Annotated in this window: 49 protein-coding genes (1 of these 49 cut by a window edge); 28 read left to right on the plus strand and 21 right to left on the minus strand. The window is 69.2% G+C overall.

Features of this window, described 5'->3' with window-relative positions:
• From DI276_RS00300 to DI276_RS00340, 9 genes are all read left to right on the plus strand, one after another.
• Positions 1 to 1,147 (plus strand): extracellular solute-binding protein (locus tag DI276_RS00300; RefSeq protein WP_232836343.1); only part of this gene is annotated, 1,147 nt, incomplete at its 5' end.
• Positions 1,144 to 2,076, plus strand: a complete 933-nt coding sequence (locus DI276_RS00305) for a carbohydrate ABC transporter permease (protein WP_112261214.1) — start codon at positions 1,144 to 1,146, stop codon at positions 2,074 to 2,076. The genes DI276_RS00300 and DI276_RS00305, both read left to right, overlap by 4 nt.
• Positions 2,077 to 2,117: 41 nt before the next feature.
• Positions 2,118 to 2,927 carry a carbohydrate ABC transporter permease gene (locus DI276_RS00310; RefSeq protein WP_112261696.1) on the plus strand — a complete coding sequence of 270 codons (810 nt, stop codon included), beginning with the start codon at positions 2,118 to 2,120 and terminating at the stop codon, positions 2,925 to 2,927.
• A complete protein-coding gene (locus DI276_RS00315; protein WP_232836344.1) occupies positions 2,924 to 3,934 on the plus strand; it encodes a hydroxyacid dehydrogenase in 1,011 nt (336 codons plus the stop codon). Before DI276_RS00310 ends, DI276_RS00315 begins: the two co-directional genes overlap by 4 nt.
• 40 nt (positions 3,935 to 3,974) lie before the next feature.
• Entirely contained in the window at positions 3,975 to 5,879 is a 1,905-nt protein-coding gene (locus DI276_RS00320) for a DUF2264 domain-containing protein (RefSeq protein ID WP_232836345.1), read from the plus strand.
• 8 nt (positions 5,880 to 5,887) lie between these two features.
• Entirely contained in the window at positions 5,888 to 7,345 is a 1,458-nt protein-coding gene (locus DI276_RS00325) for a glycoside hydrolase (protein ID WP_112261215.1), read from the plus strand.
• Between the two features lie 135 nt (positions 7,346 to 7,480).
• Complete coding sequence (locus tag DI276_RS00330) at positions 7,481 to 8,680, plus strand: MFS transporter (RefSeq protein ID WP_198680378.1); 1,200 nt, start codon at positions 7,481 to 7,483, stop codon at positions 8,678 to 8,680.
• Positions 8,677 to 10,134, plus strand: coding sequence for an ABC transporter substrate-binding protein (locus tag DI276_RS00335; RefSeq protein ID WP_232836346.1), 1,458 nt, complete (start codon positions 8,677 to 8,679; stop codon positions 10,132 to 10,134). The genes DI276_RS00330 and DI276_RS00335 overlap by 4 nt, the downstream gene beginning before the upstream one ends.
• Positions 10,131 to 11,816, plus strand: coding sequence for an ABC transporter permease subunit (locus DI276_RS00340; protein WP_112261216.1), 1,686 nt, complete (start codon positions 10,131 to 10,133; stop codon positions 11,814 to 11,816). Before DI276_RS00335 ends, DI276_RS00340 begins: the two co-directional genes overlap by 4 nt.
• 188 nt (positions 11,817 to 12,004) lie before the next feature.
• Here DI276_RS00340 and DI276_RS00345 read toward each other — a convergent pair whose 3' ends face one another.
• Positions 12,005 to 12,898, minus strand: coding sequence for a helix-turn-helix domain-containing protein (locus tag DI276_RS00345; protein WP_157984433.1), 894 nt, complete (start codon positions 12,896 to 12,898; stop codon positions 12,005 to 12,007).
• Between the two features lie 185 nt (positions 12,899 to 13,083).
• The gene (locus DI276_RS00350) at positions 13,084 to 13,755 is read right to left on the minus strand and encodes a DUF1345 domain-containing protein (protein ID WP_112261218.1); all 672 of its coding nucleotides are present in this window, start codon (positions 13,753 to 13,755) and stop codon (positions 13,084 to 13,086) included.
• Between DI276_RS00350 and DI276_RS49635 the strand changes: the two genes are divergently transcribed.
• The gene (locus DI276_RS49635) at positions 13,754 to 13,912 is read left to right on the plus strand and encodes a hypothetical protein (protein WP_157984434.1); all 159 of its coding nucleotides are present in this window, start codon (positions 13,754 to 13,756) and stop codon (positions 13,910 to 13,912) included. The genes DI276_RS00350 and DI276_RS49635 overlap by 2 nt on opposite strands.
• Positions 13,913 to 13,915: 3 nt before the next feature.
• Here DI276_RS49635 and DI276_RS00355 read toward each other — a convergent pair whose 3' ends face one another.
• The 3 genes from DI276_RS00355 to DI276_RS00365 are packed head-to-tail and all read right to left on the minus strand — an operon-like array spanning position 13,916 to position 19,480.
• The gene (locus tag DI276_RS00355) at positions 13,916 to 15,592 is read right to left on the minus strand and encodes a cellulase family glycosylhydrolase (RefSeq protein ID WP_112261219.1); all 1,677 of its coding nucleotides are present in this window, start codon (positions 15,590 to 15,592) and stop codon (positions 13,916 to 13,918) included.
• Entirely contained in the window at positions 15,589 to 16,485 is an 897-nt protein-coding gene (locus DI276_RS00360) for an extracellular catalytic domain type 1 short-chain-length polyhydroxyalkanoate depolymerase (RefSeq protein ID WP_112261220.1), read from the minus strand. The genes DI276_RS00355 and DI276_RS00360 overlap by 4 nt, the downstream gene beginning before the upstream one ends.
• Positions 16,486 to 16,492: 7 nt before the next feature.
• Positions 16,493 to 19,480 (minus strand): glycoside hydrolase family 2 TIM barrel-domain containing protein, encoded by a 2,988-nt coding sequence (locus DI276_RS00365; RefSeq protein WP_112261221.1) that lies wholly within the window; start codon positions 19,478 to 19,480, stop codon positions 16,493 to 16,495.
• Between the two features lie 140 nt (positions 19,481 to 19,620).
• Between DI276_RS00365 and DI276_RS00370 the strand changes: the two genes are divergently transcribed.
• The gene (locus tag DI276_RS00370; protein WP_112261222.1) at positions 19,621 to 20,418 is read left to right on the plus strand and encodes a rhamnogalacturonan acetylesterase; all 798 of its coding nucleotides are present in this window, start codon (positions 19,621 to 19,623) and stop codon (positions 20,416 to 20,418) included.
• Here DI276_RS00370 and DI276_RS00375 read toward each other — a convergent pair.
• From DI276_RS00375 to DI276_RS00385, 3 genes are all read right to left on the minus strand, one after another.
• Entirely contained in the window at positions 20,412 to 21,134 is a 723-nt protein-coding gene (locus tag DI276_RS00375; RefSeq protein WP_112261223.1) for an aspartate/glutamate racemase family protein, read from the minus strand. The two genes, DI276_RS00370 and DI276_RS00375, sit on opposite strands and share 7 nt — an antisense overlap.
• Positions 21,131 to 22,576: an NCS1 family nucleobase:cation symporter-1 gene (locus tag DI276_RS00380; RefSeq protein WP_112261224.1), complete on the minus strand. Its 1,446-nt coding sequence runs from the start codon at positions 22,574 to 22,576 to the stop codon at positions 21,131 to 21,133. The genes DI276_RS00375 and DI276_RS00380 overlap by 4 nt, the downstream gene beginning before the upstream one ends.
• A gap of 254 nt (positions 22,577 to 22,830) precedes the next feature.
• Positions 22,831 to 23,544 (minus strand): GntR family transcriptional regulator, encoded by a 714-nt coding sequence (locus DI276_RS00385; protein ID WP_112261225.1) that lies wholly within the window; start codon positions 23,542 to 23,544, stop codon positions 22,831 to 22,833.
• A 91-nt stretch (positions 23,545 to 23,635) separates the two neighbouring features.
• Here DI276_RS00385 and DI276_RS00390 point away from each other — a divergent pair, with 91 nt between their 5' ends.
• Positions 23,636 to 24,388 carry a hypothetical protein gene (locus DI276_RS00390; RefSeq protein WP_198680379.1) on the plus strand — a complete coding sequence of 251 codons (753 nt, stop codon included), beginning with the start codon at positions 23,636 to 23,638 and terminating at the stop codon, positions 24,386 to 24,388.
• Here the strand turns inward: DI276_RS00390 and DI276_RS00395 are convergent.
• The 3 genes from DI276_RS00395 to DI276_RS00405 all read right to left on the minus strand — a co-directional run bounded on the left by DI276_RS00395 (position 24,385) and on the right by DI276_RS00405 (position 27,846).
• On the minus strand, positions 24,385 to 25,677 hold the full coding sequence (locus DI276_RS00395) for a glycoside hydrolase family 6 protein (RefSeq protein WP_112261227.1): 1,293 nt from the start codon (positions 25,675 to 25,677) through the stop codon (positions 24,385 to 24,387). The two genes, DI276_RS00390 and DI276_RS00395, sit on opposite strands and share 4 nt — an antisense overlap.
• Positions 25,678 to 25,954: 277 nt before the next feature.
• Complete coding sequence (locus DI276_RS00400; protein WP_112261228.1) at positions 25,955 to 26,800, minus strand: expansin EXLX1 family cellulose-binding protein; 846 nt, start codon at positions 26,798 to 26,800, stop codon at positions 25,955 to 25,957.
• Complete coding sequence (locus DI276_RS00405) at positions 26,794 to 27,846, minus strand: SGNH/GDSL hydrolase family protein (protein WP_112261229.1); 1,053 nt, start codon at positions 27,844 to 27,846, stop codon at positions 26,794 to 26,796. Before DI276_RS00405 ends, DI276_RS00400 begins: the two co-directional genes overlap by 7 nt.
• A gap of 97 nt (positions 27,847 to 27,943) precedes the next feature.
• On the opposite strand from DI276_RS00405, the gene DI276_RS51740 reads away from it, so the two are divergent.
• Positions 27,944 to 28,789: an SGNH/GDSL hydrolase family protein gene (locus DI276_RS51740; RefSeq protein WP_232836348.1), complete on the plus strand. Its 846-nt coding sequence runs from the start codon at positions 27,944 to 27,946 to the stop codon at positions 28,787 to 28,789.
• On the opposite strand, the gene yicI is transcribed toward DI276_RS51740, so the two are convergent.
• On the minus strand, positions 28,777 to 30,987 hold the full coding sequence (yicI, locus tag DI276_RS00415) for an alpha-xylosidase (RefSeq protein ID WP_112261230.1): 2,211 nt from the start codon (positions 30,985 to 30,987) through the stop codon (positions 28,777 to 28,779). The genes DI276_RS51740 and yicI overlap by 13 nt on opposite strands.
• A gap of 122 nt (positions 30,988 to 31,109) precedes the next feature.
• On the opposite strand from yicI, the gene DI276_RS00420 reads away from it, so the two are divergent.
• Positions 31,110 to 32,255: a hypothetical protein gene (locus tag DI276_RS00420; RefSeq protein ID WP_112261231.1), complete on the plus strand. Its 1,146-nt coding sequence runs from the start codon at positions 31,110 to 31,112 to the stop codon at positions 32,253 to 32,255.
• Positions 32,256 to 32,261: 6 nt separating this feature from the next.
• Here the strand turns inward: DI276_RS00420 and DI276_RS00425 are convergent, their stop codons facing one another.
• Positions 32,262 to 33,470: an ROK family protein gene (locus tag DI276_RS00425; protein WP_112261232.1), complete on the minus strand. Its 1,209-nt coding sequence runs from the start codon at positions 33,468 to 33,470 to the stop codon at positions 32,262 to 32,264.
• 135 nt (positions 33,471 to 33,605) lie between these two features.
• Here DI276_RS00425 and DI276_RS00430 point away from each other — a divergent pair, with 135 nt between their 5' ends.
• The 6 genes from DI276_RS00430 to DI276_RS00455 are packed head-to-tail and all read left to right on the plus strand — an operon-like array spanning position 33,606 to position 41,814.
• Positions 33,606 to 35,264 (plus strand): ABC transporter substrate-binding protein, encoded by a 1,659-nt coding sequence (locus DI276_RS00430; RefSeq protein ID WP_112261233.1) that lies wholly within the window; start codon positions 33,606 to 33,608, stop codon positions 35,262 to 35,264.
• Positions 35,265 to 35,266: 2 nt separating this feature from the next.
• Positions 35,267 to 36,265, plus strand: coding sequence for an ABC transporter permease (locus DI276_RS00435; protein WP_112261234.1), 999 nt, complete (start codon positions 35,267 to 35,269; stop codon positions 36,263 to 36,265).
• Positions 36,262 to 37,935 carry a dipeptide/oligopeptide/nickel ABC transporter permease/ATP-binding protein gene (locus DI276_RS00440; RefSeq protein WP_112261235.1) on the plus strand — a complete coding sequence of 558 codons (1,674 nt, stop codon included), beginning with the start codon at positions 36,262 to 36,264 and terminating at the stop codon, positions 37,933 to 37,935. Before DI276_RS00435 ends, DI276_RS00440 begins: the two co-directional genes overlap by 4 nt.
• Positions 37,932 to 38,687, plus strand: coding sequence for an ABC transporter ATP-binding protein (locus tag DI276_RS00445; RefSeq protein ID WP_112261236.1), 756 nt, complete (start codon positions 37,932 to 37,934; stop codon positions 38,685 to 38,687). The genes DI276_RS00440 and DI276_RS00445 overlap by 4 nt, the downstream gene beginning before the upstream one ends.
• A complete protein-coding gene (locus DI276_RS00450) occupies positions 38,684 to 41,131 on the plus strand; it encodes a glycoside hydrolase family 2 protein (RefSeq protein ID WP_112261237.1) in 2,448 nt (815 codons plus the stop codon). Before DI276_RS00445 ends, DI276_RS00450 begins: the two co-directional genes overlap by 4 nt.
• Positions 41,128 to 41,814: a LacI family DNA-binding transcriptional regulator gene (locus DI276_RS00455; protein WP_232836349.1), complete on the plus strand. Its 687-nt coding sequence runs from the start codon at positions 41,128 to 41,130 to the stop codon at positions 41,812 to 41,814. Before DI276_RS00450 ends, DI276_RS00455 begins: the two co-directional genes overlap by 4 nt.
• A 114-nt stretch (positions 41,815 to 41,928) precedes the next feature.
• Here DI276_RS00455 and DI276_RS00460 read toward each other — a convergent pair whose 3' ends face one another.
• Both DI276_RS00460 and DI276_RS00465 read right to left on the minus strand, forming a co-directional pair.
• Positions 41,929 to 42,663, minus strand: coding sequence for a class I SAM-dependent methyltransferase (locus tag DI276_RS00460; RefSeq protein WP_112261238.1), 735 nt, complete (start codon positions 42,661 to 42,663; stop codon positions 41,929 to 41,931).
• A gap of 27 nt (positions 42,664 to 42,690) precedes the next feature.
• Positions 42,691 to 43,335, minus strand: coding sequence for a TetR/AcrR family transcriptional regulator (locus DI276_RS00465; RefSeq protein WP_198680380.1), 645 nt, complete (start codon positions 43,333 to 43,335; stop codon positions 42,691 to 42,693).
• 166 nt (positions 43,336 to 43,501) lie between these two features.
• On the opposite strand from DI276_RS00465, the gene DI276_RS00470 reads away from it, so the two are divergent.
• The 3 genes from DI276_RS00470 (at position 43,502) to DI276_RS00480 (ending at position 47,802) form a co-directional block, all read left to right on the plus strand.
• Positions 43,502 to 44,776 carry a YncE family protein gene (locus DI276_RS00470; protein ID WP_112261240.1) on the plus strand — a complete coding sequence of 425 codons (1,275 nt, stop codon included), beginning with the start codon at positions 43,502 to 43,504 and terminating at the stop codon, positions 44,774 to 44,776.
• A 315-nt stretch (positions 44,777 to 45,091) separates the two neighbouring features.
• Positions 45,092 to 45,643 carry a TetR/AcrR family transcriptional regulator gene (locus DI276_RS00475; RefSeq protein WP_112261241.1) on the plus strand — a complete coding sequence of 184 codons (552 nt, stop codon included), beginning with the start codon at positions 45,092 to 45,094 and terminating at the stop codon, positions 45,641 to 45,643.
• 5 nt (positions 45,644 to 45,648) lie between these two features.
• Complete coding sequence (locus tag DI276_RS00480) at positions 45,649 to 47,802, plus strand: MMPL family transporter (RefSeq protein WP_112261242.1); 2,154 nt, start codon at positions 45,649 to 45,651, stop codon at positions 47,800 to 47,802.
• On the opposite strand, the gene DI276_RS00485 is transcribed toward DI276_RS00480, so the two are convergent.
• The 4 genes from DI276_RS00485 to DI276_RS00500 all read right to left on the minus strand — a co-directional run bounded on the left by DI276_RS00485 (position 47,795) and on the right by DI276_RS00500 (position 51,362).
• Positions 47,795 to 48,100, minus strand: a complete 306-nt coding sequence (locus DI276_RS00485) for a DUF6292 family protein (RefSeq protein ID WP_112261243.1) — start codon at positions 48,098 to 48,100, stop codon at positions 47,795 to 47,797. The genes DI276_RS00480 and DI276_RS00485 overlap by 8 nt on opposite strands.
• Positions 48,101 to 48,162: 62 nt before the next feature.
• The gene (locus DI276_RS00490; protein WP_112261244.1) at positions 48,163 to 49,095 is read right to left on the minus strand and encodes a sporulation protein; all 933 of its coding nucleotides are present in this window, start codon (positions 49,093 to 49,095) and stop codon (positions 48,163 to 48,165) included.
• A complete protein-coding gene (locus DI276_RS00495; protein ID WP_112261245.1) occupies positions 49,096 to 50,124 on the minus strand; it encodes a hemolysin family protein in 1,029 nt (342 codons plus the stop codon).
• Positions 50,121 to 51,362: a hemolysin family protein gene (locus tag DI276_RS00500; RefSeq protein ID WP_232836350.1), complete on the minus strand. Its 1,242-nt coding sequence runs from the start codon at positions 51,360 to 51,362 to the stop codon at positions 50,121 to 50,123. Before DI276_RS00500 ends, DI276_RS00495 begins: the two co-directional genes overlap by 4 nt.
• 98 nt (positions 51,363 to 51,460) lie before the next feature.
• Here DI276_RS00500 and DI276_RS00505 point away from each other — a divergent pair, with 98 nt between their 5' ends.
• The 4 genes from DI276_RS00505 to DI276_RS00520 all read left to right on the plus strand — a co-directional run bounded on the left by DI276_RS00505 (position 51,461) and on the right by DI276_RS00520 (position 54,610).
• A complete protein-coding gene (locus DI276_RS00505; protein WP_232836351.1) occupies positions 51,461 to 51,847 on the plus strand; it encodes a helix-turn-helix domain-containing protein in 387 nt (128 codons plus the stop codon).
• Between the two features lie 90 nt (positions 51,848 to 51,937).
• A complete protein-coding gene (locus tag DI276_RS00510) occupies positions 51,938 to 52,375 on the plus strand; it encodes a Rieske (2Fe-2S) protein (protein WP_112261246.1) in 438 nt (145 codons plus the stop codon).
• A gap of 65 nt (positions 52,376 to 52,440) precedes the next feature.
• Entirely contained in the window at positions 52,441 to 52,860 is a 420-nt protein-coding gene (locus DI276_RS00515; protein WP_157984435.1) for a YybH family protein, read from the plus strand.
• Between the two features lie 46 nt (positions 52,861 to 52,906).
• On the plus strand, positions 52,907 to 54,610 hold the full coding sequence (locus tag DI276_RS00520) for a dihydroxy-acid dehydratase (RefSeq protein WP_112261248.1): 1,704 nt from the start codon (positions 52,907 to 52,909) through the stop codon (positions 54,608 to 54,610).
• On the opposite strand, the gene DI276_RS00525 is transcribed toward DI276_RS00520, so the two are convergent.
• Together DI276_RS00525 and DI276_RS00530 are read right to left on the minus strand one after the other, a co-directional pair.
• Entirely contained in the window at positions 54,591 to 56,150 is a 1,560-nt protein-coding gene (locus tag DI276_RS00525; protein WP_112261249.1) for a peptidoglycan-binding protein, read from the minus strand. The genes DI276_RS00520 and DI276_RS00525 overlap by 20 nt on opposite strands.
• Positions 56,151 to 56,258: 108 nt before the next feature.
• Positions 56,259 to 56,438, minus strand: coding sequence for a zinc transporter Slc39a7 (locus DI276_RS00530; RefSeq protein ID WP_112261250.1), 180 nt, complete (start codon positions 56,436 to 56,438; stop codon positions 56,259 to 56,261).
• Positions 56,439 to 56,551: 113 nt separating this feature from the next.
• On the opposite strand from DI276_RS00530, the gene DI276_RS00535 reads away from it, so the two are divergent.
• Positions 56,552 to 57,671, plus strand: the 5' portion of a protein-coding gene (locus DI276_RS00535) for an ABC transporter substrate-binding protein (RefSeq protein ID WP_112261251.1). 452 nt of this gene lie beyond the right edge of the window; the window shows 1,120 of its 1,572 coding nt (coding positions 1-1,120); its start codon is at positions 56,552 to 56,554; its stop codon lies off the right edge, out of view.

Consider the following 57,671-nt stretch of genomic DNA (forward strand, 5'->3'; position numbering starts at 1 on the left):
GTTCAACGCCGCGCAGCGGGACGTCTTCGTGGAGCTGCGGGTGATCGCGGCCGGTCTGTCCGGCGGCTACGCCCAGCAGACCAACGCCATCCGCGCGCACAACGCGCCGGACGTCCTGCACGTCGAGTACCAGGGTCTGCCGCAGATCCTGCTCACCGGCGGACTGCGCGACCTCACCGCGGACATGGCCGACCTCGAAAGCCAGTACTCCCCCGCCGCGTGGCGCGGAGTGCGGCCCGACGGCCGGACCTGGGCCGTGCCGATGGACCTGGCGCCGATGGTCTTCTACTACCGCAAGGACTTGTTCGACCAGCACGGCATCGCGTTGCCGCGCACGTGGGACGAGTTCCGCACGGCGGCCGCGCGGGTGAAGCAGGTCGACCCGCAGGCGCGCATCTGCTCGTTCCCGCTCAACGACGGCTCGTTCTTCGCCGGGATGTCCTGGCAGGCAGGCGATCCGTGGTGGACCGCGCAGGGCGACACCTGGGCGGTCGACATCACCGGTGAGGGCACGCTGCGCACCGCGTCGTACTGGCAGTCGATGATCACCGACAACCAGGTCGCCGGGGTCGTCTACGGCTCGCAGGACTGGATCGCCGGAATCCACGACGGCAAGTTGTGGGGCATCCTCGGCGCTTCGTGGAGCGTCGGCACGCTCAACCGGTCCATCCCGAAGGACATCGGGCGCTGGGCCGTGGCGACCATGCCGACCTGGGACGGCAAGCCGGCCAACGGGATCCAGGGCGGCACGGCGTGGGGAATCTCCGCGGAGAGCAAGCAGCCGGAGGCCGCCATGACGTTCCTGCGCTGGCTCAGCACGAACCCCGACGTGCCGAAGATCGGCAGCGCCTTCAGCACACCGTTCCCCGCGCACCTGCCCAACCGCGCCGTCGCGCGGCAGGCGTACAAGGGCGGGTTCTTCCTCGGCGACCCGGTCTACGACGTGCTCGACGAGGCCGCGAAGCGGGTGCCGGACTGGACGTGGGGGCCGAACGCCCTGCGGTTGTTCTCGACCATCTCGGACTCCTTCGGGCCGGTCCGCAGCGGCGGCACGACGTTGCCCGACGCGCTGCGGAAGGTCCAGCAGCACGCCGTGGCCGACATGCGCGCCAGGGGACTCTCGGTACGAGAAGGGAAGTCGGCATGAGCGTCCTCGCGCCCGAGCGCGCACCCGTGCTGGACGAACCGTCCGCGGCACCGGCGGTCAGGACCCGCAAGAAGGACTTCGCGGGCCTCGTGCTGGCCGCGCCGTTCCTGGTGCTGCTCGTGTCGACCGTGCTGGTGCCGGTGCTCTACGCGCTGTACCTCAGCCTGTTCACCGAACGCCTGCAGGGCTTGGGTTTCTCCGGTCCCGAGAACGTGTTCATCTGGCTGGGCAACTACCTCTCGGTCATCACCGACAAGGCGTTCCACGCAGGACTCGGCAACGTCGCGCTGTTCGCGTTCATCCACATCCCGAGCATGCTGATCGGCTCGCTCGTCCTGGCACTGCTGCTGGATTCCGGCGTCGTGCGGCTGCGGCAGATGTGGTCGCTGGCGGTGTTCGTGCCGTACGCGGTGCCGGTGGTCATCGGCGGTCTGATCTGGGCCTACCTCTACAGCCCGACGATCGGTCCGATCAAGAACCTGCTCGGCATCGACCCGTTGAGCGACTCGGCCGTGCTGCCCTCGATCGCGAACATCGCGACGTGGCAGTGGGTCGGCTACAACATGATCATCTTCTACACCGCGCTGCAGGCGGTGCCGAAGGAGATCGTGGAGGCGGCTCGCGCCGACGGGGCGGGCGGGTTCCGCACCGCGTGGTCGATCAAGATCCCGGTGATCCGGCCGACGATCTTCGTGGCGGTGGTCTTCACCGTCATCGGCTCGTTGCAGGTGTTCACCGAACCCATGGTGCTCAGGGGATTCACCGGCACGGTGACCAGCACCTGGTCGCCCAGCATGTACGTGTACGAGGCCGCGTTCGTGGCAGGTGACAACGGGCGCGCCGCGGCGGCGTCGGTGCTGCTCGCGGTGATCTGCGCGGTGCTGTCCGCCGTCGTCATGCGCTTCTCGACTCGGAGGTCGTCCCGGTGAGCTTCGCAGACAGCAAGTCCCGCTGGGTGTCCGTGCCGGCGGTGCACGTGATCCTCGTGGTCGCGGCCCTGTACAGCCTGCTGCCACTGGTGTGGCTCGTGACCTCGGCGACCAAGTCGCTCGGCGACTTCTCCACCACCGGCGCGTTCTCGTTCGGCGAGTGGAACCTGTGGACCAACGTCAAGACGTTGTTCACGCAGGAGAACGGGATCTTCTGGAGCTGGCTGCTCAACTCGGTGCTGTACGCGGGCGGCGGTGCGGTCCTCGGTTCGCTCATCTGCGCGGCCTGCGGGTACGCCATCGCCAAGACCAGCTTCCCCGGCCGGCGGCTGTTGTTCGCGCTGACACTCACCGGCGTGCTCGTGCCCACGACCGTGCTGGCGCTGCCGATGTACCTGCTCGCGTCCGAGCTGCGGATCGTGGACACGTTCTGGGCGGTGTTCATCCCGTTGCTCACCAACCCGTTCGGCGTCTACCTCGCCAGGGTGTACGCCGACGCGTCGGTGCCGGACGAGGTGCTGGAGGCTGCCCGCGTCGACGGGGCGGGCCAGCTGCGCACGTTCTTCACCGTGGCCCTGCCGATGATGCGTCCCGGCGTGGTGACCGTGCTGCTGTTCCAGTTCATCGGGATCTGGAACAACTTCTTCCTGCCGCTCGTCCTGCTCACCAACCCGAAGCTCTTCCCGGTCAGCCTGGGCCTGTTCCAGTGGAGCACCCGGCAGACCCAGTTCCCGCAGTACACCCCGCTCGTGATCACCGGGTCGCTGCTCGCGGTGCTGCCGCTGGTGCTGGCCTTCCTGGTGCTCAACCGGCAGTGGCGCAAGGGCCTGGCCGCGGGGAGCGTCAAGTGAACCGGCCGGAAGTGCTGCTGGCCATGAGCCAGGACGTCGCCGACCTGCAGTTCGGCCCGCGCGAGCTGGAACGCCTCGGCAGGCTCGCCCGGCTCGGAAACCCGTTGGTGGCACCCGACTTCACGTCGCCTCTTGTGCGCAGCCGGTTGGGTTCCGTCGAGGTGCTGATCACGTCGTGGGGCTGTCCGCCGATCACGTCGGACGTGCTGGCGGCGGCACCCCGGCTGCGCGCCGCCCTGCACGCGGCGGGCAGCGTGCGGTCGCACGTCGGCGACGAGGTGTTCGACCGCGACATCCTGGTGACGACCGCCGCGCACGTCAACGCCGAACCGGTCGCGCAGTACACCGTGGCGGCGATCCTGTGGGCGTTCAAGAAGGTGCCGTTCCTGTCCGCCGACGCCCGCCGGTTCCGCGAGGACTGGAGCTACCGCGAACGGCGCGGCGAGCTGTCCGGCCTGGGCCGCACGATCGTGCTGGTCGGCTTCTCGCGGGTCGGCCGCCGGGTGGTGGAGCTGCTGCGCCGGCTGCACGCCGGCCGGTTGCTCGTGGTCGACCCGGTCGTCGACCCGGTGCTGGTCCGGGAGTCGGGCGCCGAGGTCGTGACGTTGGCCGAGGCGCTCCCCCAGGCCGACGTGCTGAGCCTGCACGCTCCCGCACTGCCGTCGACCCATCACTTGATCGGAGCGGCGGAACTGGCCGCGCTGCCGGCACACGCCACCCTCGTCAACACCGCTCGTGGATCCCTTGTGGACACCGCGGCGCTCGAGGAAGCCTGTGCGCACGGACGTCTGCACGCCGTGCTGGACGTGACCGACCCCGAGCCGCTACCGGCGTGGTCGCGGCTGTACGACCTGCCGAACGTGGTGATCACGCCGCACGTGGCCGGGTCGCTGGGGTCGGAGACTCGGCTGATGGCGGCGGCCGCGCTCGACGAGTTGGAGCGGTATGTGGCCGGGGAGCCGCCGCTGGAACCGGTGACGCGGCACGGACTCGCGGTGCAGGCATGAGCCCCCGCACCGGGAGTCGTTGCCGGACTGAGGCGGCAGCATGATCCTCCCACCGGAAGACCGCCGCCTCTCCCCGCACACCGGCTGGACCCGCGCGCACTGGGAGGCCACCGCCGACCACATGCTCGCCGCGGTCAACCGCCACTGGTCCCCTCGCTGCGCCCGGATCGACCTCCCCGGCGAACCGAGCCGCTACGGCCCGATCTCCGACGGCCTGGAAGGATTCGCCCGCACGTTCCTGCTGGCCGGGTTCCGGGTAGCAGGCGGCGGCGATCCCACGATCCTCGAGCGGTACGCCTGGGGCCTGGCCGCCGGCACCGACCCGCACTCCCCGGAAGCCTGGCCCCGCCCGGCCGAACTGGGCCAGGCCAAGGTCGAGGCGGCGTCGATCGCACTCGTGCTGCAGCTGACCAAGCCGTGGCTGTGGGACCAGCTCGAAGACGGCGTGCGCCAACGGATCGTCGACTGGCTGGCCACCGTGATCGGGCAGCCGTACCCGCCGATCAACTGGGTGTGGTTCCGGATCGTCGTCGAGTCCTTCCTGCGCGAAGTGGGCGGCCCCTGGTCGAAGGACGACGTCGAGCACGACCTCGCCCTGCACGCGTCGTTCCGGCGCGCGAACGGATGGCTCAGCGACGGCGAGGAACGCGCGTTCGACCATTACACGGGTTGGGCGCTGCACCTGTACCCGTTGCTGTGGACGCACCTGTTCGACGTCCCGGAAGACCTGTGCCCGCAGGAGACCCGCCGCACCTGGACCGACGATCTGACCCGCTACCTGGACGACGCCGTGGCACTGCTCGGCGCCGACGGTTCGCCGTTGATGCAGGGCCGCAGCCTGACCTACCGGTTCGCCGCGGCGGCTCCGTTCTGGGTCGCCGCGATCACCGGCACGCCCGGACCGGAACCAGGGCTGCTGCGCCGAGCCGCGTCCGGAGTGCTGCGGCACTTCGTCGACCACGGCGCGCTCGAAGCGGACGGCGTGCTGCGCCTCGGCTGGCACGGCAGCTGGCCGCCGATCCGCCAGGCGTACTCCGGCCCGGGGTCGCCCTACTGGGCTGCCAAGGGCATGCTCGGTCTCGCCCTCAAGGCCGACCATCCCGTGTGGACGGACATCGAACGCCCGCTGCCGGTGGAGACGCACGACTTCACCCGCGTCGTCACCGCGCCCGGCTGGCTGGTGTCGGCGAGACGTGCCGACGGCATCGTCACGACGGTCAACCACGGCACGGACCACGCGCTGCCCGGCGACCGGCGGACGGACTCCCCGCTGTACGCGAAGCTGGGCTATTCCACGGCGACGATGCCGGCCGTCACGGACAACGAAGTGGTGCTCCTCGACTCCGCCGGTGCGGCCAGCCATCGCGCGGGCTTCGAGACGGTGTTCACCGAAGAGCTGCCCGGCGGCGTCGTAGCAGGAGCGTCGCGCGGACCCGTGCGCTGGGTCGACACCAGCGCGGACAACGAGCCCGACCACGGTTCCGGCCGCGCAGGCGACATCGTCGAGGGACCGGACGTGCTCGTGGTCTCGGTGGTGCGCAGCGGTGTGGAGATCCGCATCGTGCGCGTGGACGGCGAGACGGACGCCCGGCTGCGGCTGTCCGGCTGGCCCGTCGCCGCCGACACGCGGCCACGCGCTGAGAGCACAGAAGAAGAGGTCGTGGTCAGCGGCGCGCGCCTGCGCTCGTCACTGAGCGCCCTGCGCGGGTTCGACCAGGCAGGCGTGCACACCGGCACCGGCACGTCACCGCTGGGCAAGTACGTCACTACGCCGTGGCTCGCGACGACCGGGCCCACGACAAGAGGTGAGGTGTTCGCCGCGGCCGTGCGCCTGGACCGCGGCCAAAGCAGCCTGACCAACCCCCTGCTCTCCCAGCACGGCAACGAGATCGCGCTGCGGTGGAGCGACGGACTCGACACGAGGATCACCCTGCCCGATCCCTAGGAGGAGAAATGGTCACCCGCAGGACAGTGTTGTCCGGTGCGGCGGCCGCCATCGCGGCGACAGCCGTCGGCACGAACGCAGGCGCCGACCAGACCATCACCATCGACCCCGGTACGAGCTACGGCACGTGGGAGGGCTGGGGCACGTCCCTTGCCTGGTGGGCCAACGTGTTCGGCGACCGGGACGACTTCGCGGACCTGTGGTTCACCACGAAGTCCGTCACCTACAACGGAACGGCGCTGCCCGGCCTGGGCATGAACATCGCCCGCTACAACCTCGGCGCGTGCAGCTGGAACACCGTGGACGGCGCGCGGATGGTCGCCTCGCCGAACATCCCGCGCTTCAAGCAGATCGAGACCTTCTGGCAGGACTGGCGCACCACCGACCCGAACTCGTGGCAGTGGGGCGCGGACGCGAAACAACGCGCTTCCCTGACCAAGGCCGTGGCCCGCGGTGCGATCACCGAGCTGTTCGCCAACTCCCCCGCCTGGTGGATGTGCATCAACCACAACCCCTCCGGCGCCGCCAATGCGAACGACAACAACCTGCAGTCGTGGAACTACCGCACCCACGCCGCGTACCTGGCCGAGGTGGCCCGGCAGTTCCGCGACCGCTTCGGCGTCACGTTCCGGACGGTGGACCCGTTCAACGAGCCCGCCTCGGACTACTGGTCCGCCACCGGAAGGCAGGAAGGCTGCCACTTCGACCCGTCGCTGCAACGCACCGTGCTGCAGCACCTGCGCGAGGAACTGAACAACCGCGGCCTGTCCGGCATGCGCATCTCCGCGTCCGACGAGACCAGCTACGACGTGGCACGCAGCACGTGGAACTCCTTCGACGCCACCACGAAGGCCGTCGTGAACCAGATCAACGTGCACGGCTACCAGGGTTCCGGTGGCCGCCGCGACCTCCTCTACGCCGACGCGCGGGCCGCGGGCAAGGTGCTGTGGAACTCCGAGTACGGCGACCGGGACGGCACCGGCCTGTCGATGGCGAGCAACCTCTGCCTGGACTGGCGCTGGCTGCACCCGACCGCGTACTGCTACTGGCAGGTCATGGACCCGACTCCGGAGTGGGCGTTGATCGCCTACCACCCGGACACGCTGCAGGCGGGCGCCGTGCAGCGCAAGCTCTACGTGCTGGCGCAGTTCACCCGGCACATCCGGCCGGGCATGCGGATCATCTCAGCGTCCACCGGAAACGCCGCCGTCGCCTACGACGCCGCCGCACGTCGGCTCGTGCTTGTTGGCGTTAACACGGCGACTGCGGCACAGACGATCACCTTCGACCTGACCAGGTTCGGCACCCTGCCCAGCGGCCTGATCACCAGGTGGTCCACGTCGACGACCACCGGCAGCGACCGGTACACCCAGCGCACCGACGTGCGGCTGGACGGAAAGTTGCTGCGGGTGCCGTTCGCGGCGGGTCAGGTGCAGACGTTCCAGCTCGACGGGGCCGCCGTCTGACGAGTGCAGAAGTGCGCATGTCGCAACCCGAAGTATGCGGAAGATCTTCCGGCAACCGACGAACGGAGACCAGAACTTAGGTAACGCTCACATACGCTCGCGACAGACCTTTTGACCTGGGGGAACGAGGAAGACGTGGGCACAGCACTGCGCGGTCGTTCGCGAGCGCTGGGCCGATTGGGCGCGCTCACCGGGACCGCCCGGCTGCTCGTCGTCAGCCAGCTGTTGTTCAACATCGGCTTCTTCCTCGTGCTGCCGCACCTCGCCGGCCATCTCGCGGACGACCTCGGGCTGGCCGGCTGGCTGATCGGCCTGGTGCTCGGCGTGCGGACGTTCAGCCAGCAGGGCCTGTTCGCGCTCGGCGGGGTGCTCACCGACCGGTTCGGTGCCAAGCCGCTGATCATCGCGGGCTGTTTGGTGCGCACGAGCGGTTTCGCCGTGCTGGCCGTGGCGAGCGCCCTGCCCACCGTCCTCTGTGGAGTCGTGCTCGTCGGGTTCGCCGGCGCGTTGTTCTCCCCCGCGGCCGACGCTTCGCTGGCGCGCGAGGCGGATCCGGACGCACGCGCGGACACGTTCGCGATCCGCTCGATGGCGGGCGAGACCGGCACGGTGATCGGACCGCTGCTCGGCGTCGTGCTCTCCGCGAGCTTCCCGGTCACCTGCGTGATCGGTGCGGTGCTGTTCAGCCTGATCGCGTTGCTGCACCTGAGGTTTCTGCCGCGCCGGCCGGGCGAGCACCGCGACGAGGGCATCTTCGACGGCTGGCGCGAGGTGTTCGGCAACCGGGCGTTCCTGCTGTTCGCGGCCGGGTACTCGGTCTACCTCGTCTCGTACAACCAGCTCTACCTGGGGCTGCCGAACGAGCTGCACCGCGTCGGCGCGCCGGAGCAGGCACTGGGGCTGTTGTTCGCGCTCGCATCGGCGCTCGTGGTGTTCGGTCAGCTGCCGACGACCGGTCTCGCCCGGCGGCTGCTCGGCCGCGACCGGGCGCTGGTGGCGGGCTTCACCGTCATGGCTCTCGCGTTCGGCGTGGTCGCGTTGCGGCCGCCGGGGCTGGTCGGCGCCACCGCGTTCGTCGTCCTGCTGATCTTCGGGCAGATGCTGGTCGTCCCGTTCGCCCTGGAGCTCGTGCCGATCCTGGCGGGCGACCGCAGGCTCGGCGCGCACTTCGGTGTGCTGGCGTCGGCGGGTGGTGTGGCGGTGCTCGTCGGCAGCACGGCGAGCGGTGCCCTGCTGGGACAGGGCCGCGTCGCGTGGTTCGTGCTCGGACTCCTGCCGTTGGCCGGCGCCTGCGTGATGGCGTTCGCCGGCCGGCGGCGCGCGTCAATCTCATGATCGAAAGGCTCACCATGTTGTTGCGACGGACCCTGCTCGCCGCGGCGGTGCTCTCACTGACCGCGGGATGTTTCGCCGGCAGCCAGGCGGAAGGACCGGCACGGTTGCGCGTCGCACTGCCGTTCGCGCCCGTGCAGTCGTTGTCCCCCTTGGGAGACGACGGCGTCACGCTGACCAGGCTCGGCATCGCGGAAACCCTCGTGCGGCTCGACCAGGACGGCAAGCCCCAGCCGCAGCTGGCGGAGAGCTGGACGCGCAAGTCGCCGACGACGTGGTCGTTCCGCCTGCGCTCCGGCGTGAAGTTCCACGACGGCACCGCGCTCACCGCCGCGGCCGCCGCCGACGCGCTCAGCCGGGCGGCGGCCGCGAGCCCGGTGCCCCGCGCGATCAAGGGCGTCGGCGTGACCGCGAAGGCCGCCGGTGACCTCGACCTGGAAGTGAGCACGACCGCGCCCGATCCCACGCTGCCGCAACGGCTTTCGGCGGCGAACCTCGTCGTGCTCGCCCCGGCCGCCTACCAGGGCGAGCGGGTGAACCCGGCGAAGGCGGGCACCGGGCCGTTCGTGCTGACGGACCTGAACGTCGCGGCCGGCACGGCTCTGAGCCGGTTCGACGGGTACTGGGACGGTGTGCCCGCGCTGGCCGGCGTCGACGTGCGGTTCGTGCCCGACGGCAACACCCGCAGCGCTGCCCTGCGGGCGGGTGAGGTCGACGTCGCCACGACCGTGCCGATCAGCGCGCTCGCCAACGTCACCACGGAGGAAGTGCCGCTGCCGCGCACGGTGTCGGTGCTGCTCAACACGGCCAAGCCGCCGTTCGCGGACCCGCGCTTGCGTGCGGCGGTGCGGGAAGCGGTCGACCCGGCCGCGCTCGCGAAGGGCGTCTACGAGGGCCACGCCGACGCCGCCACCGGTGTCTTCCGCGGCACGGCGGCGCGGCAGGTCACGCCGACCGGGGCGACCGCCGGCTCCCAGAAGATCGCTCTGGCCACGTGGAGCGACCGGCCAGAGCTTCCGGGCGTCGTCACTGCCGTCGCCGAGTCGTTGCGCGCCAAGGGTTTCGAGGTGGAGCAGGTGGTGCGCAAGTACAGCCAGCTCGAGCCCGACCTGCTCGCGGGCAACTTCGACGCGGTGGTCTTCTCCCGCTCGTACGCGATGGACAGCGGTGACCTGGCCGGGAACCTCAGCCTCGACTTCAGCTGCTCGGGCGGCTTCAACCTGGTCAAGCTCTGCGACCCCGCGCTCGACGCCGCCATCGGTCAGGCGCTGGCCGTCGAGGACGTCTCGGCCCGTCAGGAAGCGTCGATGCGCGCACAGGACATCGTGCTCGCCAGCGACGCGGTGGTCCCGCTGGTGCACGAGCGCACCATCATCGGGCGTTCGGCCGGCGTCAGCGGCCTGTCCACCGATCCGTACGAGCGCCTGCTGATCACCGCCAAGACCCGCGTTTCATGAGATTGCTCGGACGGCTCTGCGCCCTGCTGGGCCTCACGGCGGTGATCGGCCTGCTGCCGCTGATGTCCGGCAGGGACCCGGCGCTCGCGGTGCTGCGGGCCCGTTCCGCCGACCGGGAGCCCGACGCCGAGGCGATCGCGTCGGTGCGGCGCGAGCTCGGTCTGGACGCGGGGCCGTTCGAGCTGCTCGGCCGCTGGTTCTGGCGGGCGGTGCACGGCGATCTCGGCGCCTCGTGGGTGTCCGGTGAGCCGGTGACGGGTCAGCTCGGGCCGGCCATCGCGGTGTCTCTTACGCTGACCGCCCTCGCCGCGCTGGTCGCCGTCCTGGTGATGACCTTGCTCGTGACCCGTCCGTTCGTGCGCGGCCTGCGCGGGTCGTCTGCCGGTCGTGCGGGTTTCGCCGCCGTGCTCGCGGCGCTGCCCGAGTTCCTCATCGGCTCAGTTCTGCTGCTCGTGTTCGCCGTGCGGCTCGGGTGGCTGCCGACGTCGGGCTGGCGCGACCTCAGCTATGCCGTGCTGCCCGCCATCGCGCTGGGCACGCCGGCCGGTGCGATTCTCGCCGTGGTCGCCGGTGACGCCCTGCGCGACGCACTGGCCGCGCCGTGGCGGCGCTCGTGGACGGGCGCGGGTTTCCGGGTCCGCACGATCGCACTGGCCGTCGTGCGCCGCGCGGGTTCCGTGGTGACCGGGCAGCTCGGCATCGTGGTCGCGGGCATGTTCGGCAGCGCCGCGACGGTCGAGGTGGTGTTCGGCGTGCCGGGCCTCGGCCGGCTGGCGGTGGACGCGGCGCTGGCGCAGGACGTGCCCGTGGTGCAGGCGTGCGTGCTCGTGATCCTGCTCGTGGGCGCCGCGGCGGGCGCACTCGGTGCGATGGCCCAGCGGTTGCTGCTCGGCCCGGCTCTCACCGACGGAGCCCTGGAGTCGTCCGCACCGCGCGAGATCACGTCCGGCCGGCTCAGTCTCTTGTTGCCTTTGGTGGCTGTGGTCGCCGTGGTGCTGTGGGGAATCTGGCGCGATCCGTTCACAGTGGACCTGGCGGCGCGGCTCCTGCCTCCTTCGGGGGCGCACCCGATGGGCACCGACGCGCTGGGCCGCGACCTGCTCGCCAGGGTCGCGCACGGCGCCCTGCACACCGCCGCACTGGCCGCCGGTGTCACGGCGCTGGTCGTGGTGATCGCGCTGCTGGTCGGCATCGCGGGCCGCCGCGGCTCCGGCGCAGCGGACCTGGTGAACGCGCTGCCCACGGTGGTGGTCGCGCTGGCCGTCGCGGCAACGGCGGGTCCGGGGTGGACGAGCGCCGTCGTCGCGGTCGCCGCGGTGGCCTGGGCGCCGCCAGCCGCCCACGCGCGGTCGCTGGCTCTCGAGCAACGCGGCAGCGCCCACCTCACCGCCGCGCGGGCACTGGGCGCGAGCACCCGGCACATCATGTTCCGGCACGTGCTGCCCGCCGTCGTCCCTCCGGTGCTGCGCAACGCTTTCGTGCGTCTGCCCGCGATCGCGCTCGCACTCGCGTCGCTGGGGTACCTGGGGCTCGGCGCCCAGCCGCCCGAGCCCGAGTGGGGCGTGCTGCTGGCGGAGGGGATGCCCAACGTCGAGCGCGCGCCGTGGGTGGTCGCGTTCCCGGCGGCGGCGCTGGTGCTGCTCGGGGTCGGTGCCGTGGTGGCGGCCGCCCGGATGCGTTGACGGCAGGCGTCGGCGCCGTGGTGACGGCCGCCCGCACTCCGCTGACGCCACACCACCACGTCAGCACGGTGGTGGCAGCCGCTCGCACGCGCTGACCTCACGCCACCGCGTCCGCACCGTGGCAACAGCCGCCCGCACATCGCCGACATCACGCCACCGCGTCGGGCGCCGCCGTCCTCGCGCCTACCTCACGCCACCGCGTCCGCGAACAGCGCCGCCCTCAGCAGCTGCGCGCCATGGCCACCGGCCGGATCCCAGCCGGTGATCTTCGCGATGCGCTGCAACCGGTAGTCCATCGTGCTGCGGTGCACGAACAGGTCGCGGGCCGCCTGGTTGCGGTTGAAGTCCGCGTGCACGAGCGCGACCAAGGTCTCCCACAGGGCCTGGTTCTGCCGCACGGGCCGGATGATGCCGGCCAGCTGGGCGGTGACCGCGGTGTTGGCGGCGATCGCCTGTTCCACCAGCACGTCGGCCACCGAGTAGGTCCCGGCGGGCCGGCAGCCGGCCGCGACGAGCCGGAGCACCTCGGTGGCTTCGGCGTAGGCGTCCGCCAGCTCGGACACCGGGCGCCTGGCGATGGTGACCCACCTGGTGCCGCTCGCCAGTTGCGCGGTGATCTCGTCCAGCAGTTCGGTGTCGCGTTCCGGCACGAGCAGCACCAGGAGACCGGACCTGGTCGTGCGGAGGAGGCCTCGGCACTCGTGCACGTGGGCGTCGCGCTGGTCGGAGATCACGACCACGTAGCCCGGCGCGAGTCTGGCCAGCACGTCGGGCGGTACCGCGACGCCGTCGATCAGGTCGGCGGCGAGGTCACCGGACGGCGGCAGCGCGGTGGTGCAGCAGAGGCCGTCGAGGAAGTCCTCCAGCAGCTGGGCACCGGCCTGCGCGAGGCGGAGGAGTTCCGGGTCGTCCGCCGCGGCCTCGCACAGCAGGTCGGTCAGCGCCACCGGCCGGTTGCCGGCCCACTGCTCACCGGCCGCTCGCACCTTCGCGCGGAACTCGGCGAGCCGTCGCTCGTGCTCGCCGGCCACGTGGAGGGTGGGCGCGGGATCTGTTTCCCGGCCGGGTGCGGGGTTGGGCATGACCACACCTGGCAGTTTTGATGTGCACGCTCACAACGTCAACCTGTCATGCGGGAAATCACGATCTGCAGAGGCGTCTCAATTCGTTTCCCGGCTGTGACGCCCATTTCATTAGCTAAAGCGCATGGTTGCGGCCGCAACATTATCGGCCGAGAAATAGGAAACTTTGTGAACGTGCACAACGCTCAGCCGCCACTGCTGAGGCTCGCGACGAGGTTGATCGTGGTGGCGAGCAGGCCGGTGCCGAAGAGGTACGAGAACAGCGCGTGCCGCAGCGCGGTGCGGCGGATCTCCCTGGTGGTCAACGAGGTGTCGGAGACCTGGAACGTCATGCCGATGCTGAAAGCGACGTAGGCGAAGTCGCCGTAGTCCGGCGGATCCGGCTGGTTGAAGTCGATGCCGCCGTCGACGTCGTAGTAATAGAGCCGGGCGTAGCGCAACGCGAAGATGGTGTGCACAGTCGTCCACGACAGCACGACGGACAAAACGCCCAGTCCCACCCGCAACAGTTCCGAAGCGCCGGACGTTTCCGCGGCACGGGCGAGCACAAATCCGACCGACACGAGACTCGCCACCGCCGCGAGCAGCAGCACGATCTCCGCCGCCGTGCGCGTGGGGTCGTTGCGCACGGCGTGGCGGGCCGTCTCCTCCGCGTCCATCGGCCAGATCAAGATCCACACCCAGGTCAGGTAGACCAGCGTGGCCACGTCCCAGCCGACGAGCGGCCCGAACTCGGCGTGCCCGGCGAGCGAGACGGCGAGGCCGGCGACGACGCCCGCGGCGAGCACCGTCGCGAACTTCGTCCGCGCGAGGACGAAGCCCTCATCGGACGGGCGAACCGGAAGATCAGCTGCCATGAGAGCCGAAGGTACTCGCCGCGTCCGGGTCTCCGGCACCGAGCGCCGCGGCTACCACCAGGAGTACAGCGGCATTTCGGTGCTGGGTCTGATGGACTTCGCCGGGAAGCGGCCGCGCCTGGTGCACCAAGCGTTCACCCTGGCGCGGCCGCGGTGAGGCTCACACAGTGCCGACGACCGAACTTCCCGTCCTGGTCACGTAGTACGTCACGGTGGCACCGCTCCAGAAGTGGAACGTGAGAGTCACCCTCGCGCCGTCGTCCACCTCGGCGAAGAACGCGGGCTGCAAGGTGATCACACCACGTGCGTAGTCCGGCCAGAACGAGGAGTGGAACTCCTTGTAGGAAGTCCAGTTCGCGGGCCCGGCGTTGCGCCCGTCCGCGTACTTGGCCTCCATCGTCGCCAGCACGTCGCCGCGGAACTGCGCCGGAACCGCGAACGAACCGGTCGTGCCGCTGCTGCTCGACAGCAGCGGCACGTCGCTGGTGATCACGCTGAGCTGCCACCGCACGCCGCGGGAGAACTCGGCCTGCAGCGTGGCGTTGACCCCGTACGACCGGTCGCCCGCCAGCCTGGTCAAAGCGGCGGCCGTCAGCGTCAGCTGGTCACCGGCGACGGTGTAGTCCCTGCCCGGCATCAGGCGCGTGCGCCCGTGCCAGAGCTCGCGGAAGCTCGTGCCGTTCAGGTTCAGCGTGAGCGTGCGCGCCGGGATCGCGCCGGACTTCGGCAGGAACACCAGATCCGCCGACATCGTCGCGGAACGCCTGGTCCAGCTGGACTTGATCAGCCAGAACACGTCCGGTTCCCGCGGCTGCAGCGTGGTCCGGTTGATGAACGAGCTGGTGTCCCACATGGCCGTGGTGACGCGGTTGACGCGCGCCGCATTGCCCAGCGCCTCGTAGAACTTCAGCGCCTCGCCGCGCTCGATGATCCCGGGACGGGTGAAGTCGTAGGCGAGCAAACCGGTCTCACCCGCGTAGACCGGCACCCCCTTGGCGACGAACGTGTCGCGCATCCTGGCGAAGGCGTCGGTCATGTCCTTCTGCACGGTGGCGTCGAACTTGGTGTAGCCGGCGATGTTCACGCTGAACGGCCAGAAGCCGTAGAAGTGCACGGTGGCCGCGAGATACGGGTCGTTCAGCAACCGGATCGTGCTCGCCAGGTTGTCCATCAGCTTCTGGTCCGGTGTGCAACCCTCGGTGGGCAGGATGAGCACCCGCGTGGCGTTGCGGCCGCCCGCCTGGCGCACGATCGAGTGGAACGTGGTGTTCAGCTCGTTCATCAGCTGAACTTTCCTGGCCGCGTCGGTGGTGTCGAAGGTCGGTTCGTTCACGCTCTCGAAGAGCAGCTTCGACGACCTGTCCCCGAGCTTCGCCACGATCTGCCGCCACGTGGCGGTGTAACGGGCCAGCACGGGATCGTGGTCAGTGGCGATCTTGGAGATCCACTGCCACGAGTCGTGGTGCAGGTTGAGCACGACGTACAGGTCGGCCTGCAGTGCCCAGTCGACGACCTGCGTGACCCGGTTCAGGAACGCCGGGTCGATCGTGAACGGCGCCGTGGCCGCCTGGTGGTTGCCCCACGTCACCGGGATGCGCACGCTGCGGAAACCCTGTGCCCGCACCGAGTCGAACAACGCCTTGGTGATCGGCGGGTTGCCCCACGACGTCTCGTCCGGAATGGCGTCCAGGGTGTTGCCCACGTTCCAGCCCGGCTCCATCGCGGCCAGCACGCTCATCGCACTTCGGGCCGGCGCCGCAACGGATTCCTGCGCACCAACGGTGCTGAGGGCCAGCGCGGCCGCCGCGATCAACGCGGTGAAACGACGTGCCCTCATGCCCTGCGGTCCAGGCCGAAGAACTGGATGGCGCGCAACGCCATCCCCGAGGCCATCAGGTTGTGGCCCACACCCTGCAGCGAATACGCCTCGACCTTGTCGCTGTACCGGGTGCGCGTCCAGTTCGGCTGCGGGCGGTCGGTGAACGTCGGCGTGGTCGACAACCGGTGAACGTTGGTCCACTGGTCGATCGCCTCACCGAAGTTCGGGTAGCGCAGCACGTCGTCCGCGGTGCCGTGCCACAGCTGCATGCGCGGCCGCTTGCCGTTGTAGCCGGGGAACGCCGACCGCGCGATGTCGCCCCATTGCTGCGGGGTCTTCAGCACCCTGCCGTTGGCGCACTCGGTGTTCCAGAGCGAGCCGTTGGTCGTCGCGAAGCAGCCGTCCGGCACGCCCGCGAACGCCGCGCCGGCGTCGAAGACGTCCGGGTAGTTGGCGACCATCACGTTGGTCGTCATGGCGCCGGACGAGATGCCCGTGACGTACACCCGAGCCGGGTTGCCCTGGTACTGCCGCAGGGCCCAGCGCACCATCGAGACCAACCCGACCGGGTCGCTGCCGCCGTCTCGCTTGAGCGCCTGCGGCGACGACACGTCGAAGCACTTCTCGGCGCGGGTGGCCGTCGGGTAGATCACGACGAACCCGTACTGGTCGGCCAGCCGGGCGAACTCCGTGTTGCGGTACATGTCCGGGCCGGACCCGGTGCAGTAGTGCGGAGCCAGCAGGATGCCCGGCCGGGCGGCCACGCGGTCCGGCTTGTAGACGTGCATGCGGAGGTTGCTGGGGTTGGGGCCGAAGCCGGTCACCTCGACGAGGCTCGCCGCGGAGGCCTGAGGCGTGGCCACGAGTCCGAGACCGAGTACGACAGCTGCAGCCAAAGCTATCCGGAACATGACGCTCCTAACGTCCGACCGTTGCTTCCGAAACACCCAGGAACCCGTGGGTGGTCCCCGGTGCGGAACTGGTGAGCTCGAGGCGGATGCGATCCGTGCGCACGGGGGCGAACGTGACGCTCACCGGGCTGCCCCAGTCGATCTTCGCGTCGCGCACCGGCACGAACTCCTTGCCGTTCCAGTACGACACCGCGATCGAGGCGGGCAGGGCGTGCGACGCGTCGGCCGAGAAGGAGGCTTCAACCGAGCTGACAGAGCCGTCAGCGGGCAACGACACCCAGTCCGTCGCGTGCGCACGGCTCACCGCGGGCAACAAGCCCGTGGCGCGCTTGAGGTAGTAGTTCGACCAGTACGTCGACGCACTGCCGTCGAGCATCGCGGCGGGGATCGTGGTGGGTGCGCCCGAGTAGCTCGAATCCGCCGTCGGAGGAACCGGCTGGATCTCTGGTGCTGGATCCACAGCCTTGGCGTGGCCTGGTCGTCCTCCGATTGCCACGACTGTCGTGGTGGCCGCTCGTAGACCGGGTGCACGGGCCGTCACCGTGATCATCGGCGATTGTCCTGATCGGACCATGGCCAACGCCTTGCCGTTGAACGCCGTGCGAGCCGGAGCCTGGTAGTTCTCCGCGCTTTCCTGGCGGCCGTTGTCGAGACCGGCCAGGCTGCCGCCGCGGACCCCGAACGTGATCAGGTCGTCCGCGTCCGGCACCACCACGCCCGCGCGGTCGACGACCTCGGCAGTCACGAACGTCAGCGACTTGCCGTCTGCCTTGGTCACCCTGCGGTCCGGTGTCAGTCGAACAGCGTGCGGTTCGCCCGCGGTCCGGACCTCGTCCCGCGCGACCTCCACTCCGCCGCGCTTGGCGACCGCGACGAGCCGGCCCGGCTGGAACGGCACCGACCAGGTCAGGTGCAGCTTGCCCGCACTCCCGTTGGGGCTGGTGTAGCTGCCCGGATAAGGGCCGCCGGTGACGGTCTTGTCGTCGCCGGTCGCCTCGGTCGTTTCCAGGTATCGAGAGCCGAACACGGTGGTCTTCGTGTCGAACTTCCGCTCCCCCAGCGACTTGCCGTTGAGGTACAGCTCGACGGTGTCCGCGTTGCTGTACGCCCACACCGACACCGGCTCACCCGGCCGGTGCCCGGTCCAGTTCATCGGCAGCAGGTGCACCATCGGCTCGCTGCTCCACTGGCTGCGGAACAGGTGGTAGAAGTCCTTGGCGAACCCGGCCGTGTCCACCGCGCCGAAGAACGACGACTTCACCGGGAACACGTCGTACGGCGTGGGTTCGCCGATGTAGTCGATGCCGGTCCACAGGAACTGGCCGGCGAACCACTTGCGGTCGCGGTCCTTCTTCAGTCCGAACTCGCCGCTGTAGGTCCACGTCTCCAGGTTGTTGTCGTACGACGACGTGTTCCGCCTGCCCGGCGTGTGGTTCTCACCGGTGTTGAGCTGGTCCGGGTCCTGGTAGTAGCCGCGCGTCGACGTGGAGGACGACGACTCGGCCTCGAAGAAGAACTTGGTGGGGTAACGGGTGTGGAGCTCGTCGATCGAGGAGGCGTTGTTGTAGTTCAGGCCCAGGCCGTCGAGCATCTGCAGGATCTGGTCCTGCGGTGAACCGACGGCGGGCACCCTGCGGTACCGGTCGGAGCCCATGACGATCGGGCGGGTGGTGTCGATGGCGCGCACGTCGTCGATGAGCCGCCGGGCGATCGGCGGGCCGGCGGCCGCGCTCGAGTCGGGGATCTCGTTGCCGATCGACCACATCACGACCGAGGGCGAGTTCTTGGCGGCGTGCACCATCTCGCGGAGGTCGGCGCTGCTGTGGGCGTCGAAGAACCGGCCGTAGTCGTACTTCACCTTCGGCGTCCGCCAGGTGTCGAACGCCTCGACCTGCAGCAAGATGCCCATCTCCGCGCACGCCTGGATGAACTGCGGTGAGGGCGGGTTGTGCGAGGTGCGGACGGCGTTGACGCCCATGCTCTTCATGATCTTGAGCTGGCGGACGACCGCGTCGGACGAGACCGCCGAGCCGAGCGCGCCGAGGTCGTGGTGCAGGTTGACACCCTTGAGCTTCATCTCCACGCCGTTGAGCGAGAACCCGTTGTCCGGGTCGAACGCGAAGTACCGGATGCCCGTGCGCGTGCTGACGGCGTCAACCACCTTGCCGCTGATCCGGATCTCGCTGTCCACTGTGTACAGGTAAGGCTGGTCCACCGACCACAACGCCGGTTTGTCGATCCTGATGTCCGTGCTCGCAGTGCTCGGCAGCGCGGCACGCGTCGTGCCCCGGCCCACGATCCGGCCGCGCGGGTCCTTGACGGTCGAGACGATCTCCGCGTCGGTGTTGCCCACGGCGGTGGTCGCCACGCGCATGGTGGCGAAGCCGGACTTGATCGTGTTCGCCAGGTCCGGCGTCGTCACCTGCACGCCGTGGCGCGTCACGTGTGCGGGCTCGGTCACGACCAGCCGGACGTCGCGGTAGATGCCGCTGCCGGAGTACCACCGGCTGCTGGGCACCTGGTTGCGCACCTTGACCGTGAGGACGTTCGGCGTTCCGTCGGTGTGTGCGTTGAGGTCGTATGCGAATCCGGTGTAGCCATAAGGATGGCGGCCGAGCAATACGCCGTTGAGATACACCTCGGAGTCCATGTAGACGCCGTCGAATTCGATCGACACTTTCTTTCCGGTCATCGACGACGGCAGTGTGAACGTTTTGCGGTACCAGCCGAGACCACCTGGGAGAAAGCCCGTTCCGGCGTTCGTGTGCGGACCGGCCACCGGGTCCAGTCCGATGCTCCAGTCGTGCGGCAGCCGCGTGTCCCGCCACGCCGGATCGTGTGCACCGGGCTGCGCCGCGTCCTCGCCAGTGGCGTTGACCAGGGCAAACTGCCATCCGCCGGTGAAGTCGACGGTCCGCCCGGCCGGCCGCACCTGCTCGGCCTGTGCCGTCGCCTGGACCGCGCAGAGCCCGGCCGCGACCACACAGCCGACCACGAGTCCCCAGAATTTGTTCGACCATCGATTCGACCGTCGAATAGTCAAAACTCACCGCCCTGTCGCGATTTCCGCGCCCGAAACGCCATACTCGCTATCAGGAAAGCGCTTACCCGAACCCTGCGCAAGAGCGAGGTCCGATGAACAGCAGAGTGGCTGCTTTGGCCGCCGCGGCCGCTTTGGCCGTCACGGGGACGAGCGCTTCGGCGGCGCCCCCGGTCCAGGTCTTCGTCGCGGGCGACTCCACCGCGTCCACCTACACGTCCGCGCTGGCTCCCCGAGCCGGCTGGGGGCAGGCGCTGCCGGTGTTCCTGACCTCCAGGGCGGTGGCGGTCAACGCGGCCCTGTCCGGTGCCAGTTCCAAGAGCTTCGTCGACCTGGGCCGTCTCGACGGCGTCCTGGCCAGGCTCAAGCGCGGCGACCACCTGCTGATCTCGTTCGGGCACAACGACGAGAAGAAGGAGGACCCGGCGCGCTACACCGAGCCGTCGACGACCTACAAGTCCTATTTGTCCCAGTACATCGACAAGAGCCGAGCCAAGGGCGCAAAGCCGGTGCTGGTCACGTCGGTGGAACGGCGCCGCTTCTCCAGTTCAGGCACCATCACGCCGACTCACGACGCGTACCCGGCGGCGATGCGGGAGCTCGCGGCGGCCAAACGCGTGCCGCTGGTCGATCTCACGGCGTCCAGCACGGCGCTCTTCAACCGGGCCGGCGTCGAGGGCACGAAGAAGTACTTCCTGCACCTCAACGCCGGGCAGCACCCGAACTACCCCAACGGCGTGGAGGACAACACGCACTTCCAGGCGTCCGGCGCGATCGAGGTGGCACGGCTCGTCGCCAGCGCGCTGCGGAACCAGGGCGTGTTGCCGTCCGGATCGTTCCGGCAGCTCAACGCCCCGATTCCGCCCAACGCGATCGTCTGGCCCACTCAGTAACCGAAGTCGCGCAACAACCCCGTGTACTGCTTCGGCAGCGGGGTGGCGAACTCGTCGCGTTTGCCGGTGCGCAACCCCATCTCGACCAGCGACTGCACCGTGAGCACGGCGGCCTGGACGCCGTCGACGACGGGCACGCCGATCTTCGCCGCGATCGGCGCCGCCCAGTCCGTCATGCCCGCGCAGCCGAGCACCACCGCGTCCGCCTCGTCCTCCTCCACGGCACGGGCGCAGGCGGCGGTGACGACGTCCAGCGCGTCGCCCTCCAGCTCGAGCACCGGGATGTCCGAGGCGTGGACACCCCGGCACAGGTCACGCATCCCGTAGCGTTCGACGAGCTCCCACGTCCGGCCGCGGGTGCGGGACAGCGTGGTCACCACGGTGAACCCCCGGCCCAGGTACGCGGCGGTGCGCATGGCGGCCTCCGCCATGCCCACGACCGGGCCGCGCGCCACCTCGCGCGCGGCGTCGAGCCCTGGATCGCCGAAGCACGCCACCACATAACCGTCCACACCGGACTCTTCACCGGCCCGGATCTCCGCCAGCAACCCCGGCACGCTGAGCGCCTCGTCGTAGTGGCTCTCGATCGACTGAGGCCCCATCGCCGGACTCACCGCCTGCACGGTCGTGCCGGGTGCCGCGACGGCCTTGGCCGACCGTTCCACCAGCGCTGTCATCTCCAGGCTGGTGTTGGGGTTCACGACCTTGATGATCAACGAGAGCCCCTCGACGCGAGCGTGTACACCACGAGGCCCACGATCATGCCGATGAACCAGCTGTACTGCGCGGCGGGCGCGAGCGCGGACACCAGCACCGGCGCCACCGCGATGATCGCGCCGGCGGCCGTCGCGGCGATGGCCTTCGGGTTGTAGCCCTTGCGGTAGTGGTAGGCGCCGTCGGGCGACATGGTGAACAGGTCGTCCACCACCACCTTCTGCTTGCGCACCAGGTAGTAGTCCGCGATCAGCACGCCGAACAGCGGGCCGATGAACGCGCCGAGCACCTCCAGCGTGTAGTGGATGACCTCGGGGCTGTTGTAGAGGTTCCACGGCGTGATGAGCACCGACCCGACGGCCGCGATCATGCCGCCCGCACGCCAGCTGATCTTCTGCGGGCTGACGTTGGAGAAGTCGAACGCGGGCGAGATGAAGTTCGCCACGATGTTGATCCCGATCGTCGCGATGGTGAACGTCAACGCGCCCAGCACGATGGCGAGCGTGCTGTCGATACGGGCGACCGTCTCGACCGGGTCGGTGATGAGCTCGCCGAACACCGGCAGAGTCAGCGACGTCGTCACGACCACCAGCACCGAGAACACCAGGAAGTTCACCGGCAGGCCGAGCAGGTTGCCCCGCTTCACCGCCGCGAACGACTTGCCGTAGCGGGAGAAGTCGCCGAAGTTCAGCATCGGGCCGGAGAAGTACGACACGACAAGAGCGATCGCGCCGAGCATCACGGGGATCGAGGCCAGTCCGGTGTGGCGGACCTCGCCGAGGCTCAGGTCGATCGCGCCCCAGCCGGCCCGGTAGATCAGATAACCGGTGAGCACGAACATCACCACGTACACGGCCGGACCGCAGAAGTCGATGAACCGGCGGATCGTCTCCATGCCGGTCCAGAACACCGCCGCCTGCACGAACCACAGCAGGGTGAACGAGGCCCAGCCGAGCAACGGCAGCCCGAGGAACCCGTACTGCTGTACGTCCGCGTACGGCATCAACGCCGGGAAGAGCTTGAGCAGCACCACGTTCAGCGCCGCGGACGCCAGGTAGGTCTGAATCCCGTACCATGCCACCGCGATGAGCCCGCGGATGATCGCCGGCACGTTCGCGCCCAGCACGCCGAACGACGCCCGGCAGATGACCGGGTACGGCACCCCCGTCACCTGGCTCGGCTTCGCCACCAGGTTGCAGAACACCTGCACGATGCCGATGCCGATGAGCAGCGCGAGTAGCACCTGCCAGCTGGACAGGCCGAGCATGAACAGACTGCCCGCGGTGACGTACCCGCCGACACTGTGCACATCGGACATCCAGAACGCGAAGATGTTGTAGGAGCCCCAGGTCTGCTTCTTGAGGGGCGCCAGGTCCTCGTTGGTGAGGCGCGGGTCGTACTGTGGTGTGGTGGCGGCTGCCGGACGGGCGGCGGTCTCGGTCATCACCGACTCCTCGTGGCCTGGGATGTGGTGCGAGCAGCCTGGTCCGGTCTTGTTACGCCCCTATGACGCGAACCGTATATCTTCGCCGCGATGTGCCGTGACCGCCGGCCTTTGCCCCGTGTTCCGACGGTCAGACGGGCGCATCGTGGTGCTGGCCCCGCGCCCTCATATCGCGCATATGGGGCGCGGGACCGGTGCCGCGAGGCGCCCTGCTGAGCGGCGGAAGACGCGGTGAAGGCTGTCGCGGCACATGATTATTCGGAGTCGACGAACAACCCAGTGTGACGAGGCAGCTCGGCCAACGATGCCCGCAGCCGGCCGTGGTGCGCCTTTGCCGCCGTGACCAGCCTCTCCACGTCCCGCGCGAGGAACGCGGCGAGCATCTCCTCGTGGTCGTGGTGCATCTCGGCCTTGGCGCCGTCCGACACGTGCGCCATGGGCTGCACCGGCTCGGTGGTGTTCCACGCCGACTCCAGCATGGCCAGCAGCCGGTGCATCCCGCACGGCCGGACGAGCGCCAGGTGGAACCGCCTGCTGTTGCGGTGGTAGCCCCGCACGTCCTGCGCCGCGATGGCCTCGCCGAGCGCCTCGTGCGTGGCCGTCGCCTCCAGGTCGTCCTGTTCCGTGGCCGAGGCAACGGCCGCCGTCAGCGCCGCCACCTCCAGCACCTCGCGCACCACGTACAACTCGTGCAGCTCGCGGGTCGTCAGCCGGGCGACGTGATAGCCCAGGTTGGGCTGGTGCTCCACCAGCCCTTCGCCGATCAGGGTCTTCAACGCCTCGCGCACCGGGATGCGGCTCACCCCGAACACCTGCGCGACCTCGTCCAGCGGGATCGGGGTGCCGGGCGGCACGTCGCCGTCCAGCAAGCACCGGCGCAGCTCGTCGAGGATGGCAGCCTGCGAACCGCCCGGCTGGTCGCTCACCAGCCGGGCGATCAACGCAGAACGCTTCCGCGGGCCCGCCATCCCGGCAGCCTATGCCACCGCGCAACCCAGCCGCCCGGCACACCGACGACAGGCGGTTCCCCCGCCTCGGGAGATCTCCTAATCTTCAAGCATGCCAATGTGGAAAGCGCTCTCCGTGCTCCTGGCACTCCAACTCACGACCGCGGCCGCACCAGCCGTCGCGGCCCCTTCCTGCGCACGCCCGGGCGTGCTGTTCTGCGAGGACTTCCAGAAGGTCCCGCTCGGCGGCGCGACGAGCCTCCGCTGGGGCGTGGACACCAGCCACGGCACCCTCACCGTGGAGAAAGCCCCGCGCGGCCAACGGGTCCTGCACGCGCACACCGAACGCAACGGCCGCGCGTTCCTCCGCGTCGAGGACTTCGCCCCGCCGGGCAACAGCTTCTACGGACGGGTGCGCGTCAAGGTCGACGCGTTCCCGCGCAAGCCCGACTGGGCCCACTACACCCTGATCGAGGCCACCGGCCAGGGTCCGGAGATCGTGCGGCCACTGGGTGGTCAGTACGCGCCCACTGTGGACGGTGCGTTCTGGGGCGTCGGCGCCGACGGCGGACCGACCGGCGACTGGACGAACTGGCGCGAGTCGGCACCGTCCCGCGAGGACGTGTGGCAGTGCGTCGAGTGGCGGATGGACGCCGCCGACAACCGTGTCGAACTCTGGTTCGACGGCGTCCCGCAGCCGGATCTGACCGTGTCGACGCGCAACCACGGCGGGAACCAGGTCGACTTCGTGTTCCCGCGCTTCCACACCGTCAAGTTCGGCTGGCAGCTCTACCAGCCGAACGACGGCGCGTACGACCTCTGGATGGACGACATCGCACTCGCGACGAACCGAATCGGTTGCTAACCGCAGACGACTCCGTTCAACGCCGGTGAGAGGAACGGCGGGGTGCCGCCGCCATAGGTCGCGTTGTAGCCGATGGTGGCGGTCCCGCCGGTGCCGAGCGAGCCGTTCCAGGCCGCGTTCCCGACCTCGATGACGTCACCCTGGTCGTTCCACGTCCCGTTCCAGCCCTGGCTCACCGTCACACCGGGCGCGGAGAAGCTGAACTTCCAGCCGTTGATCGGCGCCGCCCGGTTCTCGATGACGATCTCCGCGCCGTAGCCGCCGGACCACGTGCTCGTGACCTTGTGCGTGGCCCTGCACCCACCCACGGGCGGCGGAGTGGTCGTGGTCGTTGTCGGTGGACGCCCAGCGCTCGCCAGTTCGTACGCCCGCTGCGGCACGAACTGGCCGGCCCCGGCGATGCAGCCGTCGGCCTCGCCCGGCAGCTTGACCCACAGGAACGCGGCGATCTGGCCGTCGCCGGTCTGGTCGGTGCTGGGCGTGCCGATCGCCCGGCCGGGCGGGTCGCACCACTCGCTGCCCGCGGGACCGTTGCCGTTGCGGCTGGTGTCGATCACCGCGCGCAGCCGGGAGTCGCCGAGCGACCCCAGCACCGCCTTGGCGAACGCCACCTCGTCGGACGTCCAGCGGTAGTTGGACACGTTGGTGGAGATGCCGTCGGCGCTGTTCGAGATGTCCGCCGCGCGCAACCGCGACGCCGCCTCGGCCGGTGAGAGCCACGCCGAGTGCCCGATGTCGAAGTAGACCTTCGCCTGCCCCGAACCGGACTTCAGCTTCTTGCCCGCGTACGCCATCGACGCCCTGGTCTCGGCCTGCTGACCGGCGTTCTGGCAGTTCGTCATCAACGGCAGCACGTCCGGTTCCAGCACGATGGTCGCCGGTCGTCCCGCCAGGCCCGCCGCCACCTGGTCCACCCACGCCCGGTACGCGCTGTGGCTGGGCGCGCCGCCGCCGCTCGCCCCGCCGCAGTCACGATTCGGAACGTTGTAGACCACCAGGATCGGGATCTTTCCGGCAGCCGCCGCAGCGCCCACGAAGGCGTCGACCTCGCCTCGCACCGTGCTGGTGTTGGTGGTGGTGAACCACCGTGCCTGCGGCACGTTCGCGATCCGGTCGCGGATCATGGGCGTCCGCGAGTCGCCGGGATTTGCCGCGACCCACTTGGCCGCGCCGGTGTTCGGATCGACGTAGAACGGTGACGCGGCCGCGTGGGCATTGCCCAGTACGACCACCGCTGTTGCCGCGAGCGTGGCCGCCGCGATGCCGGCGGCAACTCCTTTGTTGCGCATCCTGCCTCCTCATTCTGGGAGCGCTCCCAGACTGGCGCCACACTCTATGCCGGGATCAGCAACGCCGAAAGGTTTCGTCGAACGACCGTCGATGCCTTGATCGGCACGGTCGGTGAGCGCCAGACCTCAGCATCCAAGCGGCGAACTCGAAGACGCAGAACGAAAGACAGCCGCAAGAAGACCCACAGTGGACTGTTTCTCAGCGCGGTAGACCGTTCCGGCGGCCGGAACGCGCAGAGCCGTCCACCCGAATGGATGTGGGAGCGTTCCCAGGAACTTAGCGAGCGGCGAACTGCAGGTTCGTGGCCTGGACGACGTCGGGCTTGACCGGCAGGGCGTTCACGACCAGGCGCTCGCCGTAGATGTCGGTGATCGCGATGGCGCCACCACACCCGGCACCGTTCTCGGAGAGGAAGTAGTTGTACTCCATGCGGCGCAACTCCTTCCACTGCCCACCGGCCTGGACCTCCAGCCGTGCCACCGGGTTGCGGTGGTCGATCGCCTGGATCCCGCACCACCACTGGGACGACCCGGTCTTGTAGCGAATGGAGATCTTCTTCTCCAGCGGCGGGCTCACCAGCGACCAGGTCACCGGGATCTCTCCCACCTTCGGGTCTGCCAGCCGCGCGAACGCCTCCCGGCTCAGGTCCAGCTGTCCGACCCGGCACGGCGCCGGGCACAGGTTGGTGACCCGCACGGTGATGCTCTTCCCGTTGGCCCGCACCAGGATGTACGCGCCGCAAGCCTTCGAGTCCTCGTAGTCCGACCAGTTCATCGCGACCGTCAACGGGTCGGGGCCGGGGTCGTACGAACACGCGCCGCCACCGTCGGAGGCGTAGTGCGTGGCAGGCGCGTTCCGGGTGGCGCCGGGCTTGATCTTGCTGGCCAGCGACGCGGCAACTTGCGCCGGCGGTGCAGAGGAGGACGACGGTGGCGCGGACGACTGCGGCACCGGCGTTGAAGACGCGGTCGTGGTGGTCGTCGTGGTCGTGGTCGTGGTCGTGGTGACCGCCGCAGCGACTGCGCGGCCGGTCACGTCCCCACTGCCCCACACCGCGACACCTGCGCTCACCAGCGCCAACGCGGCGACAACCAGCACCGCCAGACGGGTCCTCGTCACCATACCAGCCCCAATCTCGCGATGTACTCGGTCAGCAGTCCGGAGATCAGCCGGTGGTCGCGCTGCGAGAAGTGCCAGTCGCAGCCCAGCCGGTCGATCGCGGGGTCAGCGTAGTTCCAGTACCGGACCCGGCTGTCACCCCTCTCCTGCACGACCTGCCGAGCCGCGTCGGCGAACGTCCCCGTGGCCTCCGGCACGCTCACGACGATCGTCGGGCCGGAGCCGTAGCGGGCCCGCAGCTTGTCGAGAAACCCCTGGTAAGCCGACTTGTACGCGGCCACGAGACGCTCGGGCGTGGGCCACTGCTCGCCGGGCTTGAGCGCGGTGGAGAAGTCGTTGGTGCCCAGCCCGACCACGATCAGTTGCGGCCGCCAGGAACCGGGGTTCTGCCACACGTCGCCGTCGACGTTGAGCACCGCCCGGTCGTAGAAGTTCCGGTAGCTGACACCGGGGTCGCCGCCGCCGTAGTTGCGCACCATGCCGCGGCCGGAGATGGCGTTGATCTGGTAGTCGGCGTTCAACGCCCGCGAGGTGAGCGCGCCGAAGGTGAGGTCCGCGTTGGAGTTGCGGTCGATGCCGCCGTTGGTCGAGCAGTCACGCGTGGTCGACAGGTTGCCGTAGCCCGCGGTCAGCGAGTCGCCGATGAACTCGATCTGCCGCGTCCGCGCAGCAGGCTTGGTCAGCACGGCGCCGACGAACCCGTCGAACTCTCCTGCCGCCCAAGGGCTTTCGGACCGCTTGACCAGCCGGACGCGGTGCTCGCCGTTGCTCAATCCACGCACCCAATGCGTGGTGCGGCCGGGTTTGACCAACGTCGAAACGGTGCGCCCGTCGATCTGGACGTCGTAGTAGTTCGTCGCGTCGTTGAGCGAGATCCCGACGCTGGTGCCGCGGAACCGGCCCTCGAAATAAACGCCGGGCCAGGTGTACTGGACCTGTTTCGTGACCCGTCCCGCCGTGTGCGCGCGGTCCAGGGCACCAGGCGCCGCCGCTGCTGCGGGGACACCGACGAGAGTGGCAACAAGCGCAGCAACGAACAACCGTGACATGAAACGAAAACTGGCACGATGCCTTGGACTCGTCAACGAGTTCGAAGTCGATTCGACACAATTGCCGGAATCGACAAATTCTGTTTAGCCTCAACGCATGCGGCGATTCAAACGTTTCCAGGGTTGCGCTGTGCTCGTGGTCTCGCTGGTCCTGCCTTTCACAGCCGCCCCGGCGTCGGCGGATCAACCCGACTGCGTCCCGGCAGCAGCAGCGTCCGCCAGTGCCGCGAGCGTGAAGGTCTGGCTCGCCGGCGACTCGACGATGGCCAACCCCAGGACCAGCTGCCCGGTCGGCTGGGGCACCGAGTTCGACTCACTGTTCAAAGACGACGTCACCGTGGTGAACAACGCCGTGGCGGGCCGGAGCATCCAGACCTGGCTGTACGAGTCCAACGTGCAGAGCACCAAGGACGCGGCGGGCGAGTGCGTGGTGAGCCCGAAGACGTTCCACCAGCGCTGGCTCACCATGCTCGACCCTGCCAACGGGATGAAGGCCGGCGACTACCTGATGATCCAGTTCGGGATCAACGACGGCGACCGCAACTGCCCCCGGCACGTCGGCAGCGCCCGGTACAAGGAACTGCTCGCCCTGATGACCAAGGCCGCCAAGGACCGCGGCGTCACCCCGATCTTCCTGACGCCCGTCTCGGCGATCAGGTGCAGCGGCAACACGGCCGTCGGCACCCGCGGCTTCCTCACCGAAACCTTCGACGCGGGCCGGGCCGGTGGCGTCACCGTCATCGACCTGCACAAGCTGAGCTACACGCTCTACAACACGCTCAGGCTGTGCCCCAACGACGGTGACTACACCAAGGGCCCGGTCGGCGCCTTCTTCTGCAACGACCACACCCACTTCGAAGCGGCCGGGGCGAGGCAGATCGCCGGCGTGGTCGCGAAAGCACTGCGCGACCAGCGAATCCCCCTCGCCGGCTACCTCAGGTGAGCTGAACCGGGCACCGGCTCCCCACCAGGCAGCTGAACCTGCCACGCCGACGGCGGCGACTCGACCTGAACCTCGATCCGGTCGCCGCTGCGGCGGGTGTGGAACGTGGCACCGCCGACCTCGGTGGTGACCGAAGAACCGTCGTCGAGCTGGCAAACCCGCAACGTCACGCCTTCCGCGTAGTCGTAGTCCGGCCGGTCGTCGACAGCACCGAGCGGGAGCACGGTGTTCGGCCGGACCAGCAACGGCACGGTGCGGAAGTCGCATGTCATCGTTGTCCACCGGCCACCGGGCACCTCGGCGCCGGTGAAGAAGTCGGTCCACATGCCCTCCGGCACGTAGAACGACACCTCGCCGCTGTCCGAGAACACCGGCGCCACCAGCAGACTGTCACCGAGCATGTACTGGCGTTCGAGGTGCGTGCACGCCGGATCGTCCGGGAACTCCAGCGCCATCGCCCGCATCATCGGAATGCCCTCGGTCGCGGCCTGCCGCGCGGCGTGGTGCAGGTACGGCATCAACCGCGCCTTGAGCTTCGCGAACACCCGCAGCACGTCGACGGCCTCCTCGTCGAACAGCCACGGCACCCGGTACGACCTGCTGCCGTGCAGGCGGCTGTGCGACGACAGCAGGCCGAACGCGATCCACCGCTTGAACAACGCCGGATCCGGCGTGCCCTCGAAGCCGCCGATGTCGTGGCTCCAGAACCCGAAACCCGAGAGTCCCAGGGAGAGCCCGCCACGCAGGCTCTCGGCCATGGCCTCGTAGGTCGACTCGCAGTCGCCGCCCCAGTGCACCGGGAACTGCTGCGAACCGGCAGTGGCGGCACGGGCGAACACCACGGCCTCACCGTCACCACGGCGTTTGCGCAGCACCTCGAAGACAGTCTGGTTGTAGAGGTACGCGTAGTAGTTGTGCATCCGCTCGGGATCGGAACCGTCGAAGTACACGACGTCGGTGGGGATCCGTTCGCCGAAGTCGGTCTTGAAGCAGTCCACGCCCTGGTCGAGCAAAGCGTCCAATTTGGACGCATACCACTCGCGGGCGGCCGGGTTCGTGAAGTCCACCAGCGCCATGCCCGGTTGCCAGAGGTCCCACTGCCACACGTCGCCGTTCGGCCGCTTCAGCAGATAGCCGCCCTCGACCCCCTCGGCGAACAGCGGAGACCGTTGCCCCACATAGGGGTTGATCCAGACTGAGATCCGCAGGTCGCGCGCCTTCAACCGGTCCAGCATGCCGACCGGGTCCGGGAAGGTGCGCGGGTCCCACTCGAAGTCGCACCAGTTGTACTCGCGCATCCAGAAGCAGTCGAAGTGGAACACGCTCAACGGCAGGTCGCGCTCGATCATGCCGTCGATGAAGCCGGACACCGTCTGCTCGTCGTACGACGTCGTGAAGGACGTGGACAGCCACAGGCCGAACGACCACGGCGGCGGCATCGGCGGCCGGCCAGTAAGCAACGTGTACTTGCGCAGGATCTCCTTCGGGCTCGGGCCGTAGATCACGAAGTACTCCAGCGACTGGCCCTCGACGCTGAACTGCACGCAGGACACCTTCTCCGAGGCGACCTCGAACGAGACGTGGCCAGGATGGTTGACGAACACGCCGTAGCCCGCGTTGGTCAGGTAGAACGGCACGTTCTTGTACGCCTGCTCGCTGCTCGTGCCGCCGTCCGCGTTCCAGATGTCGACCGTCTGTCCGTTGCGCACCAACGGCCCGAAGCGCTCGCCGAGCCCGTACACGACATCACCGACGCCGAGGGCGAGCTGGTCACGGACGTAGTGCTTGCCCTCCAACGTCATGAAGCCCATGCCCTTGGCCGTGCTCGACGTCAACACCGTGCCGTCGACCGCGAACTCGATCTTCCACTCCCGGCTGACCTTCACCTCCAGCGCGCCGGACGTCAGGGTCTCGTCGGTCAGCCGCACCTGCGGTTCCGCGGTGGCCAGCCCGAACTCCGGCTGTCTGCGGCGTTCTCCCTCGAAGTGCGTGAGCCGCACGCCGATCACGTCCGGCATCGGTGAGGAGAGCCGGACCGTCGCCACCGGGCCCTGCAACAGGTCGCCGCGGTGGCGGATCGGGCGGGTCGGCGCGTGCACCACCAACTCCCCCGCCGCCTGGGTGATGTCGTAGACCTCGACCGGATGCGCCGCCTGCACTCCGTCGCGCAGCAGCCAGTACCCGTTGCTGAATTTCATTCGACCGCTCTCGCCGCTCGAATTCGAATCGAATCGCTTCGATTGCTTTTCCTGCGAGGAACGCTAGCGATAACGTCCGGACGAGGACAGTGCTTTTCACCCCACCCTCCAGGGGGGATTTCATGCTCTCGACCAGGTGGCGCACAGGTGCTCTCGTGGCCGCGGCGGCAGTGCTCGGCAGTCTGACACCGGCTGCGGCGGAACCGCGGATCATGGCTTGCGGCGACCGGGCGTTCAACGCCGAGGCCGTGCTGAGCGGCAGCACGTGGACGGCCCGCAACGGCGGCCGGACCGTCTACACCGGCGGTGACCTGCGCGCCGCCGTCCAGGCCGCGGTGAACAGCCTCGCCGCGGGACGCACGTCCAAGCAGTGGGTGCTGGTGCGCGGCAACGGTTCGATGAGCGCCGGCTCGCGGATCTCGTTGCCCAGCTACACCGGCATCGACGTCTGCGGCACGATCAACGTGACCGGCTCCGGTTCCGGCGACCAGGCCCCGATCTACTCCAGGGGCACCCGCGACGTCGAGGTGCGCTACCTCAGCGTCACCGGCCGCCCGCTGTACGGGATCTTCATGCGCAACGTCGACAACCTCGTGCTCGGCCAGATCGACATGCGGCTCTCCGGCGGCCTCGGCGTGCGCATCGACAACCGCGGCAACACCAGCGTGCGCAGCCGGAACATCAGGATCGACAACGTGTTCGTCTCCGGTGCGGGCAGTCACGCCGTCGAGACGTACGGCGTGGACGGCCTCACGATCGGCACGGTGACCGCCCGCAGCGTCGGCGAGTCCGGGTTGTTGCTCAACGACACCATCAACGCCACGGTCGGCACGGTGGACGCGGAGAACGCCGGCGCGGGCACCGGCTACGCGGCGTTCCGGACGGCCAACCGCAACGGCCGCATCGGCAACGGCTACCCGGCCAACGTCCGGGTCGGCACCGTGCGGGCACGTGGCGGCGGCCGTGGCGTGTTCTGCGTCTCGGAGAGCGGCGGGCTGGTCATCGACCGGGTCGACATCGCGAACACCGGCAACAACTCAGTGCTGATCGAGAACTGCCACCACGTGAACCTCGCCGCGCAGAGCGGCACCGTCACCGGCGGCGGCGAGATCCGGCTGGCCGCGCGCTCGGAGTTCCCGAACAACAGCGACATCACCGTGCAGAACCTGACGGTCAACAACTCGTCGGTGCGCGAAAGCCCTTGTGGCACCAACACGACCTTCCGCAACATCAGGCTCAACAACAGCACGTCGAACGTGTGCCCCTGAACCCGCTCAGCGGACGAACACCGGTGGCTCGTCGGCCGCCAGGTCGTCCGGCAGCTGCAGTCCCTGCTGCCGCGGCACGAGCTCGGACTGCAGCACGATCGCGGCGGCACCGATCGCCGACGCCGACGCGGCCGAGGGCGACAACCGCACGGAGACCGGATGGGCGCCGACCGCGCCCTCCAGCTCCGCGCGCAGGACCGGCAGGTAGACCGAGCCCGCGATCGCGAAGCTCGGGCCGGTCAGGACGAGGACCTCGAGGTCCAGCACGTTGGCCAGCGAGCGGGCCGCCACCGCGAGGTACCGGGCGGACCGCTCGAGCAACGCCAGCGCCCGCGCGTTGCCCCGCCGGGCGGCCCGGCTGATCGCCGCGAAGTCCGCCGCGACCGGGGTGGCAACACGCGTGCGGCCGCCCACCAGACCGGCCGCGCGGGACAGCGCGCGGTCGGCTCGCGCCTGCGCCACCACAGCGCCGGGACCTGCCAGCACCTCCAGGCATCCCCTTGCCCCACAAGAACATCGCGGCCCGTCGAGGTCGAGGCACGTGTGGCCGATCTCGCCGGCGTGCCCGCTCGGTCCCCGGTGCGTCGTGCCGCCGAGCACCACCCCGGCACCGAGGCCGGTGCCCATGTGCAGCGCGGCGAACGTCGACGTGGCGCCGACCCCACCGGACCAGTGCTCGCCGATCGCCGCCGCGGTCGCGTCGTTGTCCAGCACCACCGGCAGACCCGTCGCCCGTGCCAAAGCCGCACCGAACTCGTCGAGCGCCGACGGACGTGCCGCGACCAGACCCAGGCCGAGGATTCGATCGCGTTCGACACCAACGCTGTCGATCAGCGCGGCCACCTCGCGAGCCATCTTGGCGACGACGGCTTCGTCCGGCCCAGAACCGGCGCGCGAGATGCGCGCCACGACCGCTCCGCCGAGATTGGTCAGCACGTAGGTGATCCGTGCGTCGTCCAGGTGCACTCCGACGGCGTAGCGCGCGAAGTGGTTGAGCTGCAACATGACCCGGCGCTTGCCACCGGTGGATTCGGCGTGCCCGGTCTCGGCGACGAGGCCCTCGTCGATCAGCCCGCGCACGACCGTGGAGATCGTGCCGCCGGTCAGGCCGCTGGCGTTGACCAGGCCGACCCGGCTGATCATGCCGGCGGCGCGGATCAGGTCCAGCACGGCCGCCCTGGTGCTGGCGTGGGTCGTCCGCGCCGGTCCGCTCACCGCATTCCTCCGTCGAACGACGAACTTCTGCATCGACAAGTGCCGACCAGTAAAGCATCCCAGGCCGTTGACTTTCTTTGTTTAGTATCTGAAGAATCCTCGCCGCGAACCACCCAGCGGCGGGGAGGATCAACGATGCTCAAGCAGCTTTGCGCACTCGGTCTGGCGGTGGTCGTGGCGGCCACCGCGGCGTGCTCGGGGTCAGGTGGCAGCAGCAGGGCCAGAGACACGCTCGTCGTCTACACCGGTCAGGCCGGCGACTTCCAGCTCAACTTCAACCCGTACTCCCCCACCTTCATCGAGGGCATGGGCACGATCAACGAGCCGCTGTTCTTCTTCAACATCGCTGCCGACCAGCCGCCGAAGCCGATGCTGGGCACCGGCTTCCAGTGGAACGCCGACGGCACCGAGCTGTCGATCACGTTGCGGGACAACGTGTCCTGGTCCGATGGCGAGAAGTTCACCGCCGACGACGTGGTGTTCACGCTGGACATGGTCGCCAAGAACCCGGCACTGAACAAGACCGCCTACAAGGGCACGGCCAGCGCGACCGACGACACGCACGTGGTGGTCAAGTTCCCCGAGCCGGCCTACATGGACGGCCCACAGGTGCTCGGCCAGATGTGGATCATGCCCGAGCACATCTGGAAGAACATCGCCAACCCGGCGACCGAGGTCAACCCCAAGCCGGTCGGCACCGGCCCGTTCGTGCTCGGCGACTTCAAGGCGCAGTCGTTCACCCTCAAGGCGAACCCGAAGTACTGGGGCGGTGAGCCCGCGGTCAAGCAGGTCCGCTACCTGTCGCTGTCGGGCAACCAGGCGGGCGTGGACGCGCTGAAGGCCGGGTCCATCGACTGGCAGACCGGCCCGATCCCGGACATCAAGGACATCGAGAAGAACTACCCCGGCTACAAGGCGATCACGTTGCCGCTCAACCAGGTCTCGTTGTACACGTGCTCCAACGTCCAGCTGGGCTGCCAGGGCGCGCAGACCGACCCGGCCGTGCGCAAGGCGATCTACTACGGCATGAACCGCACCCAGATCAACTCGCTGGCCTTCCAGAACGTCAACACGGAGATGTCGCCCGGTTTCACACTGCAGCCGCGCGACAAGGCGTTGCTGTCGACCAAGCTGACCGACCAGATCGCGCCGATGAACCCGAACACCGCCAAGGCCACCGAACTGCTCACCTCCGCCGGGTACGTCAAGGGTGCGGACGGCATCTTCGCCAAGGACGGGAAGCCGCTGACGCTGACCGTGAAGGTGGTCGCCGGCTGGACCGACTACATCACCGCACTGGAGACGCTGAGCCAGCAACTGCTCCAGATCGGCGTCAAGATCACCCCGCAGCAGCTGTCGTGGAACGAGTGGGCCGACGCGCGCGGCCGCGGCCAGTACGAGCTGTTGATCGACTCCGTCGAGCAGGGCCCCGCGCCGGACCCGTACTACACCTATGCCTACTTCTTCTCCACCGCTGCCACGGCTCCGGTCGGGCAGACCGCCTTCCCGAACTACTCCCGGTTCAGCAACCCGATCGTGGACAACGCGCTGGCCGAGCTGAAGAAGACCGACCGCGGCAACCCCGCGCGGCAGCAGCACTACGACGCCATCCAGATCGAGCTCGAGAAGCACCTGCCGTACATCCCGGTGCTGACCGGCGGAATCCCGAACGAGTACAACGACAGGGCGTTCACCGGCTGGCCCACGAAGGACGACCTCTACGCCTTCCCGGCGGTGTGGAAGAGGCCGGACGCCTCGCAGGTGTACATGAAGCTCAAGCCCACCGGGAACTGACGATGAGCTACTACGTGCGCAAGGCCGCCTTCTACCTGGCGGCCCTGTGGGCGGCGGTGACGCTGAACTTCGTCATCCCGCGACTGCTGCCGGGCAACCCGGTCGACATCCTGATGGCCAAGCTCCAGCAACGCGGCGGAACCGTCGATCCGGCCGCCCGCAAGGCCTACGAGACGCTGCTCGGCACAGGAGGCGGTGGCTCGGTCTTCCAGGAGTACGTCGCCTACCTGGGCAACCTGCTGCGCGGTGACCTCGGCGTGTCGGTCAGTGCGTTCCCGGCGAAGGTGTCCGAGGTGATCGCCGACTCGCTGCCGTGGACCGTCGTCCTGGTCGGCCTGTCGACGCTGCTGTCGTTCCTGCTCGGTGTCGGGCTCGGTGCGGTGGTCGGCTGGAAGCGCGGCACCTGGCTCGACGCGCTGGTGCCCGCGACCACCGTGCTGTCGGCGGTGCCGTACTTCTGGCTGGCGCTGATCCTGATCTCGCTGCTCTCGTCCGGCCTGGGCTGGTTCCCGCTCACCGGCGGCTACGACGTGGTGCTGGATCCCGGTTGGAGCGGAGAGTTCATCGGCTCCGCGATCTACCACGGCATCCTGCCCGCGCTGACGATCGTGATCTCGTCGATCGGCGGGTGGCTGCTGGGCATGCGCAACATGATGGTCTCGGCGATGTCCGAGGACTACGTGCTGACCGCGCGGGCCAAAGGGCTGACGGACCGCCGGATCATGATCCGGTACACGGCCCGCAACGCCGTGCTGCCGTCGGTCGCCGGGTTCGCCATCTCGCTCGGGTTCGTGGTGTCCGGGTCGCTCGTCACCGAGCTGGTGTTCTCCTACCCCGGCATCGGGTCGAAGTTGCTGCAAGCCGTGCAGAACAACGACTACGCACTGATGCAGGGCATCTTCCTGGTGATCACCATCGCGGTGCTGGGCGCCAACCTGGTCGTGGACCTGTTGTACGGGCTGATCGACGCCCGCACGAGGGATCGGAGCACCGTCTCATGAGACCCAAACTCGCCGCCGGCCTCGGCCTGGCCGGTCTCATCGTCCTCTTCGGACTGATCGGCCCGCTGCTCACCGGTGACCCGGCCACGATCAGGGACATCGGCCTGACGCCGCCGAGCGGTGAGCACCTGCTCGGCACCACGCTGACGGGCCAGGACGTCCTCGCGCAGCTCGCGAGCGCGACCCGCGGCTCGCTGTGGATCGGCGCGCTCGTGGCCGTCATGGCGACGGTGCTGTCCGGGATCTTCGGCATTGTCGGCGCCTACGCGGGCGGTGCGGTCGACGAGGTCTTCTCGTTGTTCTCCAACGTGATGCTGGTGATCCCCGGGCTGCCGCTGGTCATCGTGATCACCGCGTTCGTCCCTCCCGACGAACGCGGCACGTGGAACATCGCGCTGGTGCTGGCGATCACCGGGTGGGCGGCGTCGGCACGCGTGCTGCGGGCGCAGACGCTGTCGTTGCGCAACCGGGACTACGTGGCCGCGGCCCGCGTGTCCGGGGAGAAGACCTGGCGGGTGATCGGCGTGGAGATCCTGCCGAACCTGCTGCCGGTCCTCGCCTCGCAGTTCGTGTTCACCGTCGTGCTGGCGATCCTCAGCGAGGCAGGGCTGTCGTTCCTCGGACTCGGCGCGGCGAACTCGTCGACGCTGGGCACGATGTTCTACTACGCCCAGAACGGCTTCGCGCTGCAACGGGAAGCGTGGTGGTGGTTCGTCCCGCCCGGCATGGTCATCGCGCTGTTCGGCGGCGCGCTGGCGTTGATCAACTTCGGCATCGACGAGATCATCAACCCCCGGTTGCGCGACCGGCCCCGGCGCAAGCGTGACGTCGTGGCGGTCGAGGCGGAGATCGCTCCGGTCGAGCCGGACGCCGTGCTGACTGTCCGCAACCTCAACGTCGTCTACCAGTCCTCGCCGCCCGTGCACGCGGTGAAGAACGTGTCGCTCACGTTGCGGCGGGGCGAGATCCTCGGGCTTGCCGGCGAGTCCGGCTGCGGCAAGACCACGCTCGCCTACGCGATCAACCGGCTGCACCGGCCACCCGCCGAGGTGACGTCCGGGTCGGTCACGTTCGACGACGTCGACGTGCTCGCGCTCGAACCGGAAGAGCTCAGGGAGTTCCGCTGGGTCCGGCTCTCGATGGTGTTCCAGGGCGCCATGAACTCGCTGAACCCGGTCACCCCGATCCGCGCCCAGCTGCAGGACGCGCTGCGCACCCACCGGCCGTCGATGTCCGCGCCGGACCGGGAGCTGCGGTGCGCGGAGATGCTCCGGCTCGTCGGGGTCGACCCGGCCCGGCTCGGCGCCTACCCGCACGAGCTGTCCGGCGGCATGCGGCAGCGCGTCATGATCGCCATGGCGCTGCTGCTCGATCCGCAGGTGATGATCATGGACGAACCCACCACGGCACTCGACGTCCTGGTGCAGCGCGAGATCCTGAACGAGATCAAGCGCTTGCGCGACGAGTTGCAGTTCGCGGTCGTGTTCATCACCCACGACCTGCCGCTGTTGCTGGAGCTGAGCGACCGGATCGCCGTCATGCGCGACGGCGAGGTCGTCGAGTACGCGACCGCCGAGGACGTGTACCTGCGGCCCGAGCACCCGTACACGCGTCAGCTGCTGGCGTCGTTCCCCAGCCTGACCGGCGACCGAGGAGCGCTGATCCGTTGACCACTCTGGCAGTCCGCGGCCTCACCAAGACGTACCACCGGATCCGCGCGGTCGACGACGTCTCGTTCACGCTCACAGCCGGCCGCACGGTGGCGCTGGTCGGTGAGTCCGGTTCGGGCAAGTCGACGATCGCGCGGATGATCGCGCACCTGGTCCGCCCCACCGCCGGGGAGATCGTGCTGACCGGGCCGGACGGCGAACCCGTGCCGCGGCGGGCTTATCGCGACCACGTGCAGATGATCTTCCAGGATCCGTTCGCGTCGCTCAACCCGTTCCACACGGTCGAACACCACCTCGCGCGGCCGTTGCGGCTGCACGGACGTTCTCGCGACGAAGTACCTCATTTGCTGGAACGGGTGAGCCTCACCCCGGACTTCGCCCGGCGGCGGCCGCACGAGCTGTCCGGCGGGCAACGGCAACGCGTCGCCATCGCCCGCGCACTCGCACCGGGCGCCAAGGTGATCATCGCCGACGAACCCGTGTCCATGTTGGACGTCTCGATCCGCATGGGCGTGCTGAAGCTCCTGGGACGGTTGCAGCGCGAGGAGCACCTCGCCGTCCTCTACATCACGCACGACCTGGCCACCGCGCGGCACTTCTCCGACGAGGTCCTGGTCATGCACCGCGGCCGGATCGTCGAGCGCGGGGCCAGCGACGACGTGCTGACCCGCCCGCAGGACCCGTACACCCGCCGGCTGGCCGCCGCCACCCCCGATCCCGCGTCCCGTTTCTCCAGGGGAGGACTGTCTTGATCCGTCAGCACCTGCACGACGGCTGGCAGCTGACCGCGACCACCACCGAGGTGCCGGACAACATCCGCGGCCGGACGGTGCCCGCGACCGTGCCCGGCAGCACGCACCTCGACCTGCTGGCGTCCGGGCTGATCACCGACCCGTTCCTGGACCAGGCCGAGGCCGAGCTGACCTGGATGCACCGCGCGGACTGGCGGTACCGCACCACGTTCCTCGCCGCGGCGGTGACGCGCGGACAGCGGGTGGACCTCGTGTTCGACGGCCTGGACACGATGGCCACCGTCGAGCTCAACGGCCACCTGCTCGGCCAGACCGCGAACATGCACCGGAGCTACCGCTTCGACGTCCGGGAGTTCCTGGTCGACGGCGGCAACGACCTGAGCGTGTCGTTCTCCTCCGCGCTGGCGCACGCCGAGAAGGTGGAGGCCGGGCTCGGGCCGCGCGCCCATGTGAACGCCCATCCGTTCAACATGATCCGCAAGATGGCGTGCAGCTTCGGCTGGGACTGGGGGCCGGACCTGCAGACCGCGGGCATCTGGCGGCCGGTCCGGCTGGAGCGCTGGCACACCGCCCGGCTCGCGCAGGTACGTCCCGTCGTCACGGTTTCCGGTGATACCGGGCACGTCGAGCTGCACGTCGACGTCGAGTGGGCCGATCCGCTGGAAGACCTGACGCTGCAGATCGCCGTGGGCTCGCGCGAGCACACCGTCCACGTCCCCGCCGGGGTGCAGACCGTGGTCGCCAGGGTGGACGTGCCTGGTGTCTCTTTGTGGTGGCCTGTTGGACACGGCCGGCAACCGCTCTACGACCTGGACGTCGTACTGCGCGGCGAGTCTGTTTTGGACAGTGCCTCCCGGAGGATCGGTTTCCGCACCGTCACCGTCGACACCACTCCCGACGAGATCGGCACGCCGTTCACCGTCGTCGTCAACGACAAGCCCATCTTCATCAAGGGCACCAACTGGATTCCCGACGACCACTTCCTCACCAGGATCACGCGCGACCGGTTGGAACGGCGCGTCGACCAGGCTCTGGGCGCGCACGTCAACCTGTTGCGGGTGTGGGGTGGCGGGATCTACGAGTCCGACGACTTCTACGACATCTGCGACGAGCGCGGAGTTCTGGTGTGGCAGGACTTTCCGCTCGCCTGCGCCGCCTATCCGGAAGAAGAACCCGTGCGCGGCGAGTTGGAGGCTGAGGCGCGCGAGAACGTCGTTCGCCTGATGTCGCATGCTTCCTTGGCGCTGTGGAACGGCGGCAACGAGAACCTCTGGGGGTTCGCCGACTGGGGCTGGCCCTGGCAGCTGGAAGGCCGGACGTGGGGGCTGGGCTACTACGAGTCGCTGCTGCCGGGGATCGTCGCCGAGCTCGACCCGACCCGGTTCTACTGCCCCAGCAGCCCGTACAGCCCTGTTCCCGGCCTGCACCCCAACGACGAGGACCACGGCACGCGGCACGAGTGGCAGGTCTGGAACGAGGTCGACTACACGCACTACCGCGACCACGTGCCGCGGTTCTGCGCGGAGTTCGGGTTCCAGGGCCCGCCCGCCTGGGCCACTTTGGTCCGGTGGATCCACGACGAGCCGCTGACCCCGTCCTCCCCGAGCTTCCTGACGCACCAGAAAGCCGAGGACGGCAACGGAAAACTCGACCGCGGCCTGGCGGCGCACCTGCCGGTTCCCGCTCGGTTCGAGGACTGGCACTGGGCGACGCAGCTCAACCAGGCCCGCGCGGTGACGTTCGGCATCGAGCACTTCCGCTCGTGGTGGCCGCGCACGGCGGGCGCGGTCGTCTGGCAGCTCAACGACTGCTGGCCGGTGACGTCGTGGGCGGCGATCGACAGCGAGGAACGCCTGAAGCCGCTCTGGTACGGACTCCGGCACGCGTTCGCGCCGCGACTCCTGACGTTCCAGCCGCGCTCGGACCGGCTCGTGCTGGTCGCGGTGAACGACAGCGACGAACCGTGGGACGCGCACGTCACCCTCGACAGGCAGACTTTCCGCGGCGTCACGCTGCACCTGACTAGACTGCGCCGGACGGTCCCGCCCCGGTCGGTCGTCGAGCTGGACCTGGACGAACCGCTGCTGCAGCCGGCGAACGACGACGCGGAGGTGATGGTGGCAACCACCGCCGAGGCCCGCGCGATCCACTCGTTCCGCGCCGATTCGGAGCTGTCGTACGACCCGCATCCCCTTGTCGCCCAAGCAGAAGCCGTGCGCAGCGGCTACGAGGTCGAGGTGCGCGCCGCCTCGTTCGCCCAGGACGTGGCGATCCTGGCTGACCGGGTCGCCCCCGACGCCGTCGTCGACGACCTGCTCGTGCCGATGCTCGCCGGCGAGGTCCGCGTGTTCCACATCCGCACGTCCTCCGTCGTCGACCCGGCGGCCTTCACCGATCCGCTGGTGCTGCGCTGCGCCAACGACCTCTGCGCGGCGCCCGAGTGAACGGCGCGGTAGGTCTCGTGCTCGCCCGCCCCGCGCGACTGCTGGGCGTCGAGCCGTTCTTCATGGAGTTCATCGCCGGCATCGAGGAACGGCTGGCCCCCCGAGATCTCTCGGTGCTGCTGCACGTGGTGGCCGAGCACGAGGCCGAGATCGCCGCCTACCGCCGCTGGGCGTCCCGCGGCCTGGTCGACGCGGTGGTCATGGTCAACCCCACGGACGACGACCCGCGCCCGGCCGTGCTCGCGGAACTGGCCCTGCCCACCGTGGTCGTCGGCGACTCGACCCTGCCGTGCGTCCGCACCGACCACGCCGGCCCGGTCGCCGAGGCGCTCGGGCACCTGCTCGACCTGGGCCACCGCCGCATCGCCAGAGTCACCGGACCTGCTGCCCTGCAACACACTGCGGCGCGCACGGCCGCGTTGCTCGCCGGGTGCGCGGAGGCCGGGGTCGAGCCGGTGATCGTCGAGGGCGACTACTCGGAGGAGGCGGGGGCCAAGCTGACCACCGCGTTACTGGGCCTTGCCGAGCCGCCGACCGCGATCCTGTACGACAACGACGTGATGGCCGTGGCCGGGCTGGCCGCGGCCGCGTCGCTGGGCGTCGCGGTGCCCGCCGAGCTCAGCCTGGTGGCGTGGGACGACTCGACGTTGTGCCGCCTGGCCTCCCCGCGCTCACGACGATGAGCGTGGACGTGCACCAGTTCGGGGTGTCGGTGGCGGAGTCGGTGCTCGAACGCATCGACGGCGTGCCCGTCACTCCGCGCTGGTCCCCCACCGCCCACTGCGTTCCGCGCGGCACTACGGCTTGCGCGCCAACAGGGTGAACGTGTTCGGCAGCTGTCCCCGCCAGGCCGCCGCGTCGAGGTCGCCCCAGCGGTAGAACGGTTCCGGGTGCTCGGCCACGTGCCGCAGCTCCAGCCCGGCGCCGAGCACGGCGGTGATGATCTCGGCCAGCGTCGCCTGCCACTCCACCGCGCCGTTTGCGGGAAACGTGTCGTTGACGTGCGAGCGTTCGAAGTACCCGCGGTCCGGCCGGATCCTGGGCACGTCCTCGTCCCACGCCCACAGCGGCACCATCGGATGTGCCTCGTGCACGAACAGGTGCCCGCCGGATGTCAGCAGCCTCGCGACGTCCGCGGCCCAGACGTTCAGGTCCGGCAACCAGATCAACGCGCCCTTGCCGGTGTAGACGAGGTCGGCGCAGCCGTCCCGCAACGGCGCCCCTGGCAGCTCGGCGACCACGTACCGGCAGTGCACACCCAGCTCGTCCGCACGGCGTTGGGCCGCCTTGGTTGCCACCGAGCTGAAGTCCACGCCCACGACGGACCGCGCGCCTGCCGCGACCAGCGCGATGTCGTCCAGGCCGTGCCCGCTCTGCAGGTGCACGACATTCGGCGTGGACGCCAGCAGCGGCCCCAGCAGTTCGAGCTCGCACGCCACCAACGACGAGGAGTCTCTGGCCTGGTCGAGCAGTTCCTCGTGCTCGTTGACGTACTTCTGCGACGCCGCTTCCCACGCGCTCCGGTTCCCCACGGGAAGCCACTATGCCGGGAAGGCGGGTCACTCCGCGATCTTGTATCGGCCGAGCACCATGTGCACCAGCTCGTCGGCGACCTCGTCCAGCGTCGCATCGACCCACCCGACGACCCAGTCGTGCATGAGTCCGTTGATGGCACCGATGATGGCCGCGGCGCTGATCCGGTAGTTCCCAGGCGGAATCTCGCCGCGCTCAACGGCCTCCGCGGCGAGCCGGTTGATCAGCTCGACCCAGACGGCGCGGCGCTCGAGCCGCTGGAGGTCCATCCGAGGGCTGACCCCGACCACCTCCACGTAAGCGATGCGCGCATGCCGCAGATCGCCACAGGCACCCTTCACGTACGCGTGCACCAAAACCGGCAGCATCTCGGTCGTGGACATTCCCTGCACCTCGGGCAGCACCGACGCGACCGCCTTGCCCGCCGCGTCGTTGACGTACAGGTGCAGGTCGGCGAGCAGGTCTTCGAGCGTGCGGTACTCCTCGTAGAACTGACGACTCGACAGCCCGGCGGCCTTGCAGAGATCACCGAGGCGCGTCCCCCGGTAGCCAGGCTCGACGCCGAACAGCTCCAGGCCCGCCTCCCGGAACCGGCCACGCCGCTCGTCCCGGCGTTCAGCCGCGTCCTTGCCGGCGTAGCGACCCTCCGCCGGGGTGAACCTGCCTGCCACTTCTGCCTCCATCGACTCTGCGGGAGCAGTTTCCCCCACTGGCACTTGTGGCCGGCATCACGCAAGCCTACTATCCAGTAGCCAAGATCTGAACTTGGCCAAGTTCAGATCTCCCTGCGGCATGCGCCTCCCTGTGCGGGGCGCCCACTCACTCGGAGAAGCAGCAATGACGCACGCTACGTCCGATCCTGCACGGAAAGCCCTTACCGGGAGCGCTCTCACGCGCCGCCTGCCCCACGCCCTCGCCGCAGCCGCGGTGCTCGCCGCCTGCCTGACGAGTCCGGCGTCCGCAGCCCCTCTGCGCGAGGTGATGTTCGTCGGCAACAACTGGGACGGCACCGCCGACGTCATCAAGTCCACCGGCGACTTCGCCAAGATCGGCCGGCTCAACGTCATCCCCGACAAGTCCGACCGGCTGACCGAGATCTACCTCAACCCGATCAAGCTGGCGTTCTTCCTCGGCATCCGCCAGGGCCCCGGCGAAGGGCACGACCAGTTCGTCGACGACATGTACGCCACCCCCGACGGCACGGCGATGGTCGTGTCCCGGCCCAGCTTCGCCGACGTGGTCTCGATCGACCTGGCCACCGGCAACATCAAGTGGCGCTTCCCGGTCTCCGGCTTCCGCTCCGACCACATGGCCGTCTCCCCCGACGGCACCAAGATCGCGGTCTCCGCGTCGACCTCGAACAACATCCACGTGCTGGACATCAACACCGGCAGGCAGCTCGGCTCGTTCAAGGGCGGTGACAAGCCGCACGAGAACGTGTTCACCAACGGCGGCCGCTACCTCTGGAACATGTCGATCGGCGAGGTCAACAACAACTTCGACGCGCCCTGGCAGGACTTCATGAAGGGCGACCGGCACATCACGGTCGTCGACGCGAACACCTACCAGGTCGTCAAGACGATCGACATGCGCAGCCGCCTGGACGCCTTCGGCCGCAAGGACCTCTCCAACGCCGTGCGCCCCGCCGTCTTCAGCCCGGACTACTCGAAGCTGTACTTCCAGGTGTCGTTCTTCAACGGCTTCATCGAGTACGACGTCACCACCGACCGCGTCACCCAGGTGAAGACCCTGCCGAAGAACTCGAACACCAGCGACGACCGCACCACGTTCGTCAACGACTCGCGCCACCACGGCCTGTCCATGAGCCCCGACGGCGGCAAGCTGTGCGTCGCCGGCACCATGGACGACTACGCCACCATCGTGCAGCGCTCCACCCTGCAGGAAGGCCCGCTCGTGACGGCTTCCAAGCCGTACTGGGCCACCGTGAGCGGCGACGGCCGTCAGTGCGTGATCTCCGAGAGCGGCTCCGACCAGGTCACCGCGATCGACTTCGGCACCGGCCAGAAGGTCGTCTCCGTGCCGGTCGGCGACCACCCGCAGCGAGTGCGCATCGCCCGCATCTCCGCAGACTGGACTGACCCCAACCGCTAGTCCACCGAGGGCCGTGGGGCGGACGCGCAACCGCCCCACGGCCCTGCTCCACCGACAGCCTTCCGCGGCAGCACGGTCAGCGCGACCACCGCACCCCGCGGCCGTCGAGCAGGTACTTCCAGTCGCGCCACGTCTCCAGCCCAGGCAACAGCCGGGCTCGATCTCCGCGCCGGTCTCGGTGTCCCGCACGGTCAGCCCACCGCCGACGGAGAGCATCTCCTCGGTTCCAGGCAGCCGTTGGGGTGACGAACGCCACCGACCAAATCGGTCGGTTTACCTACCGAATCGGTCGGTAAACGTCGTAAAGTCGTCCGCATGCCACGACAGCCCAGGACCGGAGTCGACGAGCACATCCTCGACGCCGCCGCCGCCCTCTTCGCGCGGCACGGCTTCGAGCAGACCTCGTTGAAGTCGCTCGCGGACGCCGTCGGCCTGTCCAAGGCCGGCCTGCTGCACCACTTCCCCAGCAAGGAAGCGCTGTTCGAGGCGGCCTGGGCGCAGAGCCGCGTGCTCAGCAGCCACGTCGCCGAACTCGTCGCGCCGATGCCGGCCGGGCCCGCAAGAGAACGACGGGTGCTAGAGCTGCTCACCGACGTCGCACTCGACCGACCTGGGCTGGTCGCGCTGCTGTTCCGCTCGATGACCGCGCCGGGTGAGGACTCGCAGCAGGCGCAGGACGAGCTGCTGATCAACGAGATGTTCGTCATCGACCCCGAGCAGGACCTGCCGCGCGCGATCCGGATCGTCGGCGCGCTCAGCGCCATGGCCATCCTCACCCTCCTGGCCAACCAGGAAGGCGACAAGACGACGTGGCGCCCCTTGATCCTCGCTACCTGTTACGACGCACTCGGGCACCGGGAGGCCTGAACACCATGGCGAAACTGCTTTACAGACTGGGCGAGAGTGCCCACCGGTACCGGCTCCCCGTCGTCCTCATCTGGTTGCTCGTGCTGGTCGGCGCCGGTGCCGGTGCCGTCACGCTCGGCGGCGAGACGTCCAACTCCATGTCCATCCCCGGACAGGAGTCGACGACGGCGCTGGAGCGCATCCAGCAGAAGTTCGGTTCCGGCGAGAGCGCGTCGGCGCGGGTCGTGCTGAAGGCGCCCGAGGGGCAGCAGCTGCCCCAGCACGTCAAGGCGATCAGCGAGCTCGTGGCCGACGAGGCCGCGCTCAAGGGTGTGCGGAGCGCGACCAACCCGCTCGACCCCGCGGCGCCGAGCGTGAACAAGGACGTCAACGTCGGCTACAGCACCGTCACCTACGACGTGAAGCCCGGTGAGGTCACCGCCGAGCAGCGGGCCGAGCTCACCAAAGCCGTCGACAAGGCACGAGCGAGTGGCCTGACCGTCGAGGTCACCGGCACTGCCATGCAGGAGACGCCGCACGTCGGCGGGCCCAGCGAGGTCCTCGGTGTCGTGCTGGCGCTCGTCATCCTCGCGCTGACCTACGGGTCGTTGGTGACCGCGGGCATGAACCTGCTGACCGCGGCAATTGGTGTTGGCGTCGGCACGCTCGGCATCACCATCGCGTCCGGGTTCATGGACCTGCAGTCGACCACGCCGATCCTCGCCTCGATGCTGGGGCTCGCGGTGGGCATCGACTACGCGTTGTTCATCATCAACCGCTACCGCCAGGAACTGCGTCGCGGCTCGGACGTCGGGCACGCCGTCGCCACGGCGGTCGGCACGGCGGGCAGTGCGGTCGTCACCGCTGGTCTGACCGTGGTCATCGCGCTGGTGGGCCTCGCGATCGCGGGCATCCCGTTCCTGACGCAGATGGGCGTCTCGGCCGCGGCCACGATCGTCGTGGCGGTGCTGATCGCCATCACGCTGGTGCCCGCGGTGCTGGGCATGCTCGGCCGCCGCGTGCTGACCCGCAAGGAACGCGCAGCGGTCACCGCAGAGCCAAAGGACCGCGGCGTGATCCGCGGCTGGGCGAAGACCGTCACCCGCAACCGCGTCGTCGCGCTGCTGCTCTCGGTCGTCGCGCTCGGCATCGTCGCGATTCCGGTGGCGTCCATGGACACCACGCTGATCCAGAAGCCGCCGGCCGGCTCCACGCAGGAACGCGCCGACCAGATCCTCGCGCAGGGCTTCGGTGAGGGCTTCAACGGACCGATCATCGTGCTCGTCGAGGGCAACGGTGCCGCGGCCACCGCCACCAAGGCCGCCGAGCCGATCTCGAAGATGGCCGACGTCGCACTGGTGACGCCCGCCCAGCCGAGCCCGGACGGTTCCGCCGCGATGGTCACCGTCATCCCGAAGTCCGGCCCGGACAGCGCCGCCACCGAGCAGCTCGTCGCCGACCTGCGCGCCGAACTGTCCGGTTTGGACGGTGGCAAGGCCTACGTCACCGGCGCCACCGCGGTGAGCGTCGACGTGGCCACGTCACTGGACCGCGCGCTGCCGATCTACCTGGCCGTCGTCGTGGGCCTGGCGCTGGTGCTGCTGATCCTGGTGTTCCGCTCGCTGCTCGTGCCGCTCGTGGGCGTGCTCGGTTTCCTGCTGACCATCGGCGCGTCGCTCGGCGCCACGGTGGCGGTGTTCCAGTGGGGCTGGCTCGCCGACGCGGTCAACCTCGACACGACCGGCCCGCTGATCAGCCTCACCCCGATCCTGGTGATCGGCATCCTGTTCGGCCTGGCCATGGACTACCAGATCTTCCTGGTGTCCCGGATGCACGAGGCGCACCACCGTGGCGCCAAGCCGATCGAGGCCATCACCACGGGCTTCCGCCAGGCCGCACCGGTGGTCGTGGCCGCGGCGCTGATCATGTTCTCGGTGTTCGCGGGCTTCGTCCCGGCCGGCGAGGCGACCGTGAAGTCGATCGCGTTCGCGCTGGCCGCCGGCATCTTCGTGGACGCGTTCGTGGTCCGCATGGTGCTCGTGCCGGCCGCGCTGGCCCTGCTCGGTGAGCGGGCCTGGTGGCTGCCGAAGTGGCTGCGCTGGCTGCCGGAGCTCGACGTCGAGGGCACCGCGCTGGACACCATCGAGCGCGACGACCGCCAGCCGGTGCCCGTCAGCTAGCGGTCGCGAGCCGGTCCGCGCACAGCGCCCGCACCCAGCGGGCGACTGTGCGCGGCGGCGGTTCGACGGGGCCGCCCAGGTGGGCGACCACTCTCAGCTCGGCCGCACCCGGTTCCTCGATCGCCAGCGACCACCCGTGGCACTTCGTCCACAACAGCGCGATGTCGTGGTCCGGGTGGTCGGGCACCCTGCCCTCCACCGCGATGTACAGCCGCAACGGGTTGTCCCGATCCACACAGGACGACTCACCGCTGAGTCCGAGCTCCTGCGTGACCCGCCACGCGTACTGCCTCGCCACGCTGTTCACATGGCCCGGCTACCCGGTGGCGGGCCCGGCAACCCACTGTTCCGATCCAGGTTTCACTCGCCGCCGAAGTCGCCGAAGTCCTCGAACGCGTCGTCGAGCATCTCGCCCACCACCATGCCGCCGACGACACCCGCGGCGCCGGCCGCGACGACGGTGCCCATGCCCATGCCGCGACCGTGATGACCCCCGTGCTGGCCGTAACCGGGCAGCGCGCCACCGCGCTCGGCCACCTGCGCCAGCCAGCCGTTGATGGACGACGCCCAGTCGGCCACCTGAGCCTCCTGATGCGACAGTCGGAAGTGGCCGAACGCATCGCCGCCCGACGAGAACATCCCGCCGCGCCGGTCGGCTTCCAGGACCACGTACAGCTCGTGCGGGTTCGCGACGAACGTCAGCTCCACCTGCTGCACCCGGCCGGCGAACTGGGCCGGCGGGAAGAACTCGATCTCCTGGTAGAAACCGAGCTCCTGCGGCACGCCGTGCAGGCGCCCCGCCTCGACGTCCGCGCTGCGGAAGGCGAACCCGAGCTGCCCGAACGCGTTCAGCACGGCGTCCTGCGAGGGCAGCGGGTGGACCAGCACCGGGTCGAGGTCGCCCTTGTCCGGCGCGCCCGCGATCACCAGCTCGGTCCGCACGCCCACGGTCATGCCGGGCAGCTGCGCGCCGCCGACCGCCGTGATCGGGGTCTCCCACGGGATCGGCAGCTGGAACGGGATCGCCACCAGCTGGCCGGCCCCGACCCGCACGCCCTGCTGCACCACGACCCGCAGGAACTCGGACACGCCGCCGTACTCGTGGTCGCCGTGCTCGACCTCGACGCGCGTGACGAGCGACAGCACGACCTGGCCGATCTCGGCGTCCGCGCTGCCGCCCTGGATGCGCACCTGGCCCGTGACCAGCTGGCCGGGCGCGGCGTGCGGTGAGTCCAGCACGGTGTCGACCGACGGGCCACCGACGCCGAAGGCGCTGAGCATCCGCTTGAACATTTACCGTTTCCTCTCGCGGGTATCGGTTTCGTCCTCGAAGTCGCCGATCAGCTCCTCGAGGAGGTCTTCCAGTGCGGCGATGCCAACGACGTCGCCGTCTTCGACCAACGCCAGCTGCGAGCGCTCGGCCCGCATCGCGGTCACGGCCTGCGCCACCGGCACCGAGGCGGGCAACGTCAGCACCGGCCCCATCAGGTCCCGCGCCTTGAGGTCCTCGCCGCGCGCCGTGGCCCGCATGGCCTCACGGATGTGCACCAGTCCGACGTACCGGCCACGCAGGTCGGTGACCGGGAAGCGCGACCGTCCACACTGGAGGCTGCGCCGCTCGATCGCCCGCGCGGTCGTGTGCTCGTTCACCGCGGAAACCTGGTCGATCGGCACCATCACCTCGCGCACGGTCGTCCGCTGCACCTGCAACATCCTGGTCAGCAACCGTTGCTGGCCTTCGGGAATCAGGCCGTGCTCGGCGGACTGCCGCAGCAGCATCCGCAGGTCGTCCGGCCGGTGCGCCTGCGCCAGTTCGTCCTGCGGCTCGACCTTCAGCAGGCGCAGCAGGCCGTTCGTCGTCGAGTTCAGTCCACTGAGGACCCAGCGGACCGAGCGGGCGAACGCGCGGAACGGCAGCGCCAGGATCAGCGCGGACCGCTCCGGGTGCGCGATGGCCCACGACTTCGGCGCCATCTCGCCCACGACCATGTGCAGGAACACCACCAGCACCAGGCTGATCGCGAACGCCACGCCGTAGGCGAACGCGTCCGGCAGACCGGTCCACCGCAGCGCCGGCTCCAGCAGATCCGCGACGGCGGGCTTGGCCAGCGCGCCGAGACCCAGCGTGCACAGCGTGATGCCGAGCTGGGCACCCGCGAGCATCAACGACAGCTCGCGAACACCGGCCACGGCAGCCCGCGCCGCCCGTGACGTCTCGGCCGCCTGCTCCAGGCGGTGCCGCTTGGCCGCGATCAACGCGAACTCGGCGGCCACGAAGAAACCGTTCAAGGCCAACAGGACCAAGGAGATCACGACGGTCATCGGGACAGCACCACCGTGTTCGGCACGTTGCGCGCGACCGAGGTGACGACGAGCTTCATGCCGCCCGTCTCGATCTCGTCACCGGTCTGCGCCACCCGGCCCAGCTGGTGCAGCACCAGCCCGGACACCGTGTCGTACGCGTCGTCGGCCGGCAGCTCCACGCCGGTGGCGTCCTCGATCTCGTCCAGCCTCATCCGGCCGGGCACGCGCCAGTCGTCGCCGACCCTCTCGATCACGTCCTCGACCGGGTCGTCCTCGTCGTGGATCTCGCCGACCAGCTCCTCGGCCAGGTCCTCCAGCGAGATCACACCCGCGAACCCGCCGAACTCGTCGACCACGCAGGCGAGCTGACGGCGTTCGGTGCGCAGCCGCTCCAGGACGACCGGCAACGGCAGCGTCGCCGGCACGACCAGCGCGGGCGAGGCGATCTTCTCGATGGCGACGGACGAACGCTGCTCCGGCGCCAGCGTCAGCACCTCGGCCAGGCCCACGACGCCGCGCAGGTCGTCCAGGTCCTCACCCACCACCGGGAACCGCGAGTTTCCGGTGTCCAGCAACGAAATCACGCGTGTGGCAGGCTCGTCGAACCGCACCGTGCGGACGTTCACGCGCGGCGTCATCGCCTGTTCCGCGACGAGATCGCGGAACCCGATGCCGTGCTCCAGCAGCCGGGTCAGCTCGGGGTCCAGGTGGCCCTGCTCCCCCGCGTCCTCCACGATCTGCTTGAGGTCCTCCGGCGTCGCGCCCTGCGGCAGCTCCTCGACCGGCTCGATGCCGATCGCCCGCAACAGCCGGTTCGCGGCCGCGTCGAACAGCCGGATCACCGGCCCGGCGATCTTGAGGTAGACGAGCGTGGAGGAGCTGAGGGCCAGCGCCAGCCGCTCCGGCCGGGCGATCGCGAGGTTCTTCGGCAGCAGCTCACCGAGCACCATCTGCACGAACGTCGCGATGACCAGCGCGATGACCATGGATCCCGGCACGCCGAGGCCCGTGCCGAGCAGCGGCTCGGCCACGTAACCGACGAGCAGCGCCGTCACCGTGATGCCGAACTGGGCACCGGACAGCATGAAGGAGAGCTTCTGAGTCACGCGCAGCGCACGCTCGGCGGGCTTGGAGCCGGCCTCGGCCAGCTGCTGCAGACGGCCGCGATCGACCGCCATGTACGCGAACTCCTGAGCGACGAAATACCCCGTGGCCGCAGTGAGGACCACGATGGCGAGCAAGCCGGACGCGATCAACAAGACGCACCCGGCCACGTACTACAGCCGTCCATGTCGGCTTCATCAGGCATAATTCAACAGTAGCACGTAGCACTGTACGGTTTGAGTGGACGGAGGTGGCCGATTTGTCCGATTCACTGGTGAAGATCGGCGAGCTCGCCGCCCGCGCCGGAGTCAGCATCCGCACCGTCGACTACTACACGACGCTCGGCCTGATCAGCCCCGCCCAGCGCACCGCGAGCAACTACCGCCTCTACCGCGCCGACGACGTGGACCGCATCCACCTCATACAACGCCTGGAGGTCCACGGTCTTCCCCTGGAAGACATCGCGCGGGCGTTTGCAGCCAGGCCGGCCGACACCGCAGCCGTGCTCAGCCAGATCGACACGGACCTGCGCACGCTCCAGGAAGCCTGCGACGCCGTCTCGCCGGAGATGCACGGCCTGCTGATGGTGATCGCGAACCGCGTCCACTCGCTGATCACCATCGCACTGCAACTTTAGGTGTCAAGTCTTGTCATGAAGTGACCAGCTTGCCAAGGTGGGTGTGCCGCCTCCGCCGCGCCTCGTTCGGCAGGAAGTGAGCACTTCGAGATGGAGTTCCCGGACCACCCCACCACGCCCCAGGTCACTCGCCGTTGTTTCATCGGCGGCTGCGCTGCGGCCGCCACGGTCATCACCACCGGCACAGCTGTGGCCGCCCCCGACGCCCAACTGTGCGGCAAGCTCCCGCCCGGCACGTTCCTCGCGAAGAAGGCCGACGTGCCGCTCAACGGCGGTGTCGTCGTCTACTTCGACGACGAGACCTCGGTAGTCGTGGCCCAGCCGAAGAAGAACACCTACACGGCGTTCGACGCCAAATGCACCCACGCCGGCTGCATGTGCAGTGAGGTCGACCAGAACCTCATCATCTGCTGGTGCCACGACAGCCGGTTCAGCTCCGTCGACGGCAAGCGGAAGTCCGGGCCGGCCAAGAAGCCGTTGCCGCAGATCAAGACGAAGATCAAGGGAGACGACATCGTCGTGGCCTGAGCCTGCGCGGACGGGTCCGGAGCGTCATGCTGTCCGGACCCGCCGCACGAGAAAGGGCCGGTCAGATGAGTTTCCAGGACGAGGTGCTGCCCCTGCTCCAACGTGACGTCGAAGCGCTGCACAACGGCGACGCCGAGCCGCGCAAGGACATGTGGTCGCACAACGAACCCTTGGTGCTGTTCGGCGCCGCCATGGGCGCCGTCGGCTGGACCGAGATCGAGCAGGTCTTCGACACGATCGCGAAGTGGTTCCACGGCAGCAGCTCGCTCGACATCGAGGTCGTGGCCGCGGAGTCGAGCGGTGACATCGGGTATGTGTGCGCGATCGAACGGTCCGACATCCTCGATCCGACCGGGGCCGCGAAGTCCTACGCGTTGCGCGTCACCACGGTGTTCCGGCGCGAGGACGGCACGTGGAAGATGGTCCACCGGCACGGCAGCCCGTTGGACGAGCGAGCGCTGGACGCCCTGGCGAGCATCCGGTAGCGCGGCGGGGGTTGCGTGTCCGCACGCCGACCCGTACGACGGGAGGGTGAACCTCCGCAGCGCGCACTGGTACGCAGGACAGGACCGCAACGCCTACATCCACCGCGCCTGGATGCGCCGTGGCACGCCGGACTCGGCGTTCTCCCGCCCGCAGATCGCCATCGCCAACACCGCCTCCGACCTCACGCCGTGCAACGCCCACCTGAACGAAGTCGCCGCGTCGGTGTCCAGTGGTGTCCACGAAGCCGGCGGCATTCCGCTCAACCTGCCGGTGGTGTCGCTCGGCGAGACCAACGTGCGCCCGACCGCGATGCTGTGGCGCAACATGGCGGCGATGGCCGCCGAGGAGATGTTGCGCGCCAACCCCGTCGACGGCGTGGTGCTGCTCGGTGGTTGCGACAAGACGATTCCCGCGCTGCTGATGGCCGCCGCGTCCGTCGACATCCCGGCGGTCGTGGTGCCCGGCGGGCCGATGCTGACCGGCACGTTCCGCGGAGTGCCGCTGGGGTGCGGCACGGACGTCTGGCGGCTGTCCGAGGAGGTTCGCGCCGGCACGTTGTCGCAGGAGGCGTTCGCCCGCTCCGAGTCGGCGATGATCCGCAGCCGCGGCCACTGCAACACCATGGGCACGGCGTCCACGATGGCGTTGGTCGCGGAGGCTCTTGGCACCATCGTTCCCGGCGTGGCAGGCACTCCGGCGCCGGACAGCAGGCTGTTGGAGGCCTCGCACGACACGGGTCGGCTGATCGTCGAGCTCGTGGCGAAGGACAGGCGGCCCAGCACGTTCTTGAACAAAGCCTCGTTCCACAACGCGATCATCGCGTTGGCCGCGATCGGTGGCTCGACGAACGCCGTGGTGCACCTGCTCGCGATCGCCGGACGCCTCGGGGTCGAGCTGACGCTGGACGACTTCGACCGGATCGGCTCCGGTGTGCCGTTGCTGGTGGACCTCCAGCCCGCCGGCCGGTTCCTGATGGAGGACTTCCACCGCGCGGGCGGGCTTCTCGCCGTGCTGCGGGAAGTCCGCGATCTGCTCGATCCGGAAGGCCTGACGGTCACCGGTCAGCCGCTGGTCGACTACTTGGACGACGCGCCGATCTGGGATCCGGAGGTGATCCGCAACCGGGAGACGCCGATCATCGCCGAGGGTGGGATCGCGGTGCTGCGCGGCAACCTCGCGCCGTCCGGTGCGTTGATCAAACCGGCCGCCGCGTCGCCTGAGCTGTTGCAGCACCGCGGGAAAGCCGTCGTGTTCGACAGCATCGAGGACTTCCACGCCCGCGTCGACGACCCGGATCTCGACGTGGACGCGGACTCCGTGCTGGTGCTGCGCGGGTGCGGCCCGCGCGGTTATCCGGGCATGCCGGAGGTGTCGAACATGCCGTTGCCGAAGAAGCTGCTGGAGCAGGGCGTGCGCGACATGGTCCGGATCTGCGACGGGCGCATGAGCGGCACCGCGTACGGCACGGTCGTGCTGCACGTGGCTCCGGAAGCCGCGGCGGGTGGACCGCTCGGGCTGGTCCGCACCGGCGACGTCATCGTGCTGGACGTGGCGAACCGCCGGATCGACGTGGAGGCACCGGACTTCCTGGAGCGCACGCCCAGTACCGCGATGTCCGAGGCGTTCGCCAAGCCGTCACGAGGCTGGGAGCGGCTCTACATCGACCACGTGCTGGGCGCCGACACCGGAGCCGACCTGGACTTCCTGGTCGGCTCCAGCGGCAGCGAGGTCAGCCGTGAGTCCCACTGAGCCGGTCGACGACCTGCGCTTCGTAGAGCGACTCCGGCACCAACGGCCCAGTCTTGATCTCGATGCTCCCCCACGGACCGGGGAAGTACGGCTGCGACCGGCGCGTGCCCTCGTTGGAGACGGCGTAGTTCTGCGCGGTCGGCGGCTTCTGGACGACGATTTCCTTGTTGTAGTCCCAGATCACCGAGTGCGCGGCGCCCCAGCCGTGCGAGGTGCCGTAGTCGCCGCGGTTGATCAGCTTGGCCTGGTTGCCACCGCTGAGCTCCCTGATGTTGTCGAACAGCAGTCCCTGGCTCCACCGCCGGTGAGCCTCGGCGTCGCCACCGTCCACAGTGGCCCGATGCCACACCACGCCCGCGACGGAGTTGGCGCCGTTGCTGACGAACGCGTGCCGCGCCTTCGACGCGTGCAGCCCGGTGAAGAGCACGAGGTGTGAGTTGGTGTTGGCGGCGAAGTTGTACATCCGGCCGCCGGTGCGGATCGCGACCGGGTCCGTGGCCTGCGCGTCCTTCACGGTGATCCGCACCGACCGTTCGGTGACGACGCCCGCGTAGCCGAAGTAGCGAGTCTTCACGTTGCGGACCCAGCTGTTGTCCGCGCCGTACACGCCAATGGCGTTCCACGCGTGGTTCTCGTCCTCGCCGCCTTTGGTCTCGATGTCGACCCGCATGCTCTCCACCCCGGACTCGGCGACGAGGTTGCGCGCGGTCACCGGCGCGACCGTGGAGATCGTCAGCGACCGGTCGAGGTGGTTGTAGACCGGCGCGTCGAACGTCAGCCTGCGCCCGTCGATCGCCCTGATCCGGCGCACCCAGTGGAGATCCATCGAGCCGGGCGTCCACTTGGCGTCCTGCACGACGCCGCCGCCACCCACCGCGTTGATCCACTTCTGCGACGACGGGTGCCGGACGACGACCTCCTGGCCGACCCGGAACGCGGTGGCGCTCGCGACCTCCAGACTCAGTGACCCGACCTGCACGAAGGGCGTGGTCACCTCGGTCGCGGAGCCGGTCGTCCACGGCGTGTCGGCGTCGCTGCCGAGCACGACGACCGTGCGCTGGTGCGGTGTGTCGCCGCGGCCGAACAACGTTGTGGTGTCACCGGATCCGCGCAGCACGACACCGCTGTGCCGGATCCGCACGGTGCCGCGGATCTCGTACCGGCCGGCCGCGAGCCTGACCGCGCCGCGATGCCCGTTCGCGTCGGGTGTGCGGGCGCCGACCTGGTCGATCGCCTGCTGGATGCGCGCGGTGCTGTCGCCTGTCGCCGGGCTGATCGTGAGCACGTCCGGCACGGTCGGCAGCGGCTTCTCGCCGTAGTGATAGCCGACGTAGCTGAAGTCCGGCACGCGGTTGCGGGCCGAGTCGGACGCGTACTTCAGCTTTCCGGTCGTGTCATAGGAGACGTGCGCTGATGACCACTGACCTGCCTGGGGCGCCGGTGGGTACTTGCCGCAGAACTCCTGCCAGCACGCGGGTGCCGCCTGTGCGGTGGGTGCCAGGCTGCTCAACAGCACCAGCGTGGCAAGGACTTTCGCCATTCGAGACACTCGACTACTCCTGCCGCGTCAACGTCGGTGGCGGCAGTTGGACGAAGAGTAGCGGTCAACGCTCCCGTTCGGCAGACCTCAGCGTTCCCGTTGTGTTCCTCACGCGTGGGAGTGCTGATGCTCCTCGAGATGACCGGCGTCGTGCACGTGGGTGTGCGAGTGGGTCTCGCCGCCGTGGGAGTGGGTGTGCTCGTGCTCGACGTGGTCGTGCGCGTGCGATTCGTGCGGATGCGTATGGGTCGTGTCGCCGTGGCTGTGCTCGTGGTTGTGAACGCTCATGTCGCGGAGCCTGGCACGACTGTGACCAACGCGCAGAGGTGCCAGATATTGCTTATTGCAACTTCTTTGCTGTTAGCTGCACGCGGCAAGACGGACACCTGGGGAGGAACTGGATGCGTCGAACGGTCTGCGCGCTGCTGGCGGTCGCCTTGCTGGCCTCGTGCTCATCGCCCGACGGCGCGGCGACGGGATCGGCGACGTCGATCGTCATCGGCGCGGGCAGCGAGCCGGAGAACCTCAACCCGGTGCTCGGCTACGCGCCCGACGGTGCCGCGAAGATCTTCGACGGGCTCGTGTCGCGCGACGCCTCGCTGGCTCTGGTGCCGGCGCTGGCCGCGGAGCTCCCCACCGCCTCCGCGGACGGTCTGACCTGGACCGCGAAGCTGCGCAAGGACGTCATGTTCTCCGACGGCACCCCGGTGACCGCGCAGGACGTCGTGTTCACCTACAAGTCCGTGCTGGACAAGAAGGTGAACTCCACGATCGCCTCGCGGTTCGACGCGGTGAGCGACGTCGTCGCCGTCGACCAGCAGACCGTCGAGTTCAAGCTCTCCTACCCGTACGCACCCTTCGCGCAGCAGCTCGCGCTCGGCATCGTGCCGGCCGCGAAGTTCTCGGGCACGGACGTCAACAGCGCGCCGTTCAACACCGCCCCCGTCGGCACCGGCCCGTACACGGTCGAGTCGTGGCGCAAGGGCGACCGGATGGTGTTGAAGGCCAACGAGAAGTACTGGGGCGGCGCGCCCGCGATCAAGACCGTCACCGTGGTCTTCGTGCCGGACGACAACGCCCGCGCGACCCGCATGGCCGCCGGCGAGTTCGACGGCACGGTGCTGCCGCCCAAGCTGGCCCAGACCTACCGCGACCGGTCGGGCTACCGCGTCGTGCAGAACCCGTCCGCCGACTACCGCGGCCTCGGCATCCCGTCCGAGCTGCCCTTCACCTCCAGCGCCCGGGTGCGGCGCGCGATCAACCTCGGCATCAACCGCCAGGCCATGATCGACGCCGTGCTGGCCGGCTCCGGCAAACCCGCCGCCACACCCGTCTCGCCGCACCTCAAGGACTGGTACGCAGCGGAAGCCACGTTCGCGTACGACGTTTCCGAGGCCGAGAAGCTGCTCGACGAGGCCGGCTGGCGCCAGGGCGCTGACGGCAAGCGCGCGAAGGACGGTCAGCCCGCCCGGCTGCCCGTCCTCTACCCCGCGCCAGATGTGCTGCGCAAGGAGCTCGCCC

It is taken from the genome of Lentzea terrae, assembly GCF_003265345.1.
GTDB classification, from domain to species: domain Bacteria; phylum Actinomycetota; class Actinomycetes; order Mycobacteriales; family Pseudonocardiaceae; genus Lentzea; species Lentzea terrae.

Bases quoted from the DNA above. Each gene is read 5' to 3' on its own strand.
- DI276_RS00305 (WP_112261214.1), top strand. From the start codon at position 1,144: ATGAGCGTCCTCGCGCCCGAGCGCGCACCCGTGCTGGACGAACCGTCC.
- DI276_RS00320 (WP_232836345.1), top strand. From the start codon at position 3,975: ATGATCCTCCCACCGGAAGACCGCCGCCTCTCCCCGCACACCGGCTGG.
- DI276_RS00325 (WP_112261215.1), top strand. From the start codon at position 5,888: ATGGTCACCCGCAGGACAGTGTTGTCCGGTGCGGCGGCCGCCATCGCG.
- DI276_RS00335 (WP_232836346.1), top strand. From the start codon at position 8,677: ATGATCGAAAGGCTCACCATGTTGTTGCGACGGACCCTGCTCGCCGCG.
- DI276_RS00340 (WP_112261216.1), top strand. From the start codon at position 10,131: ATGAGATTGCTCGGACGGCTCTGCGCCCTGCTGGGCCTCACGGCGGTG.
- DI276_RS00345 (WP_157984433.1), bottom strand. From the start codon at position 12,898: ATGCCCAACCCCGCACCCGGCCGGGAAACAGATCCCGCGCCCACCCTC.
- DI276_RS49635 (WP_157984434.1), top strand. From the start codon at position 13,754: ATGAGAGCCGAAGGTACTCGCCGCGTCCGGGTCTCCGGCACCGAGCGC.
- DI276_RS00350 (WP_112261218.1), bottom strand. From the start codon at position 13,755: ATGGCAGCTGATCTTCCGGTTCGCCCGTCCGATGAGGGCTTCGTCCTC.
- DI276_RS00355 (WP_112261219.1), bottom strand. From the start codon at position 15,592: ATGAGGGCACGTCGTTTCACCGCGTTGATCGCGGCGGCCGCGCTGGCC.
- DI276_RS00360 (WP_112261220.1), bottom strand. From the start codon at position 16,485: ATGTTCCGGATAGCTTTGGCTGCAGCTGTCGTACTCGGTCTCGGACTC.
- DI276_RS00370 (WP_112261222.1), top strand. From the start codon at position 19,621: ATGAACAGCAGAGTGGCTGCTTTGGCCGCCGCGGCCGCTTTGGCCGTC.
- DI276_RS00380 (WP_112261224.1), bottom strand. From the start codon at position 22,576: ATGACCGAGACCGCCGCCCGTCCGGCAGCCGCCACCACACCACAGTAC.
- DI276_RS00385 (WP_112261225.1), bottom strand. From the start codon at position 23,544: ATGGCGGGCCCGCGGAAGCGTTCTGCGTTGATCGCCCGGCTGGTGAGC.
- DI276_RS00390 (WP_198680379.1), top strand. From the start codon at position 23,636: ATGCCAATGTGGAAAGCGCTCTCCGTGCTCCTGGCACTCCAACTCACG.
- DI276_RS00395 (WP_112261227.1), bottom strand. From the start codon at position 25,677: ATGCGCAACAAAGGAGTTGCCGCCGGCATCGCGGCGGCCACGCTCGCG.
- DI276_RS00400 (WP_112261228.1), bottom strand. From the start codon at position 26,800: ATGGTGACGAGGACCCGTCTGGCGGTGCTGGTTGTCGCCGCGTTGGCG.
- DI276_RS00405 (WP_112261229.1), bottom strand. From the start codon at position 27,846: ATGTCACGGTTGTTCGTTGCTGCGCTTGTTGCCACTCTCGTCGGTGTC.
- DI276_RS51740 (WP_232836348.1), top strand. From the start codon at position 27,944: ATGCGGCGATTCAAACGTTTCCAGGGTTGCGCTGTGCTCGTGGTCTCG.
- yicI (WP_112261230.1), bottom strand. From the start codon at position 30,987: ATGAAATTCAGCAACGGGTACTGGCTGCTGCGCGACGGAGTGCAGGCG.
- DI276_RS00420 (WP_112261231.1), top strand. From the start codon at position 31,110: ATGCTCTCGACCAGGTGGCGCACAGGTGCTCTCGTGGCCGCGGCGGCA.
- DI276_RS00430 (WP_112261233.1), top strand. From the start codon at position 33,606: ATGCTCAAGCAGCTTTGCGCACTCGGTCTGGCGGTGGTCGTGGCGGCC.
- DI276_RS00435 (WP_112261234.1), top strand. From the start codon at position 35,267: ATGAGCTACTACGTGCGCAAGGCCGCCTTCTACCTGGCGGCCCTGTGG.
- DI276_RS00440 (WP_112261235.1), top strand. From the start codon at position 36,262: ATGAGACCCAAACTCGCCGCCGGCCTCGGCCTGGCCGGTCTCATCGTC.
- DI276_RS00470 (WP_112261240.1), top strand. From the start codon at position 43,502: ATGACGCACGCTACGTCCGATCCTGCACGGAAAGCCCTTACCGGGAGC.
- DI276_RS00475 (WP_112261241.1), top strand. From the start codon at position 45,092: ATGCCACGACAGCCCAGGACCGGAGTCGACGAGCACATCCTCGACGCC.
- DI276_RS00480 (WP_112261242.1), top strand. From the start codon at position 45,649: ATGGCGAAACTGCTTTACAGACTGGGCGAGAGTGCCCACCGGTACCGG.
- DI276_RS00490 (WP_112261244.1), bottom strand. From the start codon at position 49,095: ATGTTCAAGCGGATGCTCAGCGCCTTCGGCGTCGGTGGCCCGTCGGTC.
- DI276_RS00495 (WP_112261245.1), bottom strand. From the start codon at position 50,124: ATGACCGTCGTGATCTCCTTGGTCCTGTTGGCCTTGAACGGTTTCTTC.
- DI276_RS00510 (WP_112261246.1), top strand. From the start codon at position 51,938: ATGGAGTTCCCGGACCACCCCACCACGCCCCAGGTCACTCGCCGTTGT.
- DI276_RS00515 (WP_157984435.1), top strand. From the start codon at position 52,441: ATGAGTTTCCAGGACGAGGTGCTGCCCCTGCTCCAACGTGACGTCGAA.
- DI276_RS00525 (WP_112261249.1), bottom strand. From the start codon at position 56,150: ATGGCGAAAGTCCTTGCCACGCTGGTGCTGTTGAGCAGCCTGGCACCC.
- DI276_RS00530 (WP_112261250.1), bottom strand. From the start codon at position 56,438: ATGAGCGTTCACAACCACGAGCACAGCCACGGCGACACGACCCATACG.